47 protein-coding genes and 3 pseudogenes (1 of these 50 cut by a window edge) are annotated in these 57,098 nt (G+C 62.7%); 19 read left to right on the forward strand and 31 right to left on the reverse strand.

Going from position 1 to position 57,098, the window contains the following annotated elements:
• Positions 1-1,697: the 3' portion of an NADP-dependent malic enzyme gene (locus tag NKH41_RS14040; protein WP_352682916.1), read on the forward strand. The gene continues 628 nt to the left of window position 1, outside the view; 1,697 of the gene's 2,325 nt are visible here — the last part of the coding sequence; its start codon lies off the left edge, out of view; the stop codon is at positions 1,695-1,697.
• A 12-nt stretch (positions 1,698-1,709) separates the two neighbouring features.
• On the opposite strand, the gene NKH41_RS14045 is transcribed toward NKH41_RS14040, so the two are convergent.
• Positions 1,710-2,330: a DUF1287 domain-containing protein gene (locus NKH41_RS14045; RefSeq protein ID WP_352613795.1), complete on the reverse strand. Its 621-nt coding sequence runs from the start codon at positions 2,328-2,330 to the stop codon at positions 1,710-1,712.
• A 267-nt stretch (positions 2,331-2,597) separates the two neighbouring features.
• On the opposite strand from NKH41_RS14045, the gene NKH41_RS14050 reads away from it, so the two are divergent.
• Positions 2,598-3,782, forward strand: a complete 1,185-nt coding sequence (locus NKH41_RS14050) for a DUF2865 domain-containing protein (protein WP_352770328.1) — start codon at positions 2,598-2,600, stop codon at positions 3,780-3,782.
• Here the strand turns inward: NKH41_RS14050 and gltX are convergent.
• The 5 genes from gltX to NKH41_RS14075 form a co-directional block, all read right to left on the reverse strand.
• Positions 3,700-5,073, reverse strand: a complete 1,374-nt coding sequence (gene gltX, locus NKH41_RS14055) for a glutamate--tRNA ligase (RefSeq protein WP_352770326.1) — start codon at positions 5,071-5,073, stop codon at positions 3,700-3,702. The two genes, NKH41_RS14050 and gltX, sit on opposite strands and share 83 nt — an antisense overlap.
• 133 nt (positions 5,074-5,206) lie before the next feature.
• Positions 5,207-7,012, reverse strand: a complete 1,806-nt coding sequence (locus NKH41_RS14060; protein WP_352613797.1) for an ABC transporter ATP-binding protein — start codon at positions 7,010-7,012, stop codon at positions 5,207-5,209.
• A 382-nt stretch (positions 7,013-7,394) separates the two neighbouring features.
• Positions 7,395-7,808 carry a GNAT family N-acetyltransferase gene (locus NKH41_RS14065; RefSeq protein ID WP_352770323.1) on the reverse strand — a complete coding sequence of 138 codons (414 nt, stop codon included), beginning with the start codon at positions 7,806-7,808 and terminating at the stop codon, positions 7,395-7,397.
• 27 nt (positions 7,809-7,835) lie between these two features.
• Positions 7,836-9,518, reverse strand: a complete 1,683-nt coding sequence (locus tag NKH41_RS14070) for an NAD+ synthase (protein WP_352770321.1) — start codon at positions 9,516-9,518, stop codon at positions 7,836-7,838.
• 65 nt (positions 9,519-9,583) lie between these two features.
• On the reverse strand, positions 9,584-10,297 hold the full coding sequence (locus tag NKH41_RS14075) for a DNA-3-methyladenine glycosylase I (protein ID WP_352770319.1): 714 nt from the start codon (positions 10,295-10,297) through the stop codon (positions 9,584-9,586).
• Between the two features lie 83 nt (positions 10,298-10,380).
• Here NKH41_RS14075 and NKH41_RS14080 point away from each other — a divergent pair, with 83 nt between their 5' ends.
• Together NKH41_RS14080 and NKH41_RS14085 are read left to right on the forward strand one after the other, a co-directional pair.
• Positions 10,381-10,944, forward strand: coding sequence for a DUF1003 domain-containing protein (locus tag NKH41_RS14080; protein WP_023680015.1), 564 nt, complete (start codon positions 10,381-10,383; stop codon positions 10,942-10,944).
• Positions 10,941-11,528, forward strand: coding sequence for a DedA family protein (locus tag NKH41_RS14085; protein WP_352502473.1), 588 nt, complete (start codon positions 10,941-10,943; stop codon positions 11,526-11,528). The genes NKH41_RS14080 and NKH41_RS14085 overlap by 4 nt, the downstream gene beginning before the upstream one ends.
• 3 nt (positions 11,529-11,531) lie before the next feature.
• Here NKH41_RS14085 and NKH41_RS14090 read toward each other — a convergent pair whose 3' ends face one another.
• From NKH41_RS14090 to NKH41_RS14115, 6 genes are all read right to left on the reverse strand, one after another.
• Positions 11,532-12,119: a hemerythrin domain-containing protein gene (locus NKH41_RS14090; RefSeq protein ID WP_352770316.1), complete on the reverse strand. Its 588-nt coding sequence runs from the start codon at positions 12,117-12,119 to the stop codon at positions 11,532-11,534.
• A 40-nt stretch (positions 12,120-12,159) separates the two neighbouring features.
• On the reverse strand, positions 12,160-12,519 hold the full coding sequence (locus NKH41_RS14095; RefSeq protein ID WP_352471749.1) for a diacylglycerol kinase: 360 nt from the start codon (positions 12,517-12,519) through the stop codon (positions 12,160-12,162).
• Positions 12,520-12,596: 77 nt separating this feature from the next.
• Positions 12,597-13,016 (reverse strand): GFA family protein, encoded by a 420-nt coding sequence (locus NKH41_RS14100; protein WP_352770313.1) that lies wholly within the window; start codon positions 13,014-13,016, stop codon positions 12,597-12,599.
• A gap of 149 nt (positions 13,017-13,165) precedes the next feature.
• A complete protein-coding gene (locus NKH41_RS14105; RefSeq protein ID WP_254820158.1) occupies positions 13,166-14,539 on the reverse strand; it encodes a class II 3-deoxy-7-phosphoheptulonate synthase in 1,374 nt (457 codons plus the stop codon).
• 179 nt (positions 14,540-14,718) lie between these two features.
• The gene (gene mfd / locus NKH41_RS14110; RefSeq protein ID WP_352770309.1) at positions 14,719-18,216 is read right to left on the reverse strand and encodes a transcription-repair coupling factor; all 3,498 of its coding nucleotides are present in this window, start codon (positions 18,214-18,216) and stop codon (positions 14,719-14,721) included.
• 13 nt (positions 18,217-18,229) lie between these two features.
• Positions 18,230-18,517: an FAD assembly factor SdhE gene (locus NKH41_RS14115; RefSeq protein WP_352471754.1), complete on the reverse strand. Its 288-nt coding sequence runs from the start codon at positions 18,515-18,517 to the stop codon at positions 18,230-18,232.
• A gap of 92 nt (positions 18,518-18,609) precedes the next feature.
• Here NKH41_RS14115 and recG point away from each other — a divergent pair, with 92 nt between their 5' ends.
• Positions 18,610-20,718 carry an ATP-dependent DNA helicase RecG gene (gene recG, locus NKH41_RS14120; protein ID WP_352770306.1) on the forward strand — a complete coding sequence of 703 codons (2,109 nt, stop codon included), beginning with the start codon at positions 18,610-18,612 and terminating at the stop codon, positions 20,716-20,718.
• Here recG and NKH41_RS14125 read toward each other — a convergent pair.
• From NKH41_RS14125 to glmS, 4 genes and pseudogenes are all read right to left on the reverse strand, one after another.
• Positions 20,670-21,422, reverse strand: a complete 753-nt coding sequence (locus NKH41_RS14125) for a DUF502 domain-containing protein (protein WP_352770303.1) — start codon at positions 21,420-21,422, stop codon at positions 20,670-20,672. The genes recG and NKH41_RS14125 overlap by 49 nt on opposite strands.
• An 81-nt stretch (positions 21,423-21,503) precedes the next feature.
• Positions 21,504-21,803, reverse strand: coding sequence for a HigA family addiction module antitoxin (locus NKH41_RS14130; protein WP_352770300.1), 300 nt, complete (start codon positions 21,801-21,803; stop codon positions 21,504-21,506).
• 37 nt (positions 21,804-21,840) lie between these two features.
• Positions 21,841-22,109 (reverse strand): annotated as a pseudogene (locus tag NKH41_RS14135) (type II toxin-antitoxin system RelE/ParE family toxin).
• A gap of 32 nt (positions 22,110-22,141) precedes the next feature.
• On the reverse strand, positions 22,142-23,965 hold the full coding sequence (gene glmS, locus NKH41_RS14140) for a glutamine--fructose-6-phosphate transaminase (isomerizing) (protein ID WP_352770298.1): 1,824 nt from the start codon (positions 23,963-23,965) through the stop codon (positions 22,142-22,144).
• Between the two features lie 227 nt (positions 23,966-24,192).
• Between glmS and NKH41_RS14145 the strand changes: the two genes are divergently transcribed.
• The gene (locus tag NKH41_RS14145; RefSeq protein WP_352502466.1) at positions 24,193-24,546 is read left to right on the forward strand and encodes an ADP-ribosylation/crystallin J1; all 354 of its coding nucleotides are present in this window, start codon (positions 24,193-24,195) and stop codon (positions 24,544-24,546) included.
• Position 24,547: 1 nt separating this feature from the next.
• Here the strand turns inward: NKH41_RS14145 and glmU are convergent, their stop codons facing one another.
• Both glmU and NKH41_RS14155 read right to left on the reverse strand, forming a co-directional pair.
• Entirely contained in the window at positions 24,548-25,909 is a 1,362-nt protein-coding gene (gene glmU, locus NKH41_RS14150; RefSeq protein WP_352770295.1) for a bifunctional UDP-N-acetylglucosamine diphosphorylase/glucosamine-1-phosphate N-acetyltransferase GlmU, read from the reverse strand.
• A gap of 130 nt (positions 25,910-26,039) precedes the next feature.
• Positions 26,040-26,982, reverse strand: a pseudogene (locus NKH41_RS14155) (AraC family transcriptional regulator).
• A gap of 129 nt (positions 26,983-27,111) precedes the next feature.
• Here NKH41_RS14155 and NKH41_RS14160 point away from each other — a divergent pair.
• Positions 27,112-28,005, forward strand: coding sequence for an SDR family oxidoreductase (locus NKH41_RS14160; protein WP_352766709.1), 894 nt, complete (start codon positions 27,112-27,114; stop codon positions 28,003-28,005).
• 24 nt (positions 28,006-28,029) lie between these two features.
• Here NKH41_RS14160 and NKH41_RS14165 read toward each other — a convergent pair whose 3' ends face one another.
• Entirely contained in the window at positions 28,030-28,776 is a 747-nt protein-coding gene (locus NKH41_RS14165; RefSeq protein ID WP_352471765.1) for a cytochrome c biogenesis CcdA family protein, read from the reverse strand.
• Positions 28,777-28,964: 188 nt separating this feature from the next.
• Here NKH41_RS14165 and NKH41_RS14170 point away from each other — a divergent pair, with 188 nt between their 5' ends.
• From NKH41_RS14170 to rpmG, 8 genes are all read left to right on the forward strand, one after another.
• The gene (locus NKH41_RS14170) at positions 28,965-29,342 is read left to right on the forward strand and encodes a COG4315 family predicted lipoprotein (protein WP_352770292.1); all 378 of its coding nucleotides are present in this window, start codon (positions 28,965-28,967) and stop codon (positions 29,340-29,342) included.
• 446 nt (positions 29,343-29,788) lie between these two features.
• On the forward strand, positions 29,789-32,404 hold the full coding sequence (gene topA / locus NKH41_RS14175) for a type I DNA topoisomerase (protein ID WP_352471768.1): 2,616 nt from the start codon (positions 29,789-29,791) through the stop codon (positions 32,402-32,404).
• A 6-nt stretch (positions 32,405-32,410) separates the two neighbouring features.
• The gene (gene rnr, locus NKH41_RS14180; RefSeq protein WP_502895688.1) at positions 32,411-34,717 is read left to right on the forward strand and encodes a ribonuclease R; all 2,307 of its coding nucleotides are present in this window, start codon (positions 32,411-32,413) and stop codon (positions 34,715-34,717) included.
• A complete protein-coding gene (locus tag NKH41_RS14185; RefSeq protein ID WP_023679976.1) occupies positions 34,717-35,169 on the forward strand; it encodes a DUF983 domain-containing protein in 453 nt (150 codons plus the stop codon). Before rnr ends, NKH41_RS14185 begins: the two co-directional genes overlap by 1 nt.
• Before the next feature lie 72 nt (positions 35,170-35,241).
• Positions 35,242-35,976, forward strand: a complete 735-nt coding sequence (locus NKH41_RS14190; protein ID WP_352770288.1) for an NUDIX hydrolase — start codon at positions 35,242-35,244, stop codon at positions 35,974-35,976.
• A 16-nt stretch (positions 35,977-35,992) separates the two neighbouring features.
• Complete coding sequence (locus NKH41_RS14195) at positions 35,993-37,168, forward strand: MFS transporter (RefSeq protein WP_352770286.1); 1,176 nt, start codon at positions 35,993-35,995, stop codon at positions 37,166-37,168.
• A gap of 110 nt (positions 37,169-37,278) precedes the next feature.
• A complete protein-coding gene (locus tag NKH41_RS14200; protein ID WP_352770284.1) occupies positions 37,279-37,734 on the forward strand; it encodes a YqfO family protein in 456 nt (151 codons plus the stop codon).
• A gap of 137 nt (positions 37,735-37,871) precedes the next feature.
• Positions 37,872-38,039: a 50S ribosomal protein L33 gene (rpmG, locus tag NKH41_RS14205; RefSeq protein ID WP_006201775.1), complete on the forward strand. Its 168-nt coding sequence runs from the start codon at positions 37,872-37,874 to the stop codon at positions 38,037-38,039.
• 68 nt (positions 38,040-38,107) lie between these two features.
• On the opposite strand, the gene NKH41_RS14210 is transcribed toward rpmG, so the two are convergent.
• The 8 genes and pseudogenes from NKH41_RS14210 to NKH41_RS14245 all read right to left on the reverse strand — a co-directional run bounded on the left by NKH41_RS14210 (position 38,108) and on the right by NKH41_RS14245 (position 46,631).
• Positions 38,108-39,175, reverse strand: a complete 1,068-nt coding sequence (locus tag NKH41_RS14210; RefSeq protein WP_352770283.1) for an ABC transporter ATP-binding protein — start codon at positions 39,173-39,175, stop codon at positions 38,108-38,110.
• Between the two features lie 4 nt (positions 39,176-39,179).
• Entirely contained in the window at positions 39,180-40,028 is an 849-nt protein-coding gene (locus tag NKH41_RS14215; RefSeq protein WP_352770280.1) for a carbohydrate ABC transporter permease, read from the reverse strand.
• A complete protein-coding gene (locus tag NKH41_RS14220; RefSeq protein WP_352471776.1) occupies positions 40,028-40,951 on the reverse strand; it encodes a carbohydrate ABC transporter permease in 924 nt (307 codons plus the stop codon). The genes NKH41_RS14215 and NKH41_RS14220 overlap by 1 nt, the downstream gene beginning before the upstream one ends.
• A gap of 213 nt (positions 40,952-41,164) precedes the next feature.
• Positions 41,165-42,442, reverse strand: a pseudogene (locus NKH41_RS14225) (ABC transporter substrate-binding protein).
• Between the two features lie 29 nt (positions 42,443-42,471).
• On the reverse strand, positions 42,472-43,659 hold the full coding sequence (locus NKH41_RS14230) for a PLP-dependent transferase (RefSeq protein ID WP_352770275.1): 1,188 nt from the start codon (positions 43,657-43,659) through the stop codon (positions 42,472-42,474).
• A complete protein-coding gene (locus NKH41_RS14235) occupies positions 43,656-44,390 on the reverse strand; it encodes a FadR/GntR family transcriptional regulator (RefSeq protein WP_023679986.1) in 735 nt (244 codons plus the stop codon). Before NKH41_RS14235 ends, NKH41_RS14230 begins: the two co-directional genes overlap by 4 nt.
• A gap of 462 nt (positions 44,391-44,852) precedes the next feature.
• On the reverse strand, positions 44,853-46,226 hold the full coding sequence (locus NKH41_RS14240; protein WP_352448689.1) for a PleD family two-component system response regulator: 1,374 nt from the start codon (positions 46,224-46,226) through the stop codon (positions 44,853-44,855).
• Positions 46,227-46,259: 33 nt separating this feature from the next.
• Entirely contained in the window at positions 46,260-46,631 is a 372-nt protein-coding gene (locus NKH41_RS14245) for a response regulator (RefSeq protein ID WP_006334976.1), read from the reverse strand.
• A gap of 216 nt (positions 46,632-46,847) precedes the next feature.
• On the opposite strand from NKH41_RS14245, the gene NKH41_RS14250 reads away from it, so the two are divergent.
• Together NKH41_RS14250 and NKH41_RS14255 are read left to right on the forward strand one after the other, a co-directional pair.
• Complete coding sequence (locus NKH41_RS14250) at positions 46,848-47,147, forward strand: DUF3572 domain-containing protein (protein ID WP_352502452.1); 300 nt, start codon at positions 46,848-46,850, stop codon at positions 47,145-47,147.
• A complete protein-coding gene (locus NKH41_RS14255; RefSeq protein WP_352770271.1) occupies positions 47,144-47,797 on the forward strand; it encodes a hypothetical protein in 654 nt (217 codons plus the stop codon). Before NKH41_RS14250 ends, NKH41_RS14255 begins: the two co-directional genes overlap by 4 nt.
• Before the next feature lie 9 nt (positions 47,798-47,806).
• Here NKH41_RS14255 and NKH41_RS14260 read toward each other — a convergent pair whose 3' ends face one another.
• Complete coding sequence (locus NKH41_RS14260; RefSeq protein ID WP_352777897.1) at positions 47,807-49,135, reverse strand: hypothetical protein; 1,329 nt, start codon at positions 49,133-49,135, stop codon at positions 47,807-47,809.
• A gap of 348 nt (positions 49,136-49,483) precedes the next feature.
• Positions 49,484-50,059: a GNAT family N-acetyltransferase gene (locus NKH41_RS14265; RefSeq protein ID WP_352742543.1), complete on the reverse strand. Its 576-nt coding sequence runs from the start codon at positions 50,057-50,059 to the stop codon at positions 49,484-49,486.
• A 68-nt stretch (positions 50,060-50,127) separates the two neighbouring features.
• On the opposite strand from NKH41_RS14265, the gene NKH41_RS14270 reads away from it, so the two are divergent.
• Positions 50,128-51,456: a DNA polymerase IV gene (locus tag NKH41_RS14270; RefSeq protein WP_352770266.1), complete on the forward strand. Its 1,329-nt coding sequence runs from the start codon at positions 50,128-50,130 to the stop codon at positions 51,454-51,456.
• Between the two features lie 150 nt (positions 51,457-51,606).
• Here the strand turns inward: NKH41_RS14270 and NKH41_RS14275 are convergent, their stop codons facing one another.
• Complete coding sequence (locus tag NKH41_RS14275) at positions 51,607-52,113, reverse strand: hypothetical protein (RefSeq protein ID WP_352471786.1); 507 nt, start codon at positions 52,111-52,113, stop codon at positions 51,607-51,609.
• A 173-nt stretch (positions 52,114-52,286) separates the two neighbouring features.
• Here NKH41_RS14275 and NKH41_RS14280 point away from each other — a divergent pair, with 173 nt between their 5' ends.
• Entirely contained in the window at positions 52,287-53,168 is an 882-nt protein-coding gene (locus NKH41_RS14280) for a DMT family transporter (protein WP_352471788.1), read from the forward strand.
• 14 nt (positions 53,169-53,182) lie between these two features.
• Here the strand turns inward: NKH41_RS14280 and dnaE are convergent, their stop codons facing one another.
• Positions 53,183-56,710, reverse strand: coding sequence for a DNA polymerase III subunit alpha (gene dnaE, locus NKH41_RS14285; RefSeq protein WP_352770264.1), 3,528 nt, complete (start codon positions 56,708-56,710; stop codon positions 53,183-53,185).
• Between the last annotated feature and the right edge of the window lie 388 nt (positions 56,711-57,098).

The following is a 57,098-nucleotide window of genomic DNA, read 5'->3' on the forward strand; positions in this document are numbered from 1 at the left end:
GCCTCAACCTTCTGGTCTCGCTCGGCGCGCGGGTCGAAAACATCTGGGTCACCGACCGGTTCGGCGTCGCCCATAAGGGCCGCGTCGAGGAGATGGACCGCTGGAAAGACCCTTATGTGAAGGACACCGAGGCGCGCGCGCTGGCCGACGTTCTGCCCGGCGCCGACGTGTTTCTCGGCCTGTCTGCCGCCGGCGTGCTGAAGACGGAATTGCTGCACCACATGGCGCCCAAGCCGTTGATCCTGGCGCTGGCCAACCCCAATCCCGAGATCATGCCGGAAGCGGCACGGGCGGCGCGACCCGATGCGATGATCTGCACCGGCCGCTCCGATTTCCCCAATCAAGTCAATAACGTACTCTGTTTTCCTTACATCTTCCGTGGCGCGCTGGATTGCGGCGCAAGTGCCATCAACGAAGAGATGAAAATGGCCGCCGTTCGGGCGATCGCAGCGCTTGCCCGCGAAGAGCCGTCCGACGTTGCCGCGCGCGCCTATTCCGGCGAGACGCCGATCTTCGGCCCGGAGTTCCTGATCCCCTCGCCTTTCGATCCGCGGCTGATCCTGCGCATTGCCCCCGCCGTTGCCAAGGCAGCCTGCGAGACCGGCGTCGCGACCCGGCCGATCACCGATTTCGCCGCCTATATCGACAAGCTGAACCGCTTCGTCTTCCGCTCCGGCCTGGTCATGAAGCCCGTGTTCTCGATGGCCAAGACGTCAAGCGCCAAGCGCGTCATCTATGCCGACGGCGAGGACGAGCGCGTGCTTCGCGCCGCGCAGGTCGTGCTCGAGGAAGGCATAGCCGAACCGATCCTGATCGGCCGCCCGCACGTCATCGAGGTGCGGTTGAAACGCTATGGGCTGCGCATCAAGCCGGGCGTCGATTTCGGCCTGATCAACCCGGAAGATGATCCGCGTTACCGCCACTATGTCGACCTTTTGATCGAGCTTGCCGGCCGCCGTGGGGTGACTACGGAAGCGGCACGCACCATGGTGCGCACCGACAATACGGTGATCGCCGCCCTTGCCCTGAAGCGCGGCGACGCCGACGCCATGGTCTGTGGCCTTGAGGGCCGTTTCGAGCGCCATTTGCGCAACGTCACGCTGATCATCGGGCCACGCGCCGGCATTAGGGATCGCGACCTGTCGACGCTTTCCATGCTGATTTCGCAGCGCGGCATTATTTTCCTCACCGATACCCATGTCTCCGTCGATCCGACCGCCGAGGAGATTGCGGAGATGACCGTTCTGGCGGCCGAGGAGATTCAGCGTTTTGGCATCGAGCCCAAGGCAGCCCTGCTTTCGCATTCGGATTTCGGCTCCCGCGATTCGCCAAGCGCCATGAAGATGCGGCAGGCGGCGGCGATCCTGGCGCGCATCGCGCCCGACCTGCAATGCGACGGCGAGATGCATGCCGACTCGGCACTGTCGGAGCAGCTGCGCCAGCGCGTCTATCCGCATTCGCGGCTGAAGGGCGAAGCCAATCTGCTGGTGTTCCCCAATCTCGATTCGGCGAACATCACGCTGACCGCGCTGCGCACGATGATGGACGCGCTGCATGTCGGCCCGATCCTGCTCGGCACCGACAGCCCGGCGCACATATTGACGCCGTCGGTGACGTCGCGCGGTGTCGTCAACATGACCGCACTGGCAGTGGTCGAAGCCGCGCATAAGGCGCAAGCCATCGTCGAGCTGGGCTAGCCATGGGCCTTCTCAGATTGGCTTGAACCGGAAATGCCCTGTCTGCCTGAAGGCAGACAAAGTGTCCTCTTCCCTGGCGCCGCCGCCGATATTGTGAATGACCAGTCTTCTTGTCGGTACCAATGTGGAGCGATTGGACGACACGATGGCAATATGCGGCAGATTGCCGGGCAGCATCTGGGCGACGAGATCCCCAGGCCGATAATCGGCGGGGTCTTGGCTGACGGGCAAGGCGGCACCGCGCCGCTCGAAATAGACCGCAAGATTGGGCACACGGCGGTGGTCGATGTTGCGGTCCGGCGCTTTCAAGCCCCAAGCCTTCGGATAGGCGGCAAAATTGGCCCGCATATCCTCATGCACCAATTTTTGCAGGTCGAGATCGAAGGCGCGGCGATAGGCACGGATCACGACATCCGTGCACACACCCCGCTCGGGCTCAACGTCCCCGCCCGGATAGGCCAGGCGTGTATAGGTCGGATCGTAGAGTGTGGTGACGCCGATCTGCTCACGGGCAGCTTCGACCAATTTGGTACCCCAATCCGGCGTGATGGGCTTTTCCTGCGCCAAGGCAACCGGCATCGCCAGGCACAAAAGACCAAATTGCAGTGCGGCTCGACGGGTAATCGCGGTCATGCCAAGCCTCCGGGCGTTACTGAATCCAGGCATTCTTCTAGGCGAATACGCCTTTTTTCGTGCAACGCCAGGATGTCGCGGTTCTGGTTCTGTCGGAATATGTCGTGTGGCGTGGTCGATATGACAGCACCGGTCGTGATCGAAGCCGCGCACTGGCGCAAGCCATCGCCGATTTGGGCTGAAGCTGGAATCGGCGGTATGCTAAACAAACGATTAACCGCAAGCGCGGTAGCTTTCTGAACGACAGGCAGGCGGAGTTTCGGAGGGATGACGGGCGCATGTTGGAAGCTGACGCGTGCCGCCGCGCTGCTCGGTGCCCTGCTAATGTGCGACATTGCCGTCACTCAGGCGCGGGCCGCTCCGCGCCTCTGCCGCCAGCTTGAAGCCGATCTTGCCGCCGCTTCTCGTGGTGGCGGCGGCAAACCGGCATTGCTCAGGAAATATGACGACGCAATCGTCCGGCAGCGCCAGCAGATTTCAAAGGCCGTCAGGCAGGCCAGCAGCGCCGGCTGCGGCTTTTCGCTGTCTCGCCGCAACGCCAACGCATGCGCAGCACTCGACGCCACCATCGATCGCATGGCAGCCAATCTCGACGCCCTGCAGGCCAAGCGCGGCGACCTTGCCGGCGGTGGTTCGCGACGTGATCGTGCGCGCATATTGACGTTGCTTGACGCCAATGGCTGCCGCGATGATGCGGCGGCCCGGACGCCCGCGCCGGTCCGCGAAGCCAGCCGTGAAAACGGCAAGCGAAACCTGCTCGACCAGCTTTTGGGCAGTCAGCCCGAAGAGGCCGACCAGGCTGAAGAACTGAGCCAGCCGGGCAACATCCGCACCGTGCTCAACAGCGCCGACATGGGCCAGCCCCAAGGCGAATTCCGCACCATGTGTGTGCGGACCTGCGACGGCTATTTCTTCCCGATGTCGAATGCTGCCTCGCTGGGCGATTTCGAGCGCGATCAGAAGAATTGCGAATCGAGCTGCCCCGGCACCGAGATGCAGGTTTTCTACACGCGCGGCATGAACAGCGATTCGGCGTCGATGACGTCTTCGGTGACGGGCAGGCCTTATATCGAACTGCCGACGGCCTACCTCTACAAGCAATCCGACATGCCGCGGCCGCCGACCTGCGGCTGCAATGCCGGGCAAAATTTCGAGATCATTGCCGGCAACCCGCCAACCCCGGGACAATCTGAGGCGAACGTGGCGACCACCCCGTTCGTTCCGCTGCTGGTTGCCAGGCCTGATCCGGCCGCCGACCCGGAGACCTTGGCCAATGCAGAAGGCGGCCTCGACCGTGAGGCGATCAAACGGCTTGCTGTCAAACCTGTGCCCTCGCCGACATCGCTGCCGCCGCCGGAGCAGCGCAAGGTCAGGGTCGTCGGGCCAACGTTCCTTCCCGACCCAGCAGCGGCAACAGATCTGCAAGCTCCGGACCCGAAGGCTGTCCCGTAAGCGCCAGCCTGAGCGGCATGAACAGCGCCTTGCCCTTACGGCCGCTCGCCGCTCGGATCTTGCCCGTCCAGTCCTTCCAGACGGTGCCGTTCCAAGGCTCTTCCGGCAGCAACTCGAATGCCTGGCGAAGAAAGTCGCGGTCCTCGTCGGAAAACTCCGCCGGCTCCTCTGGACCGTCTCGAAGCGTACGCCACCAGATCGCCGCATCGGCCAGCCTGTCGAGATTGCCGCGCACGGCCAGCCAGAAAGACTCGGCCTGTTCGCCGGAGATGCCGAGCACGATCAGCCGGTCGCGCGCCTCGGAAAACGGCATGTGATGCAGCAGCGTGCGGTTGAGCACGAAGAGCTCGTCCGGGTCGAATTTGGCGGCGGATTTCGATGTTGCAGCCGGATCGAAGCGCTCGACTAGCTCGGCCATCGTTGGCACCGCCACGACGTTTTCCGAGGTGCCGACGAGCACCGCCAGCGAAGCGATCGCCATCGGCTCGATGCCGCTCTCACGCAGGCTCTGGATGGACAGCGCGCCGGTGCGCTTCGAAAGTCCCTCGCCTGATGCCGTTATCAGGAGATTGTGGTGGCCCAACACCGGCGGCTCCGCGCCAAGTGCTCGGAACAGGGCTATCTGGACGCCGGTATTGGTGACGTGGTCGTCGCCGCGAATGACATGGCTGATGCCCATGTCGATGTCGTCGACAACCGAAGGCAATGTGTAGAGGTAGGTGCCGTCCTCACGCCGCAGAACCGGGTCTGAAAGCGAGGCGAGGTCGACGGTCTCTTCGCCGCGCACCAGGTCGTTCCAGTGGATTTCGGTGCGCTCCGGCTGTAGCGGATCGCTGCTGAAGTTGGGCAGCAGAAAGCGCCAGTGCGGCCGCCGGCCATCGGCCTCATATTCCGCCACCTGCTCGGGTGCCAGCGTCAGCGCCTCGCGGCCATAGACTGGCGGCAGGCCACGCGTGCGGCGCACCTTGCGCCTCAGGTCGAGCTCTTCAGGCGTCTCATAGCAAGCATAGACGAGGCGCGCCTCCTTCAGCCTCTCCAGTGCGGCATCGTAGATTTCGACCCGCCGCGACTGGTACTCCGTGGCATCGGGGAAGATGCCCAGCCAATGCAGGTCATATAGGATAGCGTCGGAAAACTCCTGCGTCGAACGGGCGACGTCGGTGTCGTCGAAGCGCTGGATGAAGCGGCCTTTGTTCTTGATGGCGAACAGCCAATTGAACAAAGCGGTGCGCGCATTGCCGATATGGATGCGGCCGGTCGGTGACGGGGCGAAACGGACGGTAACTGTCATGAGCAGGGCGTACCGGATGGTTTTGCTGTTGACAAGACGCGCCCCCGCGCTCGGCGGCAGACATAGAACATGACAAAGGCGAAGAAAAGACTGCAGCGCCGCACGTCTATCAAGACGCGCGGCACCGCAACCGTCAGATCACCAGGCCTTTGGTCAGTTCAAGCGCCTGGCGTTCGAACAGCCGGCGGTAGATGCCGCCTTGCAGCCGGATCAGTTGGTCATGCGAGCCCTCTTCGACGATGCGGCCGCGATCGAACACCAAAAGCCTGTCCAGCGCCCGCACCGTCGACAGCCGGTGGGCAATGACCAGCGTCGTGCGGCCGACCATCAACCGCTCCATCGCCTGCTGGATCAGCACCTCCGATTCCGAATCGAGGCTCGACGTTGCCTCATCCAGGATGAGAATGCGCGCATCGGCAAGAAAGGCGCGTGCGATTGCAACGCGCTGACGCTCACCACCCGATAGCTTTACGCCACGCTCGCCGACCAGCGTGCCATAGCCTTTCGGCAAATTGGCAATGAAGTCATGCGCGCTGGCCAATCGCGCCGCGTGCTCGATCTCGGCCTGCGTGGCGGCCGGCCGAGCATAGGCGATGTTTTCGGCCAGCGACCGGTGAAACAGGATCGGCTCCTGCTGGACGATTGCGATCTGTGCGCGCAGCGACGCCTGCGCCACATTCGCAATATCCTGGCCGTCGATCAGGATATTGCCCGCAGTCACGTCGTAGAGGCGCTGGATCAGCTTGACGAATGTCGTCTTGCCGGAGCCCGAATGGCCAACCAGCCCAACCCGTTCGCCCGGCGCGATGTCCACCGAAAAGTCGCGATAGAGCGGCAGGCGGTGGCTGCCATAGTGGAACGTGACATTGTCGAAGGTGATACGGCCATCGGTGATCCGGATCGGTTTGGCTCCGGGCCGATCCTCGATGCCGAGTGGTTCGGACTGGAAGTCGACCAGTTCCTCCATGTCGTTGATCGAGCGCTGCAGATTGCGGATATGTGTGCCGATGTCGCGCAGATAGCCTTGCAGCACGAAGAATGAGGTCAGCACGAAGGCGACATCGCCGGCGCTCGCCTGCCCCCACGACCACAACAGCAGGGAGAACCCGATGACCGCTGCCCTCAAAAGCAGCAGCATCGTCCCTTGCGTGGTGCCGTTGACGGTGCCGCGCATCCAGGTGCGGCGCGTGCGACCGCGCCATTTGGCGACGACCTCGGCGAGCCGCGTCTCCTCGCGTTCCTCGGCGCCAAAACCCTTGACCACGGCGTTGCAGCTTACCGCGTCGGCCAGCGAGCCGCCGAGCCGTGTATCCCACGCATTGGCAAGCCTTGCCGCGGGCGCGACATAGCCAAGCGACAGCATCGTCGTCACCGCGATGAACAGAACCGAACCGGTGGCGACGACAGCACCCATCAGCGGCCAGAACCAGCCAAGCAGCAGCGTCGAGCCGACGAGCATGACGACCGATGGCAGCAGCGCGATCAGGATCGTGTCGTTGAGCAGGTCGAGCGCCCACATGCCGCGCGTTATCTTGCGCACCGTCGATCCGGCGAAGCTGTTGGCGTGCCAGTCGGTGGAGAAGCGCTGGACGCGGTGGAAGGCGTCGGCGGCGATATCCGCCATCATCTTCAACGTCAGCTCGACAATGGCCATGAAGGCGAGATTGCGCAGCACGACACCGGTGAGCGCCAGGGCCACCAGCATCGAAAAGGCCGCTGTCGCCGCGTTCCACGCAACATCGTCGGCCGCAGCACTGCTGGCGACGGCATCCACCAGCCGGCCGGAATAGAGCGGCGTCAGCACGTCGGCCAAGGTCGACAGCAGGAATGTGCCCATAATGCCGGCAAGCCGCCACGGCTGACACCGCCAATGGCTGAGCGTGAAGCCAAGAACGCTGCGAAAGGCGCCCGCGCGCAAATCTATTCGAAAACGAGTCATGATGTCATTCGGGCGCAAACGAGCCCGATCCCACGAAAGTAGAAATTGAAAAACCGCGTCGGCGCCGTTTGGCGCCCGGAGATGCGGAGGTTTGGCGTATTTGGCGGCCCTGTAGAGGGGCGGCGACCGGCAGCGGCGAAATACCTGCCTCGGTTCAGCCTTGCCGCGAGGCTATCTCGCGGCGCACTGACCAAGACCTAGGCTTCGCAGCCTCGCATAACGATGTCAAATCCTGGCATTCGGTTCCTCCTGAAGGGGAATCGCGGAGAGGTGTTTATAGAGACGCCTCAACGCCGCGCCAAGTCAGTAGATAGCCAAAAGCGCATCTGGTCCAAGCAGTGAGACGATTTTGCAACAATCGCGGGTTGTGCGCTGCCTCTGTTCAGGTTGCCGGGATACGGTCGAGGCGCATATAGCGGCCATCGGTGGAAGGCCTGAAGCCGAGCTTCTCGTAAACCGCATGGGCGTCGTTGGTCGACAGGCTCCAACGCGTGACCGTCTTGACGTCCGAGTGGTCGATAAGCGCCTGGACAAGCCGGGTTCCGATGCCTTGTCCGCGATACCCGGGCCAGACAATTATGTCGGCGAGATAGGCAAATACCGTACGGTCGGTGATCGCCCGGCCGAAGCCGACCTGATTGCCGCCGACATAGGCGCCGACGCACAGTGAGTTGGCAAAAGCGCGGCGGTGCAGTTCATCGCTGCGGCCGCTGCCCCAATAGCTCGCCTTCAAAATGTCGGATGTCGCCCGGAAGTCGATCCGCGACAGGTCAAAGCTGATTTCAAGGTTGGCCATGGCTAAACCGTTACGCAGGCCAATGGCCTACCCGCGATCCCTGAACCGGTTGGTGATGGGATAACGGCGATCGCGGCCAAAGTTCTTCCTGGTGATCTTCACGCCGGGCGCCGCCTGCCGGCGCTTGTATTCTGCGACGTAAAGCAGGTGCTCGACACGCGCCACCGTCGCCCGGTCATGGCCGCGCGCAACGATCTCGTCGACGCCCATCTCGTTCTCGACCAGACACTCCAATATGTCATCGAGCACTGGATAGGGCGGCAGCGAATCCTGGTCGGTCTGGTTCTCTCGCAGTTCCGCCGAGGGCGCCTTGTCGATGATGTTGGTCGGGATCACCTCGCCGGACGGACCGAGCGCACCCGGCGGCACGTGCGCGTTGCGCCAACTCGACAACGCATAGACCTGCATCTTGTAAAGATCCTTGATCGGATTGAAGCCGCCGTTCATGTCGCCATAAAGCGTGGCATAGCCTACCGACATCTCGCTCTTGTTGCCGGTAGTGACCACCATCGAGCCGAACTTGTTGGAAATCGCCATCAGGATAGTGCCGCGTGCACGGCTCTGCAGGTTCTCCTCGGTAATACCTTCCTTGGTACCCTCGAAAAGCTGCGTCAGCGCGTGCAGGAAACCTTCGACCGGCTCGAAGATCGGCACGATATCGTAGCGGCAGCCGAGTGCGCGGGCGCAGTCCTCGGCATCCTTCAGCGAGTCCTTCGAAGTGTAGCGGTAAGGCATCATCACGGCGCGCAGCCGTTCCTCGCCGAGCGCATCAACGGCAAGTGCCGCGCAGATCGCCGAATCGATGCCGCCGGAGAGGCCGAGCACGACATTCTTGAAGCCGTTCTTGTTGACGTAATCGCGCAGGCCCAACATGCAGGCGCGGTAGTCGGCCTCCTCCTTCTCCGGGATTTTCGACATCGGTCCGTCAGAGCAGACCCAGATGTCATTCTTTCGCTTCCAGGTGGTGACGTTGACCGTCTCCTCGAACTGGCTCATCTGGAAGGCCAGCGTCTTGTCAGAACCTATGGCAAACGATGCGCCATCGAAAACCAGCTCGTCCTGGCCGCCAAGCTGGTTGGCATAGATAATCGGCAGTCCGCATTCGATGACCTGGCGGATAACGATCTGGTGGCGGACGTCGACCTTGCCGCGGTAATAAGGCGAGCCGTTCGGGACCAGCAGGATTTCCGCGCCGCTTTCGGCCAGCGTCTCGCAGACGGCAACCTCGCCCCAGATATCTTCGCAGATCGGCACTCCCACGCGCACGCCGCGGAAATTGACCGGCCCCTGGATCTCGGGGCCGGCCTGGAAGACGCGCTTCTCGTCGAACTCACCGTAATTCGGCAGATCGAGCTTGTAGCGTTCGGCAAGGATCTTGCCGCCATCGGCAAAGATGATCGAATTGTGCGTGCCGGTCTTGCGCTTCAACGGCGTGCCGATGACGAAACCCGGGCCGCCGTCGGCGGTATCGCCGGCGAAATCCTCCGCCGCCCGCTCGCAGGCCTTCAGGAAGGCGGGCTTCAGCACCAGATCCTCAGGCGGATAGCCGGCAAGGAAAAGCTCGGTAAACAGCACGAGGTCGGCGCCTTGGCGGGCGGCATCCGCCCTCGCCTCGCGTGCCTTGGCAAGATTGCCGGCGACGTCGCCGACCGTCGGATTGAGCTGGGCGACGGCGATGCGCAATATGTCTGGAGCGGTCTTGTCTGTCATGCCCGTGGGTTTAGCGCGGCAAAATTCGTCGAGCAATGGCGTTCGTTTGGACCAAACAGTCGATCCTATTCGCCCATATATTCGCGCAAGGCTTCCGGCGGATGGTTCTCGCCGATCGACATTGCCAGAATGCGCGAAATGTGCCGGCGCGGCAGCCCGGTTTCCGCCGCCCAGGCGTTTATCTGTACTTGGATCTTGTCCAGGTCCTTCTTCGATGTCGGGCTCTGCGCGATGTCGAGCCCGGCGTCGCGCAGCGCTGCCGCCATGTCGGCCGAGACGATGAAGGCGTCCCACTCCAGCCAGCGCAGAAAATACTGGCCGGTATTGCCGCCGAGCCGGCTGCCATGCTTGCCGAGATAGGCCATCAATCCGACCTGGTCATCCGCCGGCCAATTGGCCAGGAACTTGCCGAAGCTGCCATGCTCCTTCGACACGCGCTCGACGAAGGCTGCGTTGTCGCGTACGGATTTGATCTTCTGCGGATTGCGGACGATGCGCTTGTCGAATGTGAGATCGTGCCAGAAATCGTCAGGCTGGAACAGCAGCCGCTTCGGCTCGAAGCCAAGAAATGCTTCCTCGAAACCCGGCCATTTCTGCTCGATGACGCGCCAGACAAAGCCGGCGGCAAAAACCCGCTCGGCCATGGTCGACAGGATCCGGTCGTCCGTAATCTTTGCCACCTCGGCATTGTCGGGCATAGGACCCAGCAGCGACGTCAGCGCTGCCTCACCGCCTTTGCGCTTCGCTGCACGGGCGCGAATTTTCTGAAAATCCACCATTGTTTCCTGACCCCATCGCGTCAATCTACCACTTCCCGTAGGAACCGGCAGCGTCTACCTCATCGCGGACGACGGAGGCGACGATGAACAAAACGATCGAGGACCTGGCAAGCCGCTGGCTGAAGCGAAAGCCGGACGGCCTCAGCGCGCTCGAAAGCCGGGTACTGCAATCTACGCTCGAGCGCACCACGATCTCCAAGGACACCAACAAGGCCGTCGCCTTTCACCAGACGTTTGGAGATCGCCTGGCCGACACCATCGCCCGGATCGGCGGCTCTTGGTCCTTCATCCTGGCATTCATTGGCTTCCTGATCCTGTGGACGGCAGGCAATGTCTGGCTCTTGTCGCGCGCCGCCTTCGATCCCTATCCCTTCATCTTCCTCAATCTCGTGCTTTCCATGGTTGCCGCCCTGCAGGCGCCAGTGATCATGATGGCGCAAAACCGCCAGACGGAGCGCGATCGAATCGACGCCGCCCACGACTATGAGGTTAATCTCAAGGCCGAGATCGAGATCATGGCGTTACACGAAAAGCTCGACGAACTGCGCCACAGCCAGATCATCGGCATGCGAGACGAGATCGCCCGGCTGGCCGAGCAGGTGAAGCGCATCGACGACATTCTGTCGAAGCAGCGAACGTCTTCATGACGGAAGTCATCCATCGTCTCATTGAGCAATATGGATTGGTCGCGGTTTTTCTGGGCTGCGTCGCAGAGGGCGAAAGCGCCGCAATTCTTGGCGGTTTTTTTGCGCATCAGCATGTCTTCATCCCGTGGCAGGCGTTTCTCGCAGCCGCGCTCGGCGCCTTCGGTGGCGACACGTTCTTCTTCATCTTGGGACGGAGCTTCGCCGACCATAAATTCGTGATCAGGCTCCGAGCCCGGCCGGGCTTCAGCCACGCCTACCGCCTTGTCACCTCTCATCCCAACATTTTCGTGCTGTCGAACCGCTACATCTATGGCCTCCGCCTGGTCGGCGGCATCGCCGCCGGGCTGTCGGGCATTGCGGCGGCGCGCTTCGTCATCCTCAACGCCATCTCATCGGTGGTCTGGGCGGCACTGTTCTGCACTGTCGGTTATGTCTTCGGGCTGGGCGCGGAGCACATCGTCGGCCAAGCGCTGGCTCGTCACGAGCGATTACTGATCGCTCTGGCAATCGGCCTCGTTGTGGCCATCCTCGGCTGGCTCGCGGCCCATATCGTCGCCAAGAAGGAACTCCACAAGGGAAGCTGATCGTCAATCAATGCCGAGCGCACGATCACCCTTCTCGAGGATCAGCGGAATGATCAGGTCTTCCTCGTCGGCAAGATGCCGGGTCAACATGGCGATCAACCGGCCGTTCTCGTCGGCATAGGCATCGGCGGCGAAACGCTGTTTGTCTTCGCTCTCCTGAAGCGTGCGGATGAAGGCATTTGCCGCCTCGGCATTGCGCTCCAGTCCCTCATGGATTGTGTGGTGATCGGCATCGAGAATCTCGAAGCCGCGCTTCAGACGGGTCTCGGCCCTGGCGAAGACCGGGAAATAATGATGGTCCTCGACATTGTGATGGCCGTCGAGATTGCCGAGGAAATGGTTGAGGCGCGGCGCGAACCAGCGCGCGAATTCCGGCGCGTTCAGCCTACTTTCTCGATAATCGCCGATACCATTGGTGAGCATGCCGCCAAGCTCGCGGAACATGTCGTGCCGCTGCAGCCACATATTGGCTATGCCGTGGATATTGGCATGCGCCTGCCAGTCCTCGCGCGGATATTTTTCGACCAGCCAGTGCAGATCGTCCGGCAGGCCGTCACGTTCAAGCAACAGAAATCCGGTGGTATCGGCCATGTCGGGCCCCTCAGTTGACCGGCATGTAGTGTCTGAAACGTCAGATCGGTACCCCGAGGATCCGCTCGATGACGGCGACGCCCCATACCCCGGCAGCGATCACCACCGAAATCAGCACCGCCAGCGAACCGCAATCCTTGGCCAGTTGGATATCGACGTTGAATTCGCGGCTGAACGCGTCGCATGCCGCCTCGATGCCGGTGTTCAGCACCTCGATCATGATCATGAGCAGCACCGCGCCGATCAGCAACGCATAGCCGCGCCACGATTCCGAAAGGAACCAGCCGAGCGGCAAGGCAAGCACGAGCAGCGTCAGCTCCAGCTGGAAGGCCTCCTCGCCGGCGGCCAGTTTGCGAAACGCCCGCACCGAATTGTAAAAAGCGTCGATCAGTCGCTGCATGCCAAAACCCTTCGGAATCACCGGCAGGGGATAGCGCAATGGCTGGACCAAGGGAATAAGGCGGCCTCTGCAAAGAATCAGCCGTCTGCCACCTTGATCGACGGCGTCGACTTCTCGAACTGCGGCAGCCCGTCATCGATGGCGTAATAATCGCCCTTGTCGCCGACGAAGATATGACATTCGCCTTGGAGCCTGGTTGGCGCGTCGAACAGCCCTGCCATCACCGAAACATAGCCGTCATCGCTCGGCTTCCAGAACAATAGAGAGCCGCATGTCTTGCAGAAGCCGCGCCTGGCGAACGAAGAGGCCTCGTACCAGGTGATGCTCTCCGCGCCGGCGATTGTAATGTCGCGGTCGGCAACGTTGGTCGCCGCATAAAAATGCCCGCTCTGCTTCCGGCACTGCGAGCAATGGCAGTAGATGACACCGCGTAGCGGTCCTCGTGTCTTGAACCGCACTGCCCCGCACAAGCATGATCCGGTGTGACTGTCAGCCATGTCGGCCTCCCGATGCAATTGCCATCGCCTGGCAGGATTCCAGTTTTGCGCGCGTTAGGCACGAGCAAATGCGACACCGGCGGGATTGAATACAAAAAGCGCCGGTTTTCGCCCGGCGCTTCTTCAACGACATCAAAGTTCAGATCATATCAGCCGTTAACGGCCTGCTTGTGCTGGACCGGATGGCTCTTCTTGAGCAGATCGGACACCAGGAACGCCAGCTCGATCGCCTGATCGGCATTGAGGCGCGGATCGCAATGGGTGTGGTAGCGGTCCTGCAGTTCTTCGGCGGTGATGGCGCGGGCACCACCGGTGCACTCGGTGACGTTTTTGCCGGTCATCTCGATGTGGATGCCGCCCGGATGCGTGCCTTCGGCGCGGTGCACCTCGAAGAAGGTCTGCACTTCCTTCAGGATGCGGTCGAACGGCCGTGTCTTGTAGCCGGCGGCCTCGATCGTATTGCCGTGCATTGGGTCGGACGACCACACCACGCTGCGGCCTTCCTTCTGCACCGCGCGCACCAGTTTGGGCAGATGGTCGGCAACCTTGTCGGAGCCGAAGCGGGCGATCAGCGTCAGCCGGCCGGGCTCGTTCTCCGGATTGAGCAGGTCGATGAGCTGCAACAGGCCATCCGGCGTCAGCGACGGACCGCATTTCAGCCCGAGCGGGTTCTTGATGCCGCGGCAATATTCGACATGCGCATGGTCGGGTTGGCGCGTGCGATCACCGATCCAGATCATGTGGCCAGAGGTGGCGTACCAGTCGCCGGAGGTCGAATCGACGCGGGTCAGCGCCTCCTCGTAGCCGAGCAGCAACGCTTCGTGGCTGGTGTAGAAATCCGTCTCGCGCAGCGCGTAATTGGTCTCCGAGGTGATGCCGACGGCCTTCATGAAGTCCATCGTCTCGGTGATGCGGTTGGCGAGCGACTCGTATTTCTCGCCCTGCGGGCTGTCGGACACGAAGCCGAGCATCCATTGATGCACGTTCTCCAGGCTGGCGTAGCCGCCCTGGGCGAAGGCACGCAACAGGTTGAGCGTCGCCGCCGACTGGCGGTACGCCATCTCCTGTCTTGCCGGATCTGGAATGCGCGACTTGGCGTCGAACTCGATGCCATTGATGATGTCGCCGCGATAGCTCGGCAGCGTCACACCGCCCTTGGTCTCATTGTCGGACGAGCGCGGCTTGGCGAACTGGCCGGCGACACGGCCGACCTTCACCACCGGCTGGGCGCCGGCGAAGGTCAGCACCACCGACATCTGCAGGAAGACCCGGAAGAAGTCGCGGATATTGTCGGCGCCATGCTCGGCGAAGCTCTCGGCGCAATCGCCGCCCTGCAGAAGGAATGCGTCACCGGCAGCGACGGCTGCAAGCTGCTTCTTCAGCTTGCGTGCCTCACCTGCAAAAACCAACGGCGGAAACGTGGCAAGCTGGGCTTCCGTGTTCCTCAGCGCGGCAAGATCCGGATAGGCAGGAACCTGCTGGATCGGCTTGGCTCTCCACGAATTCGGCGACCATTTCGTCATCGAAGCACCTAACGCTCTTTCACACGGACGCCATCGCCCGCCAATCCGCCCCATATGGGGTCGCGGCTCCATACACGAAGCCGATTTCCTATTCTAGACCGGAAGTGGTCGCGTGGCGAATGAGCACGGCACTGCGAAAGTGCCGATGCGGCTGTGCCCAGAGCACCAGCCACGCGCTGCTACGCCGCCTTCTCCACCAGCCGCGCCAGCTGCGTCATGACAACCGCTGAGCCAGCCAGCCGCTTCTCGGGCGTCGCCCAGTCACGGCTGAAGACGACGCTCTGGTCGGGTCGGATCTTGGCCAGCGAGCCCTGTTCGCCGATGAGCTTGACCAGCCCGACCGGATTGGGGAATTCCCGCTTGCGGAAATGGACGACGACACCTTTCGGCCCGGCGTCGAGCTTCTCCACGTTGGCCTTGCGGCAAAGCGCCTTGATGAAGACGATCTTCAACAGATGCTTTACCTCTTCCGGCAACGGTCCGAACCGGTCGATCAGCTCGGCGCCGAAAGCATCGATCTCTTCCGTATTTTCGAGATCGCCAAGACGGCGATAGAGCGCCAGCCTGAGCTGCAGATCCGGGACGTAGCTTTCCGGGATCATCACCGCCGTGCCGACGGCGATCTGCGGCGACCAGCCGCCGTCCTGCACCTCGCCGGAATCCTTCACTTCGGCCACCGCCTCCTCCAGCATCTGCTGGTAGAGCTCGAAGCCGACCTCCTTGATGTGGCCCGACTGCTCTTCGCCAAGCAGATTGCCGGCGCCGCGGATGTCGAGGTCGTGGCTGGCCAGCTGGAAACCGGCGCCTAGCGTATCGAGCGATTGCAGCACTTTCAGCCGACGCTCGGCTGTATCGGTTAGCTTGCGGTTGGCGGGCAGAGTGAACAGCGCATAGGCGCGCACCTTCGAACGGCCGACGCGGCCACGCAACTGATAGAGCTGAGACAGGCCGAACATGTCGGCGCGGTGTACGATCAGCGTATTGGCGGTCGGTATATCGAGGCCGGATTCGACGATGGTGGTCGACAAAAGCACATCGTACTGGCCGTCATAAAAGGCATTCATGATATCGTCGAGCTCGCCGGGCGGCATCTGGCCGTGGGCCACCGCCACTTTCAGCTCAGGCACGGATTCGCGCAGGAAATCATGGATTTCCGTGAGATCGCTGATACGCGGTACGACGTAGAAGGAATGGCCGCCACGGTAGCGCTCGCGCAGCAGCGTCTCGCGGATGACCAGCGGATCGAAAGGGGAGATGAAGGTACGCACGGCCATGCGATCGACCGGCGGCGTGGCGATCAGCGACAGCTCACGCACCCCGGTCAAGGCAAGCTGAAGCGTTCGCGGGATCGGCGTCGCCGACAGCGTCAGAACGTGGACGTCGGTCTTGAGATCCTTCAGCCGCTCCTTGTGCTTGACGCCGAAATGCTGCTCCTCGTCGATGATCAGCAGGCCGAGATTCTTGAACGAGATCGAGGAGCCGAGCAGTGCGTGCGTGCCGATGACAATGTCGACTTGGCCTTCGGCGACGCCCTTCTTGGTCTCGGCCAGTTCCTTGGCGCCGACCAGCCGCGAGGCCTGGGCGACGCGGATCGGCAGGCCGGAGAAGCGCTGCGAGAAGGTCTTGAAATGCTGGCGCGACAACAATGTCGTCGGCACCACCACCGCGACCTGAAAGCCTTCCATCGCCGCGATGAAGGCGGCACGAAGCGCGACTTCGGTCTTGCCGAAGCCGACATCGCCGCAGATCAGCCGATCCATCGGCTTTCCAGCGCCCAGATCACCCATGACCGAATCGATTGCCGTTTGCTGGTCGTCGGTTTCTTCATAGGGGAAACGCGCCGCAAACTCGCCATAGAGGCCTTCCGCCGGCACCAGCGCCGGTGCGGCCCGCATTTGTCGCTCGGCGGCGATGCGGATCAGCTCCCCGGCCATGTCGAGCAGACGTTTCTTCAGCCGTGCCTTGCGCGATTGCCAGGCGCCGCCGCCAAGCTTGTCGAGCGTCGCCTCGGCCGAATCCGAGCCATAGCGCGACAGCAGCTCGATGTTTTCCACCGGCAAGAACAGCCGATCGTCGCCGGCATAGTGGATTTCAAGGCAATCGTGCGGCGCACCGACCGCCTCGATGGTGCGCAGCCCGATGAAGCGGCCAATGCCATGGTCGGCATGCACGACGATATCGCCTGAAGACAATGCCGAAGCCTCGGCGATGACGTCGGACGCGCGCTTCTTGCGCTTCGAGCGCCGGATCAGCCGGTCGCCGAGAATGTCCTGCTCTGCGACGACGACCAGTTTCTCGGTCTCGAAGCCGGATTCGAGCGGCAGCACGGCCAGGGCCGCCTGCCCTGGCTCAAGCCTTTCGGCTTCGGCAAGCGTCGCCACCGGCTCCAGATTGCCAAGGTGATGCTCGACCAGGATCTGGCCGAGCCGGTCGAGCGAACCTTCAGTCCAGCCGGCGACGACGACACGGCGGCGTGTAGCGCGCTCGTCGGAAATGTGTTTGACGACGACGTCGAAGACGTTGGCGTTAGGGTCGGCGCGTTCCTCGACGAAGCTGCGGCCATGGCGCGAGCCGGCATGGAACACCTTTTTCGCACCGGCATCGGGCGCGTCGAAGGAGGTGAAGTCGATCGCTTCGCGCGGACCAAGCGAGGCAATCAGGTTCTCGGGCGACAGATAAAGCTGATCCGGCGACACCGGCTTGTAGGGCACGGCATCCTTCAAGGCGCCGTCGGCCTGTTTTTTTCGCGCCTCGTAATGATCGAGGATCAGAGTGTGGCGCTCGGCCAGTGCCTCATGCGCCAGATGATCAAACACCACGGGCGCATCCGGCAGGTAATCGAACACGGTTTCCAGCCGCTCATAGAAGAACGGCAGCCAGTGCTCCATGCCGGCAAACCGCCTGCCCTCGCTGACCGCCGCATAGAGCCCATCGTCGCGGGAGGGCGCGCCAAAGGCTTCGATGTAGGCGCGGCGGAAGCGGCTGATGGTTTCCGGCGTCAGCGCCACCTCGCTCATCGCCTGCAGCGCCATCGATTTGCGTTGGCCGATGGTGCGCTGGGTTGCGGTGTCGAAGACGCGGATCGATTCCAGCGTATCGCCGAAGAAATCGAGGCGCAGTGCCTCCGTCCAGCCGGGCGCGAAGAGATCGAGAATGCCGCCGCGCACCGCAAATTCGCCGATGCCGCGCACCGTCGGCACCCGCTCGAAGCCGGAAGTCTCCAGCCGTGACACCAGCGCGTTCATGTCGATCTGGTTGCCGGGCTTGGCGTGAAAGGTCTGCGCCTCGACGAGTTCCGCCGGCGGAATGCGTTGAAGCAAGGCATTCGCGGTGGTGAGAATGACGGCGCGGTGCGGCTTCTTCGCCAGCGCGATCATCGCTGCCAGCGCATCGAGCCGCCTTGCGGCGGCGTCGGCGCCGGGCGAGACGCGGTCGTAAGGCAGGCAGTCCCAGGCCGGCAGTTCCAGCACCGGCAGGCCCGGCGCGGCAAAGGCAAGCGCCTCGACGATCGCCGGCAGGCGCTGGCCGTCGCGCGCCACGAACAGCACCGGCTTGTCAGGGGCGATCTCGTGCGCAGCCTGCACCAGCGCAAAGGCTTCGTAGCCGTCGGCGACGCCATCGACGATGAACTGGCCGGCGCGGCCTTTCGGCAGACCGATCGTAGGGATAAGGCTCATGGCTACACGTTGTTCAGAAGGTCATCTCCCGGCGCGAAGCCAGGATTTTTTGCAGGACGGTACAGTCGATATCCGCCGGAACCGGGCGTTCGCCAGTGACGAGAGGCAGGAATTCGGTGTCGGGAATGTCGAGGAGCCTCTCATATTGGTCGATTTCGTCGCCGGTCAAGGCGCCGATCTCGGCATCGGCGAAGCTGCCGAGTATAAGGTCCATCTCGCGCATGCCGCGGTGCCACGAACGAAACAGAAGCTTGCGGCGGCGGGCATCGAGGCCCTCGCTTGATCGTTTCGTTCCGGTCATCTTGCAATATCCTTGCCCAGGCGGCGCATATAGCGTGGATAGAAGGCGGTGTCAGCCTTGCGCGACAGTCGCCGCAACATAAGCATGACATCATGCGTCCCTCCCTCCTCGATCCGCTGTTTGTCCCGATCACCTCGCTTGCCGGGGTCGGGCCAAAAGTTGGCGCCCTGATCGAAAAAGTCGTAGCAGCCGACCTCGGCGACCGGGCCGCGCGCGCCGGGGATCTCTTGTTCGTGCTGCCGCATACTGTCATCGACCGCCGCAACCGGCCTGGCATCGCCGGCTCGGCGGAAGGCGCCATCGTTACGCTCGACGTCCGCATCGACCGCCACCAGCCGCCGCCACGCGGCAACAGGTCGGTCCCGTACCGGGTCTACGCCCATGACGACACCGGCGAGATCGCGCTGACCTTCTTCCATGCCCATGCCGCCTATCTCGAAAAAGCAATGCCCGTAGGCGAGCATGTCGTCGTCTCCGGCCGCATGGAATGGTTCAACGGCCGCCCGACCATGGTTCACCCCGACCATATCGCACTTGCCGGTGACGCGGAAAACCTGCCGCTGGTCGAGCCGGTCTATCCGCTGACCGCCGGGCTCTCGGGCAAGGTGCTGCGCCGGGCCATCGGCCAGGCGCTGGCCCGCCTGCCGGTGCTACCCGAATGGCAGGACGGTGAGTTCCGGCGCCGCCATGCCTTTCCTGCTTTCAGCGATGCGCTCAACCGCATCCACAATCCTGCCGACCCGATCGACGTCTCCGTCGACGGCGCAGCGTGGCGGCGCCTTGCCTATGACGAGTTCTTGGCCGGCCAGGTATCGCTGGCGCTGGTGCGGGCCAAGGTCCGCCGATTATCTGGCCGGCCATTGGTCGGCGACGGCCGCATAGTCGAACAACTGCGCGTGGCACTCCCCTATTCGCTGACCATGTCGCAGGAAATGGCGCTTGCCGAAATCAACGCCGATCTCGGTGACCCCGAACGCATGCTGCGCCTTTTGCAGGGCGATGTCGGCTCCGGCAAGACGGTGGTCGCGCTGCTTGCCATGGCGCGTGCCGTCGAGGCCGGCGGCCAGGCGGCATTGATGGCGCCGACCGAAATCCTGGCGCGCCAGCATCTGGCAACAATTGCGCCGTTGGCGGAACGGGCCGGCCTGCGTGTCGCCGTCCTCACAGGTCGCGAAAAGGGCCGCGAGCGTGCCGACACGCTGACCGGGCTGGCCAATGGTGACATCGACATCGTCGTCGGCACCCATGCGCTGTTCCAGGAAACGGTGACGTTCAGTGACCTCGTGTTCGCCGTCGTCGACGAGCAGCACCGTTTCGGCGTCCATCAGCGCCTTGCCATTACCGCCAAGGGCGATGCGCCCGACATGCTGGTGATGACAGCAACGCCGATACCGCGGACGCTGGTGCTGACTGCATTCGGCGACATGGATGTGTCGAAGCTGACGGAAAAGCCGGCCGGCCGCCAGCCGATCCGCACCGTCACCTTGCCGCTTGAACGGCTCGACGAACTGATCGGACGCATGCTCGACGCCGTCGCCGATGGCCAGAAAATCTACTGGATCTGTCCGCTGGTCGAGGAATCCGAGGAGATCAAGCTGATGTCGGCCGAGGACCGTTTTGCCTCGCTGAAGCCGCTGTTCGGCGACCGCGTCGGCCTGGTGCATGGTCGCATGAAAGGCGCCGACAAGGACGAGGCGATGCGCGCCTTCAAGCAGGGCGACACCCGTATCCTGATCGCCACCACCGTCATCGAGGTCGGCGTCGATGTGCCGGACGCGACGATCATGGTCATCGAGCATGCCGAGCGTTTTGGCCTCGCCCAACTGCACCAATTGCGCGGCCGGGTCGGGCGTGGCGACAAGCCTTCATCGTGCGTGCTGCTCTACAAGGATCCGCTCGGCGAGACGGCAAAACGCCGTTTGTCGGTAATGCGCGAGACCGAGGACGGCTTCCGTATCGCCGAAGAGGATCTGAAGCTGCGCGGCGAAGGCGAGTTGCTCGGCACCCGCCAGTCCGGCACGCCGGGCTTCCAGGTGGCGCGCATCGAGGCGCATGCCGACCTGCTCGAGGCCGCTCGCGACGATGCGCGGCTGATCCTGTCGCGCGATCCGGAATTGCAGTCCGAACGCGGCACGGCGCTGCGCCTGTTGCTCTATCTGTTCGGCCGCGACGAGGCCGTGCGGCTCCTGCGTGCCGGCTGAGGCATCGTGTCGAGCGGCGGATTGGCAAGCGCGCCGTGGATCTGCTCGCCATTCACCGTCACCATTTTGACCGCCGGCGCCACCAGGCCGGCCGACACGATCAGCTTGGCTCCGTCCTCGATTGTCATGTCGAGCAGCACAATGTCGGATTTCGGCACATACATCAGAAAGCCCGTCGTCGGGTTGGGCGTACATGGCATGAATACGGCAATCAGCGGATCGCCTTCCCGGTCGAGCTTCTGGTTGATCTCGGTTTCCTTCCCGCTGGCGACGAAGACCAGCGACCAGACCCCTTTGCGCGGATATTCGACCAACCCGACCTGGCGGAACATGTCGCCCTTGTTCGACAGCACGGTCTCGAAAATCTGCTTCAGCGAACGGTAGATGCCGCGCACCAGCGGCATGCGGCCAAGCAGGCGCTCGCCGAAATTGACGATGGCGCGGCCAACGATATTGGCGGTCATAAAGCCGATGAAGGTGATGAGGATCAAGGCAACGATCAGCCCAAAACCCGGCACTGGAAACGGCAGGTAGGTGTCCGGATTGTAGCGTACCGGAATGTAGGGTTTCACCCAGGAATCGACCCAACCGATCAGCGACCAGGCAATGTAGGCGGTAATCGCCAGCGGCGCGCAAACGACGAAGCCGGTCAGGAAATAGTTTCTCAGCCGGGTCATGCCTGAGGTCTTGAGAGCATCCGACATGGTTCACCGCAGCGTGTGTTTGCAGCGCGACACTACTGAACCCCAAGGCGCTTTGGAATGGCGAAGTTTTTAAAAGATCAACTATGCCGCGGCTTCCAGCGGTTCGATCTTCTCGAGCTCCGGTGCGAGTTTCTTCGCCTCGGTTTCAAGTTCATAAGCCTGCTGAAAATTCATCCAGAATTCCGGCGTGGTGTTGAAGAGCCTGGCGAAGCGACGCGCGGTATCAGGAGTCAGGCCGATCTCTTCCTTGGCAATGCGTTCGATACGGGTACGAGGAAGATTGAGCTTCTTCGCCAGCGCACCGGCACTCATACCGAGCGGGACGAGATATTCCTCGCGCAGGAACTCTCCGGGGTGAATTGGACGTACGAACTTGAGCATGGTTCAGAGACCTCAAGGGTTTAGGGCAAGTGCCCGCTCAATGGTAGTCGACGATCTCCACCTCTTCGGCGCCAGCGTTGGTCCATTTGAAGCAGGCATTGGTCGTTGATACGAATTGAATGCTGCCCAGCTCTGCTCCCTTCAGGGCTTCAAGGCGATTTCCGGGTGGCGATCGTTCAATTGTCCGGCGTTTTCGATCGCTCGAAGACGACGTTCGCCACGGGCAACCAGATCCGGTGGAAAACCTTTCGGTGCCTTCCCCTCGGCAACCGCTTCCACCGCTTTGCCTTTGAACGAAACGATCAACTTGGACCCTATCGGTAGCCGTTTGGAACCGATCATTCCACCGTTACCGATTTCGCCAGATTGCGCGGCTGGTCGACATCCGTGCCCATGAACACGGCGGTGAAATAGGCGAGCATCTGGATCGGCAGTGCGTAGATGATCGGCGAGATGATTTCCGGCACGTCCGGCAAAACGATCGTCTCCATCGTCTTCACCGTGGCGTGCGCGGCGCCCTTGCTGTCGGTGATCAGGATGATCTTGCCGCCGCGCGCCGCCACCTCCTGCATGTTCGAGACGGTCTTTTCGAAGATACGGTCATGCGGGGCGATGACGATGACGGGCATGTTCTCGTCGATCAGCGCGATCGGGCCGTGTTTCAACTCGCCGGCGGCATAGCCTTCGGCGTGGATATAGGAAATTTCCTTGAGCTTCAGCGCGCCTTCCAGGGCCAGCGGAAAATTGGTGTCGCGGCCGAGATAAAGCACATTCTTGTAGTGCGAGAGGTCGCGCGCGACCTTTTCGATCTGCCCGTCGAGCTTTAGCACCTGGTTCGCATAACGCGGCGCTTCCGACAGCTCGCGTATCAGCGTTTTCTCCTGCTCCTGCGAAATCGTTCCGCGCGCCACGCCCGCCCGCACCGCCAGCGAGGCCAGCACGGAAAGCTGGCAGGTGAACGCCTTGGTCGAAGCGACGCCGATCTCCGGGCCGGCCAACGTCGGCAGGATGACGTCGGATTCGCGCGCCATGGTCGATTCGCGCACATTGACGACCGCGCCGATCTTCATGCCGGCCTTGCGGCAGTAGCGCAGCGACGCCAGCGTGTCGGCGGTCTCACCCGATTGCGAGATGAAGAAAGCGGCATCGTTCTTCGACAGCGGCATCTCGCGATAGCGGAACTCCGAAGCGACATCGATGTCGACCGGCAGCCGCGCATAGCGCTCGAACCAGTATTTGCTGATCAGCCCGGCGAGATAGGCGGTGCCGCAGGCCGAGATCGCCAGCCGGTCGATCTTGGCGAAATCGAACGGCAGGTCGAGCGGCTTCGAGACGCCGCTGATGAAATCAACATAATGCGCCAGCGTGTGCGAGATCACTTCCGGCTGCTCATGGATTTCCTTTTCCATGAAATGGCGGCGGTTGCCTTTGTCGACCATGAAGCTCGTGCTGAGCGACTGTTGGCGTTTGCGGTCGACCTTGTTGCCGCCCATGTCGAAGATATCGACCTCGTTGCGGCGCACCACCGCCCAGTCGCCGTCTTCCAGATAGGTGATCGAATTGGTGAAAGGGGCAAGCGCAATGGCGTCGGAGCCAAGGAACATCTGGCCGTCGCCATGACCGACCGCGAGCGGCGGGCCATTGCGCGCGCCGACGATCAGATCCTCGTCGCCCTTGAACATGATGGCGAGCGCAAAGGCGCCTTCCAGCCGCTTCAGCGCCTTGTGCGCCGCCTCAACCGGCTTCAGCCCCCTGGCCAGTTCGCGCGCCACCAGATGCGCGACGACTTCGGTATCGGTCTGCGAGGTGAAGCTGTAGCCGTCGCGCATCAGCTCGTCGCGCAATTCGGCGAAATTCTCGATGATGCCGTTATGGACGATGGCGACGCCGTCGGAAAAATGCGGATGCGCATTACTCTCGTTCGGAACGCCATGCGTGGCCCAGCGCGTGTGGCCGATGCCGATCATGCCGTCGAGCGGTTCGTCCTTCAGCAGGCGCTCGAGATTGACCAGCTTGCCCTCGGCGCGGCGGCGGTCAAGCCTGCCGTGCTCGATCGTGGCGACGCCGGCCGAGTCATAGCCGCGATATTCGAGCCTTTTCAGCGCATCGACGATAAGCGGCGCGACCGGCGAGTCACCGACAATTCCAACGATACCGCACATGGCGCTTGCCCCCGATTCCGACCTCAAACCCGGCGCTATTTAGAGACTGCCGGGCTGTCGCGAAAAATCACATTCCATTTCGTCCGGTATCAGCCGGACTATCCTGCACAGATGCACCATGACAGGGCGCACTTGCAATCCGGTTACTGCAATTGCTCAGTTTCTCCGCTTATGTATCCTATCTCGGCTCAACGGCTCCAGAAATCAGTCAAAGACATGATGCGGCTATGAACGAACGAATTGACACGGTGACGCTTTGGCGTCCGGTTGGTCCCCGCGAACTGGAGTTGATCCAGAGGGCAGGGATGCGCGCCTTTCCTCCTCGACTTGCCGATCAGCCGATCTTCTATCCGGTTACCAGCGAGGCCTATGCCACCCAGATCGCCCGAGACTGGAACGTGCCCGCGAGCGGATCAGGTTTCGTGACGCGTTTCGAGGTGAGTCGCAGCTTTCTGGACCGTTACAGCGTCCAGCATGCCGGCAGCCGGGCGCATCTGGAATACTGGATTCCGGCCGAAGACCTGTCGGCCTTCAACGATGCAATCGTTGGCGAAATCCAGCTTGTCGCCGAGTTCCGCTAGTCTACCCTTTTTTGCGGGCCGCCGCGGCCTGAGAAAAACGCTCTCGCAACTCCTTGCCCTTGCCGGGTAGAGTCCGCTGGCGGGCGCGGCCGAAAGCCAGCGCATCGTCGGGTACGCTTTCGGTAATGACGCTGCCCGAGGCGATGTAGCCGCCCTTGCCGATGGACACCGGCGCCACCAGCGAGGAGTTCGAGCCTATGAAGGCGCCCTCGCCGATATCGGTGAAGAATTTCGAATAGCCGTCATAATTGCAGGTGATGGTGCCGGCGCCGATATTGGCGCCGGCACCGATGCGGGCATCGCCGATATAGGTCAGATGGTTGACCTTCGCGCCCTCCTCGACGATCGCCTGCTTGACCTCGCAGAAATTGCCGACCTTGGCCTTGGTTCTCAGATCGGCCCCGGGCCGCAGCCGCGCGAACGGCCCGACATCGCAATTCGACGCGATGGTGGCGCCTTCGATATGGCTGAAGGCATGGATCTTGGCCCCCGTCGCGATTTTCACGCCCGGCCCGAACCAGACATTGGGTTCGACGACCGTATCGGCGCCGATCTCGGTGTCGTGCGAGAAGAACACAGTTTCGGGCGCGATCAGCGTAACGCCAGAAAGCATCGCCTCGCGCCGCCGGCGCTGCTGCCAGATACCTTCCGCCTGGGCAAGCTCGGCACGGTTGTTGATGCCGAGCGCGTTCTCGAAACTGGCTTCGGTGGCGACGACATCAAGTCCCTGCGCAGCGGCGATCTCGACGATGTCGGTGAGATAATACTCGCCCTTGGCGTTCTTGCTGCCGACTTGATCGAGCAGCTTCAGCGCGTGCCTACCGGCGACCGCCATCAGCCCGCCATTGCAGAAGGTGATCTTTTTCTCCTCGTCCGAGCAGTCCTTCTCCTCGCGGATGGCCACGAGCTTGCCGGCCTTTTCGATAAGCCGGCCGTAGCCCGAAGGATTTTCCGTACGGAAGCCGACCACGACGACGGCCGCACCTTCCGCCAGCTTCAGCCTCGCCGCCGCGAGCGCTTCCGGATCGATCAACGGCGTGTCGCCAAACATCACCAAGATATCGTCATAACCTTTTGATATTGCTGCACGCGCGGCAAGCACGGCGTGCGCGGTGCCGAGACGTTTTTCCTGAACGAAAGCCTCGGCCTTCGGCGCAAACTTGAGTGCAGCCTTGCGCATCTCATCGGCGCCATGGCCGATCACCAGCGCCAATTCGCCGCTGCCGGCGGCTTCGGCAGCCTTGACGACATGGGCAACCATCGGCAGGCCCGCGATTGTGTGCAGCACTTTCGGCACTGCACTCTTCATGCGCGTGCCTTCACCGGCGGCGAGGATGACGGACAGGCAGGATCTCTGGCTCATGGGGACAGCAACCGTTGAAAGGGGTCTGGAATCGAAGCGTTAGTAGCACCGGCGCCATGCTGCACCAATGCGGTTAAATTCCGGTGAGACGGTGGAACCTCCAACCCGCGACACGCTCAAGCCGATCGGCTCAGGCGGCTTCCGCCTCGTTGCGTGATGCGAAGCTGGGGGCTCGGCCACGGCCGTATTGCCGTGGCGAACAGTTCATGACCCGCTTGAAGGCTGTGCTGAAGGCGCTTTCGGATTCGTAGCCGAGCGAAAGCGCTATGACGGCGACGGGATCGCTGGAATTCGTCAGCCGGTCGCCAGCCAGCAGCATTCGCCAGCGCGTCAAATAGTCCATCGGCGACGCGCCAACCGTCTCCTTGAATCTGAGCGCAAAGGTCGATCGCGACATGCCGGCCCGTTCCGCCAGTTCCTGTAGCGTCCAGCCATGCGCCGGATCGTCATGCATGGCGCTGATCGCCGCGCCGATCTGTTTGTCCGCGAGGGCAAAGAGCCAGCCGATGCCACCTTTCAATCCTTCCGAAAGATGCAGCCGCAGCGCCTGAACCAGCATCATGTGGGCGAGGTGCTGGATCATCAGAAAGCCGCCCGGCTGCGGCTCGCGCAGCTCCTGCATCATCCGCTCCACAGACCAGCGCAGCGCCGACTGGTCCGACTCTTTGCGGATATGCACAATGGCTGGCAGCATCCGCAACAGCATGCCGGCATGATTGCCGCCAAGCGCGAAGCGGCTGCTGACCAGAAAGAAATCACCACCGCCATTGTGGGTCACGACACCGCCGGCTCGCGCAGGCGGAAAAATCTTGACGGCTTCAACAGGCGTCAAGCTCATGTCGCTTGCAAGGCGGAAAGGCCGTCCACTCGGCAGCAGGAAGCAGTCTCCCGTCTCAAGGCGCACTGCGTCAGCAACGCCCTCCACAGACAGCCAGCACCGGCCGGAGACCACCGCTCCGGTCTTGATGCTTTGCTGCTGGTCGGGGAATCGACCATTCACCACCAGCATCGAAACCGGCCGACATATAGTTTCGCGGCTTCAGCAGCGAGAGCACATCTGAAAGGGGATCCACAGGTCATTCCGGACGATTGCGAAGATAATACGGACTTTACCGCATAGATCGTATTTTCTCAAGCGCCTATCACGACACAACTGAGCCGCGAAAATGGTCGTGGCCAGAAACGAACAAGGAGAAGTCGTGATGCGTGTTTTCGTTACCGGAGCGACCGGATTCGTCGGTTCTGCCGTCGTTCAAGAACTCATCGGCGCCGGCCATCAGGTGCTCGGCCTCGCCCGCTCGGCGGCGTCGGCCAAGTCGCTTGCAGCCACCGGAGCCGAGGTGCATCGAGGTGACCTCGAAGCCCTCGAAAGCCTCAGCAGGGGCGCAGCGGCAGCTGATGGAGTGATCCATACCGGCTTCAACCACGACTTCTCGAAATTCGCGCAAAATTGCGAGATGGACCGGCGCGCCATCGAGGCCTTGGGCGGTGCACTCGAAGGCTCCGAGCGGCCCCTGCTCGTCACCTCCGGGACCGCGCTCCAGGCGCGGGGCCGTATCGCGACCGAGGAAGATGCGCCTGTCCCATCTTCCGCTTCGTATCCCCGCGCCTCCGAAGCGACAGCCGCCGCGCTGGCGGCACGCGGCGTGCGCGCGTCGGTTGTGCGCCTTCCTCCGTCGGTCCATGGCCAAGGCGACCACGCTTTTGTTCCTATTCTCATCGACCTCGCTCGCAAGAAGGGCGTGTCGGCCTATATCGGCGAAGGGCTCAATCGCTGGCCTGCCGTGCATCGGTTCGATGCCGCCCGCGTTTACCGGCTTGCGCTCGAGCATGGAGCCGATGGCGGGCGATATCACGCGATCGCCGAAGAAGGCGTGCCGTTCAAGGACATCGCCGGCGTGATCGGCCGGCGCCTGAACGTGCCGGTCGTCGCCAAGTCCGCGGAAGAAGCCGCCGATCATTTTGGCTGGTTCGCTATGTTCGCGGCGATGGATGTCCCGACCTCGAGCGAACGGACCCAGGCGCTGCTGGGGTGGCAGCCGAGCGGACCCGGGCTGATCGCTGATATCGACCAGCCGGGCTATTTCGAAGGCTGAACAGACCCATGTCGGGCGGCAAACCTATCCCAATTGCCCCAGCACCGGAAAATTCTCGAGCAACCAATAGGACACCGCCTGCACGCCGCCGGTCAGGAAAAACACGCCGGCGACCACCAGCAACGCGCCGATGGCCTTTTCGACGCGGCCGAGATGGACGCGGAATTTCCCGAGAAAGCGCATGAAGGCGCCTGAAAACAGCGCCGCAACGAGGAAGGGAATACCGAGGCCGAGCGAATAGGCGGCGAGCAGCAGCGCGCCCTCGCCCACCGTCTCGCGGCCGCCGGCAAGCGTCAGGATCGGCCCCAGCACCGGGCCGATACAGGGCGTCCAGCCAAAGGCGAAGGCCAGGCCCATGACGTAAGCGGCGATCAGGCTGGCCGGCTTGCCTTGTGACTGGAAGCGCGCCTCGCGTGAAAGCAAAGGGATGCGCAGTACGCCGAGGAAATTCAGCCCCATCAGGATGATCAGCACGCCTGCCGCCATTGCCAGCGGCTCCTGCCAGACTCGCAGCAAATGGCCGATGGTCGAGGCGCCGGCGCCGAGCGCGACGAAGACGGTCGAGAAGCCGAGCACGAAGGCGATTGAGGAATTAATCAGCGCGCCTCGCGCGCCGGCCTTTGCCGTAATGCCGGCCTCGCCGCGGAAATCGTCGACCGACACGCCGGCCATATAGCACAGGTAAGGCGGCACCAGCGGCAGCACGCAGGGGGACAGGAAGGAAATTGCTCCCGCCCCGATCGCACTGACATAGCCGACGTCCAATGCCATTTCCGTCTCCCGATGACTGCGCAGCCATATAGCCGCGACAACAGCCGTCCGCCAATCACCATCGCGTGGCCCCATCACATTGGGTAGCAAGTCGGCGCCCGCCCGGGAAGAAAGGGCAGCCAGGCAGCGTTGATCAAACGAAACTGCGTTGTTCCGCACGCTTTTCGAAATGACCCAGGGAGAAGTCCATGAAAACGATCGCAATTGGCATGGCCGCGCTTTTGCTCGGCACTGCCGCATCCTTCGCTGCCGAGGCGTGGAAGGAAGCGGAGGTCGGCGGCACCAAGATCTACACCGACGCCAGCGGCATGACGCTCTACACCTACGACAAGGACGAGGCAGGCAAGTCGACCTGCTACGACAAATGCGCCGCCAATTGGCCGCCGCTGAAGGCTGACGCCAACGCCAAGGCCGAAGGCGAGTGGACGATCGTCGACCGCACCGACGGCACCAGGATGTGGGCCTACGAAGGTAAGCCGCTCTACACGTTCATCAAGGACAAGAAGGCCGGCGACGTGACCGGCGAGGGTCTCGGCGGCGTCTGGCATATCGCCAAGGCCGACTAGGCCTTGAGCTTCTAATCGGCTGTAACAGGCGGTAACACGGCTGGTCGCTGGGAACTCGACCCAACCGCCCCGGCGGCCAGCTTTTCAGCACGGTACTTCCTTGCGACTGTCCGAGCAAAATGCCGGGCTACCGATTGCGCGCTTCACAGCATCTGTTCAAGCAGGGCTGGCGCGTGCTCGATGTTTCTCTTATATCCGCGGAGAGTTTGTCCCGTTCTCCAGGATCAATTGCCGGGTTTGTCCAGCGATAGGCTGCTCATTTCCCTTGTCCAGGATTGCGGAAATCGCATGGCGCGCCGTTGGGTTGCGCATTCGGTACAGGGCCGCATTTTGACTGCTTGGCCTTGACCGGATGCAAAAGCGCGGCCATGTGAGCGACACATTGAACGAGATTTCGTCGCGCGCAGCGGAATTCTTCTGCCGCATCACAACTGATATGAGACCGTATGGACGTCGTCGTCGTCGAATCGCCGGCCAAGGCGAAGACAATCAACAAGTACCTCGGCAAGAACTACAAGGTTCTGGCCTCGTTCGGCCATGTCCGCGATCTGCCGGCCAAGGATGGCTCGGTGCGTCCGGATGAGGACTTTGCCATGTCCTGGGCCGTCGACACCGCGTCTGGAAAGCGTCTCGCCGATATCGCCAAGGCGGTCAAGGACGCCGACGGGCTGATCCTCGCCACCGATCCGGACCGCGAGGGCGAAGCGATCTCCTGGCATGTCCTGGAAGTGCTGAAGCAAAAGCGCGCGTTGAAGGACAAGCCGGTCAGCCGCGTCGTCTTCAACGCCATCACCAAGGCGTCCGTGCTGGAGGCGATGGCCAATCCGCGCCAGATCGACGCGCCGCTGGTCGATGCCTATCTCGCTCGCCGTGCGCTCGACTATCTGGTCGGCTTCACGCTGTCGCCCGTGCTGTGGCGCAAGCTGCCCGGCGCCCGCTCCGCCGGCCGCGTCCAGTCGGTGGCGCTGCGTCTGGTCTGCGACCGCGAATCCGAGATCGAGCGCTTCATCCGCGAGGAATACTGGCAGGTCGCCGCCATTCTCGGTACGCCGCGCAAGGATAATTTCGAGGCGCGGCTGACCGCCTTCGAGCGCAAGAAGCTGCAAAAGCTCGACATTTCCAACAAGGCGCAGGCCGACGACATCAAAGCGATGCTCGAAGGCGCCAGCTTCAAGGCGGCGTCGGTCGAAGCCAAGCCGACCAAGCGCAATCCCGGGCCGCCCTTCACCACCTCGACGCTGCAGCAGGCAGCCTCATCGGGCCTCGGCTTTTCGGCCAACCGCACCATGCAGGTGGCTCAGCGGCTCTATGAGGGCATGGAGATCGGCGGTGAGACCACCGGCCTGATCACCTACATGCGAACCGACGGCGTGCAGATGGCGCCGGAGGCGATCTCTGCCGCGCGCGATGCGATTGCCAAGGAATTCGGCCCTAAATACCTGCCTGAAAAGCCGCGCTACTATTCCGCCAAGGCCAAGAATGCCCAGGAGGCGCACGAAGCGATCCGTCCGACCGATTTCATGCGCACGCCGGCTTCCGTCAGGCAGTATCTCGACGCTGACCAGGCGCGGCTTTACGAGATGATCTGGAAACGCGCCATCGCCAGCCAGATGCAGCCGGCCGAGATAGAGCGCACCACGGTCGAGGTCGAGGCCATCAACGGCCCGCGCACCGCCGAGCTTCGTGCTGTAGGCTCGGTTGTTCGCTTCGACGGCTTCCTTGCCGCTTACATCGAGCAGAAGGAAGAAGATTCGGAAGACGAGGAAAGCCGCCGCCTGCCCGAGATCCGTGCCGGCGAGCAGCTCACACGCGAGGCGATCAACGCCACCCAGCACACCACCGAGCCGCCGCCGCGTTATTCGGAAGCTTCGCTGATCAAGAAGCTGGAAGAGTTGGGCATCGGCCGGCCGTCGACTTATACGGCGATCCTGAAGACGCTCGAGGATCGTGACTATGTCACCATCGACAAGCGCAAGCTGGTGCCGCAGGCCAAGGGCCGGCTATTGTCGGCCTTCCTCGAAAGCTTCTTCGAGCGTTATGTCGAGTACGACTTCACCGCTTCGCTGGAGGAAAAGCTCGATGAGATTTCCGACGGCAAGCTCGCATGGAAGGACGTGCTGCGCGATTTCTGGAAGGATTTTTCCGGCGCTGTCGCCGACATCAAGGAGTTGCGCGTCACCGACGTCCTCGATGCATTGAACGAGGAACTGGCGCCGCTGGTCTTTCCCGCGCGGGAAGACGGTTCGAACCCGCGCATCTGTCCGAAATGCGGTACCGGCAACCTGTCGCTGAAGCTCGGCAAGTTCGGCGCCTTCGTCGGCTGTTCGAACTATCCCGAATGCTCCTTCACCCGCCAGCTCGGCGACGCCGCCAATCCCAATGGCGAGAACGGCGGTGGTGAAGACGGCACCAAAGTGCTCGGCAAGGACCCCTATACCGCCGAGGAGATCACGCTGCGCAATGGCCGGTTCGGCCCCTATATCCAGCGCGGCGACGGCAAGGATGCCAAGCGCTCCAGCCTGCCCAAGGGCTGGACGGTCGATTCGATCGATCACGAAAAGGCGCTCGCCTTGTTGTCGCTGCCGCGCGACGTCGGCAAGCACCCGGAATCCGGCAAGATGATTTCGGCCGGGCTGGGGCGCTACGGGCCGTTCGTGCTGCATGACGGCACCTACGCCAATCTCGACAGCATCGAGGACGTGTTCTCGATCGGCCTCAATCGCGCCGTCTCGGTGATCGCCGAGAAGCAATTGAAGGGCAAAGGCGGCCGCAATGGCGGCACAGCCGCTGCGCTCAAGGAACTAGGCGAGCATCCTGCCGGCGGCGGCAAAATAGTCGTGCGCGACGGCAAATACGGGCCTTATGTGAATTTCGGCAAGGTCAATGCGACGCTGCCGAAGGGCAAGGATCCGCAATCGGTGACGATCGAGGATGCGGTGGCGCTCATTGCGGAAAAGGAAGCCAAGGGCGGCAACGGTGCCAGGAAGCCCTTCCGCAAAGCGGCCGCGCCTGCGAAGAAACCGGCTGCGGCCAAAAAACCGGCGGCCAGGAAAAAGGGATAGGACGGGTTGGCGCGCAAAGTCTCCGGAAGAAGCCACGGCGATCTGCGCACCGCCGATACCCGTGCCAAGGTCAGGGACAATTACCGGCCTTCACGCGACGAGATACTGCGTTACATCGCCGAAAATCCGGACCGAGCCGGAAAACGCGACATCGCCAGGGCGTTTGCGCTGCGCGGCGAAGACCGTATCTGGCTGAAGGACGTCTTGCGCGACCTGCAGGATGAAGGCCTGCTGACCAAGGAGCGCAAGCGGCTTGCCCGTGTCGGCGCCCTGCCCCACGTCGCGGTGCTCGACATCTTCGGCCGTGACGCCGACGGTGTGCTGCTGGCGCACCCGACCGAAGCGATTGGCAATGGCGAACCTCCGGTCATAGCGATCCGCGTGTCGCGCGGCGGCAATGGCCCGACGCCGGGCATCGGCGACCGCGTGCTGGCCAAGACCTTTCCGACCGACGATCCGGCGGGTCCGGCCTATACGGGCCGGGTGATGAAGATATTCGAGAAGCGCACCGATGCGGTTCTCGGCGTTTTCCGTGTGCTGAAGGACGGCACGTTCCGCATCGAACCGGTGGAAAGGCGTCAGCCGGAGCTGGTCGTCGACAAGGAATTCCAGAACGGCGCCAAGAACGGCGACCTGGTCGAGGTCGAGCCGGCACGGGCCTCGCGCTACGGGCTGCCGCGAGCCAAGGTTCTGGCGGTGTTGGGGTCGCTGACCAGCGAAAAGGCGGTCTCGATGATCGCCATCCACGCACACGACATTCCGCATATTTTCCCCGCCGACGTCATCGCCCAGGCGGAGGCGGTCAAGCCGGCGACGCTTGCCGGCCGCGAGGATTGGCGCGAGCTGCCGCTGCTCACCATCGATCCGGCCGATGCCAAGGATCATGACGACGCGGTGTTCGCCATGCCCGACACCGACGAGAAGAACGCCGGCGGCGTGATTGTCACCGTCGCCATTGCCGATGTCGCTGCATACGTGCGCTATGGCACGGCGCTCGATCGCGAAGCGCTGAAGCGCGGCAATTCGGTCTATTTTCCCGACCGAGTCGTACCGATGCTGCCGGAGCGCATCTCGAACGACCTCTGTTCACTGCGCGAGGGCCAGGATCGTCCGGCGATAGCGGTGCGTATGACTTTCTCGGCCGATGGCCACAAACTCAGACATTCCTTCCATCGCGTCATGATGAAGTCGGCGGCGAAACTCGCCTATCAGCAGGCGCAAGCGGCGATCGACGGCGCACCGGACGACACGACTGGCCCGATCCTCGATACGGTGCTGAAGCCGCTATGGGACGCCTACGCGATCCTGAAGCGCGGCCGCGACACCCGCCAGCCGCTCGAACTCGATCTGCCCGAGCGCAAGATCCTGCTCAAGCAGGACGGCACCGTCGACAAGGTCGTCGTGCCGGAGCGGCTCGACGCGCACAAACTGATCGAAGAGTTCATGATCCAGGCCAATGTCGCCGCCGCCGAGACACTCGAGGCGAAGCGCCAGGCGCTGGTCTACCGCATCCACGATGCGCCCTCGCTCGCCAAGCAGGAATCGCTGCGTGAATTCCTGCAGACGCTCGGCCTGTCGCTGGCGCGCGGCGCGCAAATGCTGCCGAACCAGTTCAACGGCATCCTCGCTCGCGTGCGCGGCGCCGATAATGAGGGGCTGGTCAACGAAGTGGTGCTGCGCTCGCAGAGCCAGGCCGAATATTCGCCCGCCAATATCGGCCATTTCGGCCTCAACCTGAAGCGCTACGCGCATTTCACCTCGCCGATCCGTCGCTATGCCGACCTGATCGTGCATCGTGGGCTGATTGCCGCACTCGGCCTTGGTCCGGGGGGCCTGACGCAGGACGAGGCGGAGCGGCTGGAAGAGGTCTCGGCGCTGATTTCGGCGACCGAGCGGCGCGCGATGGCCGCCGAGCGCGACACGGTCGACCGGCTGATCGCCGCCTATCTCGCCGAGCGCATCGACGACCGTTTCGACGCCCGCATCTCGGGCGTCACCAAATCGGGCCTGTTTGTCCAATTGCCGCAGTACGGCGCGGATGGCTTCATTCCGGTTTCAACCCTGGGCGGCGACTACTATATATACGACGAAACTGCTCGATCGCTTTTCGGAGAACGCACCGGCAAGGGCTATCAGCTTGCTGATCGCGTCGAGGTTCGCCTGATCGAGGTGGCGCCGATGGCCGGCGCGATGCGTTTCGAGATGCTGACCGAGCCCAAGCCGCTGCCCGGCTCCAAACGGTCGTTCCACAAGGCCAAAGGCCGCGCCCGGGCGTCGCAATCGCGTCCAGGCTCGCGCGGCAGGAGACGGTAATGCCAACAGAACTGCAGGTGGAAGAACGGATTTTCGGTGGCGAACATCACTCGGGCCGGACCGCCCGGCCGCTATGGACGGCAATGAAGCGCGGCATGCTCGGCCGCTGCCCGCATTGCGGCGAGGGCAAGCTGTTTCGCGCCTTCGTCAAGACCGTCGACAAATGCGATCATTGCGGCGAGGAGCTCCACCACCATCGCGCCGACGACCTGCCGGCCTATCTCGTGGTCGTCATTGTCGGCCACATCGTGCTCGGGGCCTTCATGGGTGTCGAGGCGACCTCGACGCTGTCTACCTGGCAGCACATCGCCATCTGGGTGCCATTGACCATCATTCTGGCCGTCGTCCTGCTGCAGCCGGTCAAGGGCGCTGTCATCGGCCTGCAATGGGCGTTTTATATGCACGGCTTTGGCGGTGAAGAAGATCTGATCGAGTCGCATCCCGAGGCTTGAAACCGAGGCTGGCGCAATCGGCATGGCTGGACGCCACTTTCGCATCGGAGAAGATTCCGCTAGGTCGACCGCATGGACGTTATGACCAAGGCGGAAGTCGACAAGGTTGAGCGGATCGCGCTCGAGGCCAAGCCTATACGCCCGCGCGACGCCGCGACGCTGATCCTGCTTGACCGCAAAGGCGACGAATTCCTGGTGCTGATGGGCCGCCGCCACGCCGGTCATGCCTTCATGCCGGGAAAATTCGTGTTTCCCGGCGGCCGCACCGATCCGGCCGACAGCCGCATCTCGACAGCCACCGCACTTCATCCCGAGGAAGAAGCGAGATTGACCGCTGGCATCGGTCGCACCAGCCCGGCTCGCGCCCGCGCCATTGCCTTGTCGGCAATCCGCGAAACCTATGAGGAGGCCAGCCTGCTGATCGGTCAAAAAGGCGTGTTCGCAACCGCCAGGCGCGACTGGCAGGGCTTTGTCGAACACGGCGTCATCCCATCACTGCAAGCGCTGCGCTTCGTCGCACGCGCCATCACCCCGCCCAACCGGGTGCGCCGCTTCGATACGCGCTTTCTCGCCGCATGGCGCGACGATGTCGCCGTTGAACGGCCGGGTGGCGGTCCGACCAACGAGTTGGAGGACGTCGTTTGGCTGCCGCTGGCCAAGGCCAGGCAAGCCGATATTCCAGACATCACGCGCACCGTCCTGGAGGAACTGGAAACGCGGCTCGCCTGGGATCCGCTGCTGAGCCCCGGCAGTCCCGTGCCGTTCTACCGGCTTGTCCGCAATCGCTTCGTCCGCGAAATTCTCTAGAGCAGCCAGGCATTCCATGACAGTCGATACCCAGCCGCAGGGCAAGGAACGCGTACACTGGCTGCCGATGGTCGCGGCGATCTCGTCGATCAGCGTCGTCGGCATTGCCATCGGCCTTGGCATGCCGCTGCTCAGCGTGATCCTGGAAACGCGTGGCCATTCCGCGTCGATGATCGGTCTCAACACCGCGGTCGCCGGCCTCGCCTCTATCGCCGGCGCGCCGCTCGCCACCCCGCTTGCCATGCGGTTCGGGGTCGCCTGGACGATGCTTGCCATGATCGCCGCCGGGGCGCTGGCCTTTGTCGGTTTCCATTTCGCGCCAGCTTTCTGGATGTGGTTTCCGCTGCGCGTGCTGCTGCATATCGCGCTGACGGTGCTGTTCATCCTGTCGGAATTCTGGATCAGCACCTCGGCGCCGCCACACCGGCGCGGACTGGTCCTCGGCATCTATGCCACCGTGCTGTCTCTCGGCTTTGCCGCCGGGCCTTGGCTGTTCGCCCATCTCGGCAGCAGTGGCTTCCTGCCCTTCGGCGTTACCATCGCCTTGGTTACGCTCGCTGCCATACCGGTCCTGGCGGCACGCAACGAGAGCCCGACGATCGTCTCGGACGGCGAAACCAGCAATTTCCTGCGTTACATCTGGCTGGTGCCGACGGCGACCGCGGCCGTGCTGGTGTTCGGCGCGGTCGAGACCGGCGGCTTTGCACTGTTCCCGGTCTACGGTAGCCGCATAGGCTACTCAGAGGCGGACGCCGCCCTTTTGCTCACCATGATCGGGCTTGGCAACGTGCTGTTGCAGATCCCGATCGGCATGATCAGCGACCGCGTAAGCGACCGTCGCTATCTGCTGATGGCCTGTGCCACCGTCGGGCTTGCCGGCACGGTCTTCATGCCGTACTTCGCGCAGAACTGGCATTTGATGGCAGCGCTTCTGTTCGTCTGGGGCGGTGTGGTCGCTGCCATGTACACAATCGGCCTGGCGCATCTCGGCTCGCAGCTTTCCGGCCACGAATTGGCCTCCGCCAACGCCGCCTTCGTGCTCTGCTACGGCGTCGGCATGGTGCTTGGCCCGCAGGCGATCGGCATCGGCATGGACGCTTTCGGGCCGTCGGGCTTCGGTTGGGCGCTCGGCCTGTTCTTCGCCTGCTATATCGTGCTGGTCGGCACCAGGCTGCTCCACAAAATCCTCTGAGTCGGCCCAGCTGCCGACATCGCTCCCACTGCTGACCAACTCCTGACACAACCATGTCAGGAGGGCTCGAGTATATGCTCCCCCAAAGTGCATAAGCAGGGAGACCTCGGATGATCGATAGTGGCTTTGAAACGAAATCGCTGCGGATGGAATTGCTGCTGCTGGTGACCTTTCAGGCACCGGCAGCCGATGTCGACCGCATCATGGAGGCGGTGGTCGCGATCGCGCCGCTCGAAATGGGCAAATATGACAGCAATGCCTTTCAGTCGGCGGACGGCATCGAACGTTACCGGCCGCTTGAAGGTGCCGCCGCCGGCGCCGAGACGGAATTGCGCAGGCGGTCGGGGACTGTCGAGGTGTCGTTCGAACTGCCTGATGACCAGAAGCTCGCCGCACGCGTCGTCGAGGCGATTTATCAGGTTCACAGCTATCAGGAACCGGTGATCCGCATTCAGCCACTGCTTGCCAGCCGCTCCAAGGGTCTCGACGACCGCACCAACCCGAACCGCTGGTGGAACACGACGGGAGACTGGAAGAAGGCGATGCCAGTCAGGGAAGACGCATAAATCTGGACAAGGGTGAATGTGGACAAGGGTTGACTTTCCGGGCGCGTTCTTTATGTGTCGCGGCAAGTTTCCCGCGTCCGGGTGTTTCCCCGTGCTCCAGCGGCCAAAACTCCACGAACATTCAACGGACGGACATCATGGCCAAAGCCGCAAACATCAAGATCAAGCTTCTGTCGACCGCCGACACCGGTTTCTTCTACGTGACCAGCAAAAACAGCCGCACCAAGACGGACAAGCTGTCGTTCCGCAAATACGACCCGGTCGCCAAGAAGCACGTCGAATTCAAGGAAACCAAGATCAAGTAATCGGGTTTTTTCTCGCAGTACCGAAACGCCGCCTTCCGGGCGGCGTTTTTCATTTCGGGGATACAGGGCTAGCCGATGCGATCGCCGCTTGCCGGATCGAACAGATGGAGCGATGCCGGATCAGCCGACAGGCGCACGGCCTCACCCGGCTTCACGCTGGCCCGGCCCATGGCAAACACGCAGACCTGCTGGCCGGCAAGCCTGGCATAGAACTGGGTGGACAGGCCGAGCGGCTCCACGACACCCACCTCGCCCTTCAGCGCGCCATTGTCGGCGAGCCGGATATGCTCGGGCCGCAAGCCGACGGTGATCGCATCGCCATCCCTGAGCGGCAGGCCGTCCGGCAGCCTCAGCTTCTGGCCGTCGGCCAGGATGGCATCCGGCTTGGCGCCCTTTTCAACCACGGCAGACAGAAAATTCATGCCGGGCGAGCCGATGAACCCGGCGACGAACATGTTGACCGGCCGGTCGTACAGATCGAGCGGCACACCGACCTGCTGGACGAGGCCGTCATGCATGACGACGATGCGGTCGGCCATTGTCATCGCTTCGGTCTGGTCGTGGGTGACATAGACCGAAGTGGTCTTCAATTGCTGGTGCAGCGCCTTGATCTCGGCACGCATGTGAACGCGCAGCTTGGCATCGAGGTTCGAAAGCGGCTCGTCGAAGAGAAAGACCTTCGGGTCGCGTACGATGGCACGGCCCATGGCGACGCGCTGACGCTGGCCGCCGGATAATTGCCGAGGCAGGCGCTGCAGAAGCGCATCGAGCCCGAGCCGCTTGGCGGCCCCGTCCACCCTTGCATCGATCACCGGCTTCCCGGCCTTCCTCAGCATCAGGCTGAAGCCCATGTTCTTCGACACGTCCATGTGCGGATAGAGCGCGTAGGACTGGAATACCATGGCAATGTCGCGGTCCTTTGGCGCAATGTCGTTGACCAGGCGCTCACCAATATGGATTTCGCCGTCGGAGACCTCCTCCAGCCCGGCGATCATACGCAGCAGTGTCGACTTCCCGCAGCCGGACGGGCCGACCAGAACGACGAACTCGCCGTCGGCGATTTCGAGATCGACCGCGTGCAGAACGCGCACGGCTCCATAGTCTTTGCGGACTTTGTCGAGTGTAACGGAGGCCATCGATCTATCCCTTGACGGCGCCGGCGGTAAGGCCGGTGACGAGGTAGCGTTGCAGGAAGGCAAAGAAGACGCAGACCGGGATCAGCGCCAGGATGGAAGCCGCCATCATCTGTCCCCAGTCGACCGCGAATTTGCCGATATAGGTGAGCAGGCCGACCGCGAAAGTCTTCTGGTCGTCGCTGGAAATCAGCATCAGCGCAAACAGCAACTCGCTCCACGCGGCGGTAAAGACGAAGCCGAGCGTCGCGCCCATGCCGGGCAGCGTCAGCGGCACGATCACCTTGCGCATCGCCTGCAAGCGCGTGCAGCCGTCGATCATGGCTGCCTCTTCCAGGTCTCGCGGGATGCCGTCGAAGAAAGATTGCATCAGGAAGGTCGCAAAGGCCGTATTGAATGCGGTGTAGATGATGACGAGGCCGATCAGGCTGTTGATGAGGCCGATCTGCCCCATGATGCGGTAGATCGGCGGAATGACCATCACCAGCGGGAACGTCTGGGTGAGCAAAAGCAGGATGGCCAGGGTCGCCTTGCCGCGGAAGGAAAATCGCGACATGGCGTAGCCGGCCAGCGTGGCAATGACCGTTACGAAGGCTGCCGTCGACACCGAAACGATAACGCTGTTCAGGAAGTAGCGCGGGAAATCGGTGGCTTCGAGCACGGTGACAAAGTTCTGCAGCGTCGCTTGCGACGGCCAGAAAGTGATGCCTTCGGAATAGAGCAGCCGCTCCGGCGTAACCGAGATCTTCAACGTCCAGAAGATCGGGAACAACGCGAAGGCCATATAGGCGGCGATGGCGCCGTAAAGGCCGATACCGCCGAGGACGCGCGAGGAAGCGGAGCGTCCGGCAATCATCAGACGTGCCTCACCAGCGAACGGCGGATGCCGATAAGCGCAACCGCGTAGACGATGAGCAGCACAAGCAGCAGGACCGCCACTGCGGAGGCATAGCCTTTGTCCAGCGACTTGAACGCGCTGACATAGATATAGACCGGCACTGTGGCGGTCGAACCGGCAGGCCCGCCTTCGGTCATGACGAAGATCAGGTCGGCGAATGTGGCGATCCATATCGTGCGCAGCATGACGGTAATGACGATGGTCGGCGCCAGGAACGGCAGCGTCACCTTGGTGAAGCGCTGCCACGGCGAGGCGCCGTCGATCGCCGCCGCCTCATGCAGTTCTGACGGGATCGACTTCAACGCCGCCAAAAGGGTGATGGCAAAAAAGGGAATGCCGAACCAGACATTGGCGACGATCGGCCCCCACATGGCTGTCGAGGGATCGGAGAGCACGTTGGTTGGCTCGGCTTTCAGCCCCAAGGCGTAGAGCCAATGCGGCAGCGGCCCGATGATCGGGTTGAACAGCCAGGCCCAGGTCAGGCCCGAGAGGAAGGACGGTACCGCCCAAGGCAGGAACACCACGGCCTGCACGATCTTTCTGCCCCGGAACGGGGTGTCGAGCAGCAGCGCCAGGCCAAGTCCAAGGAAAAATTGGAAGAACAGGCTGGCTGCCGTCCACCATAGCGTGTTGACGAGCGCCTGCCCGAGCACAGGATCCGACAGCATCGCCTGATACTGCCCAAGCCCGACATATTCGGATTTGAAAGCGGAGAATTTGCGGAACGAGTAGCCGACACCGATAACCAGCGGCACCAGCAGCACGACGACCAGCAGCGCGATCGCCGGGCTGAGATAGAGCCAAGGCTCGATCGCGGCATGGGATAGCCGCCTCTTTCGCGGCCTCCCGGCGGATCGGATTTCGGACACGGCATAGGTCATTGGTACTGGATCGTCTCCTGGGTAAGCACGGGCTGGCGACAGCGCCTTCCCCGTTTACGGGGAGATGCCGGTCCACCCTCCGCAGCTGCAGCGCAGCTGCTGCGGAGGACGGGCAGGCAGATGAGAAGCAGCGCGAGCCAAGTCGGGTTGGCGCCGCCCCTCATCCGTCACGTCGTGACACCTTCTCCCCGTGAACGGGAGAAGGAAGAAAAGCTATTTCTTGTTCTTGGCCAGCCAGTCCTGCTGTTCCTTGGTCAGGAACTTGGCCCATTCGTCGGCCACGTCCTTGGCCGCCTTCTGACCAAGTAGCACTTCCTGAAAATTCTTGATCGCCACCTGGTCTACGAAATTGCCAAGGTTTTCCAGGTGAGTCGGCGGCGTCACCATCTCGTATTTGTCGCCGTTGTTCAGTTCCTCGAACCAGCCCTTGAACTGCTCGGTCCTGAAGTGAGCGTCCTGGTCGGCGCCGTTGTGGATTGGAATGACGCCGACTTCCTTTGCCCATTCCAGATTGTCCTTGGGCGACAACAGCGTCGCCATCAGCTTTCAGGCATCGTCCTTGTGCTGGGAATTGGCGAACATCGCCCAGCCGGCATAACCGAGCGTCGGATAGGATTTGCCGCTCGGCCCGACCGGCATCGGCGCCACGGCGAAATCGTCGGCGCTCATCTTGTCGGCGATGCCGAGCAGCGCGTCGGGATCCTGGTTCAGCATGGCGCAGGTGCCGCTGTAGAACCCGGTGACGGTCTCGTTGAAACCCCAGCTCACCGCATCTTTCGGCGCCAGGCCGTTCTTGTACATGTCGGCGAGCATCTGCAGGCCCTTGACCGAGCCTTCCTCATTGATGGTCGAGGTGCCGTCCTCGTTGAAATAGCCGCCCTTGCCGGCTGCGATGTTCATGAACATATGCATGCCGTTGAAGGCGCCCGGGCCGCCGCGCAGGCAGTAGCCATATTTGCCCGGTATCGCCGAGATTTTTTTGGAGTCCTCGACGAATTCATCGAGCGTCGCCGGCGGACCGTCCAGACCGGCCTCCTTGAACAGCTTCTTGTTCCAGAACAGCGCGTTCAGGTAATAGCCGTAAGGGATCATGTACTGCTTGTTATCGACCGTCGAGCCGAACTGCTTGGCACGCTCGCCAAGCGTTTTGGCATCGTCCCATTTGGCCATGTATGGCCCGAGATCCTCGAGCTGGCCGTTGGTCGCATAGAGGCCCATCCAGCGCTCCGGCATCTCGACGATGTCGGGCGTGTCGCCGGCCTGCACCATGGTGAGGAACTTCTCGAACGCCTGTCCCCAGGGCAGTGATACCAGCTCGACCTTGACACCCGGATTGGCCGCCTCGAATTCGGCGATCTGCTTCTTGAGGAATTCGGTACGCGGCGGGCTGGTGATGACCTCGACCATCTTGACCGTGGAATCGGCCAGCACGCTGCCGGCGGAAATCGCCAGACCCAAGACGGCACCAAGAAGGATGCTCAGTTTTTTCATGTTCAGCACTCCCATTTTGAACGGCTCCTTTATCTTTTTGCTCTGTCGAAGGCCCGGGCAACATCCGCCCACAGGTCTTCGACACTTTCCAATCCGACACTGAAGCGGATGGTTCGTGGGCTGACGCCGAAGCGCGCCATCGAATTCAGGCCCGGCGTCTGCTCGAGCGAGGCCTTTGCCGGAACGACCAGGCTCTCATGGCCGCCCCAGCTGACGCCGATGCGAAAGAGTTTCAGCGCATCGACGAAAGCCGGGATGTCGACGTCTTCCGTCACTTCGAACGAGAACAGCCCGGCATAGCCGGCAAGCGTCGCCTTGCCTGGATGGTTGGAATAGGCCGGGTGGTTGACCCGCTCGACATGGTCATGCGCTTTCAGCCGTTCGGCGATGGTCAGCCCGCTCTTCATGTGGTGCGGCAACCGCAGCGGCAATGTGCGCAGGCCACGCAGCAACAGCCAGGCCTCGAAAGGCGAAAGTTTGCCGCCGAGATAGGAATAGGTCTGCTCGTTGATATGTCGGATATGGGCGGCCGAACCGGCCACCACACCGGCGACGGTGTCGCTGTGGCCGCCGAGATATTTCGAGGCCGAATGCAGCACCAGGTCGACACCGTGCGAAATCGGCTTCTGGAACACCGGCGTCGCCCAGGAATTGTCGATCGAGGTGATGATGCCCTGCTCTTTGGCCAGCCGCGCCAGCTGGGTTATGTCCTGGAGCTCGAACATCATCGACGTCGGGCTTTCCAGGTAGAGCAGCTTGGCGCCGGGAAGTGCTGCCGCGACCGCGTCCGGATCGGAACCGTCGACATAGTCGACCTTGATGTTGAGCCGTGGCAAAAGCCGTTCGAACAGCCGGTAGGCATCGCCGTAGCAATTGCGCACGACAACCATGCGCTCACCGGCACCGACGAAAGCAAGCACCGTGGCGCTGATCGCCGCCATGCCGCTGGAAAAGCCGCGCGCGGCCTCCGCGCCTTCGAGAGCGGCGACACGCGCCTCGAACTCCATGACCGTCGGGTTGTCGCCGCGCGAATAGATCGGCTGACGTCGCCTGCCGGCGAATGTGTCGGCCATCTCGGAATAGTTGGCGAAGGTGAAGAGCGAAGTCTGGTAGATCGGCGGGACCACCGCGCCGCCGGGGAAAGGCTCGTCATGGGCGAGAAGCGTCGCTGCCTCGGCGAGATAGTCGTTTTCGAAACCGGCGGGATGATCGTTCATTTCTGGCCTGAAAGTTCGAGTTTGGCCGCGCCGCGCTTCAGATCGTCCTCGACGGTGGCGATCAGCTTGAGCGCCTCGGCCCGAGCCCCCTCCGGATCGTGCGCGGCAATGCGTTCGTAGATGGTGCGGTGGTAAGGAAAGCTGGCGTGGCCGAAATCACGAACGCCGAGCGGATGCTCCCAGAAACGATGGAACAGTTCGTGCATGGCGGCGATGATCTGCTCGAACAGCGGATTGCCGGAACTGCGGTAGATCGACTGGTGGAATTCCCAGTCCTCCTCCGCCGACATCCCGGCGCGGGTGTGGAAGGCCTGCTCCATAATGTCGAGCTTGCGCCCGATCTCGACGAGATCTGCCTGGCCCGCGCGGACGGCGCACAGGGCGGCGGCTTCCGCTTCCAGTGCCCGGCGGATTTCCAGCGTCTGCATCAGGCTGGTGAAATCATTGCCGCCGGCCAGCGTCAGCGGCATGTGCAGCATGTCCAGCGAGACCACTCCCTTGAGATAGGTGCCGCTGCCTTGGCGCCGTTCGACCAGGCCGAGCCCTTCCCACCGCGTCAACGCCTCGCGCACGGTGTTGCGGCTCACCTTGAGGCGCTCGGCAAGGATTCGTTCGGTCGGCAGTCTCTGGCCGGGCCCGAGAGCTTCCCGCATCACAAAGCCGGCCAGCGCCTTGAGCACCGCGTCGTCACGAGCAGTTGCCTGTATGGGGGAAAGGCCGAATTCGGTCATGCCACGGGTCACCAAATGGCTCAATGGTCCAACCAATTTCTGCATAGAAGACAGGGCCTGTCAATCGACTGCGGGCGCATACGCCCTGCCCAAGCCGGCTATTTCAAAGGGCGCTGTCGCTGCCGCAACAAAAATCAAACATTTTCCGGGTCTTGGCGTAGAATCCTGATGTGTTTTGAAAATTGGGGGCCGGCCGGCGTTTGGCAGCGGTACGAGGAGGCCACTATGTGCCAGCGCCGGCCGGCCGACCCCACGGACCCAGGAGATGCGGCGGACCTGAGCATCATGGGGTATTCTTCGGGTCGAACCGGCGATCTAGCCTCGTGCCGGTTACGTCTAAGGGCTGCACATTTGCGCAACAACTTATGGAAATCAACCGTTTCTTAACCAAGCCTCGCAAATCGCTTGGATTAAGGTAAATTCGTAACCTTGTCGCGTTGACCCGGCAATTGGTGTTCGGTGCTAAGCCGCCTTGGCGACGACGCGATTGCGGCCGCCGCTCTTGGCTTCGTAGAGCGCAAGGTCGGCGCGTTTCATTAGCGCGGAGACCGTGTCCACCCCTTTCAGCACCGACGAAACGCCGACGCTGACGGTGACTTCGACGGCTTTGCCTTCGGCGCCGACGGGAAACGGCAGTTGGGCGATTTCGGCGCGAATGCGCTCGGCGACCTTTTCGGCCACCGCGCCGTCGGTGTCCGGCATCACCACGACGAACTCCTCGCCGCCGAAGCGGCAGGCCAGGTCGATGCCGCGCACATTCTTGCGCAGCCGCCGCGCGAATTCGCGCAGCACGTCGTCGCCGCCGTCATGGCCATGCGCGTCGTTGATGCTCTTGAAGCGGTCCAGATCGGTGATCATCACCGACAGCGGCCGGCGCCGTGCCACGGCGCGGTCGAACAGCGTCTGCAGATGGCTGTCGAGATAGCGCCGGTTGTGCAGGCCGGTCAGGGCATCGGTCACCGCCATCTCGATGGTCTGGGTGACGCTGGCGCGAAGCTGGTCGTTGTAGCGCTTGCGGCGCACCTGCGTACGCAGCCGCGCGGTCAGCTCCTGCTGGTCGATCGGCCGCATCAGATAATCATTGATGCCGAGTTCGAGGCCGCGGATGATACGTCCCTCCTCGCCCTCGTCCGCCAGAAGGATGATCGGCAGGAAACGGGTGCGATCGAGCGAGCGCAATTGCGAGCAGAGCCTCAGCGGGTCGAAATCGGCGAAGGCCGTCGAGATCATCACGCATTCATACGGCTGCTCGGCGGCCTGGAAGAAGCCTGCATGCGGATCGTTGGCGACGTCGAGATCGGCACTGCCGCGCAGCATCTTCTGGATGCGCTCGAACGAGGATTTGCGCTCGTCGACCAGCAGCACCTTCGGCACCGCGTCGTCGGCAGCGAAGTTGCGGCTCAAAAGCTCCTCGATGCCGATATTGCGTGTCGTCGAGGCGCGCAGCCGCAGCTCGTCGGTCAGCGATTTCAGCCTGACCAGGCTCTTGACGCGCGTCATCAACTGCAGATCGTTGACCGGCTTGGTCAAAAAATCGTCGGCGCCGGCCTCGAGGCCGCGCACCCGGTCCGAAACCTGGTCGAGCGCGGTGATCATCACGACAGGGATGTGCGATGTCGCCGGGTCGCCCTTCAGCCGCCGGCAGACCTCGAACCCGTCCATGTCGGGCATCATCACGTCGAGCAGCACGACGTCGACCTTGCCGTTCTCGCAGATCTCGATCGCGTCCGGCCCGTTGGTGGCGGTCAGGACCTCGAAATATTCGGCGAGCAGCCGAACCTCCAGCAGCCTGACATTGGCTGGGATGTCATCGACGACGAGGATCCGCGCGGTCATTTCACAAAGCTCCGGCTCGGCTGGAAAGATACATCAGGCATCGCCCAGGTAGGATTTGATGGTTTCGATGAAACGCGGCACCGAGATCGGCTTGGAGATATATGCCTCGCAGCCGCCCTGGCGAATGCGCTCCTCGTCCCCCTTCATCGCGAAGGCGGTGACGGCGATGACCGGGATGACGTGGAGATCATCGTCCTCCTTCAGCCATTTGGTGACCTCGAGGCCCGACACTTCCGGCAGCTGGATGTCCATCAGGATGAGGTCCGGCCTGTGCTGCCGCGCCAGATCCAGCGCTTCCAGGCCGTTGCGTGTGCGCACCGTCTCGTAGCCGCTCGCTTCGATGAGGTCGCGAAAGAGCTTCATGTTGAGCTCGTTGTCTTCGACGATCATAACCTTCTTTGGCATCGATTTCCCGTCCCGGCTGACCTTCCACTCGAAGGGTGCCGTCATGCGCCCCTTGTCGGCACGCACCAAACCTGTTCCCACTATACGGCAATATGATTGACGAAACGCAAACCGGCCGCCCTAAAAGCGTTCGGATTCCAGATCGGCGGCTTGCTGCCGGCGACACTTGCCACTACTGCGAAAACAGAACGATTCCGCCCATGAAGGAAGGTAGCGATGGCAAACGCAGCGTCAATGCGCGAGGAAGCGGAAACCATTGCCGTAAAGGCGTTGGGCTTCGTCGCCGCCGATCCGGAACTTCTGCCCCGCTTCCTGGCGATCACCGGCATCGAAGCCCATTCCATCCGCCGGGCGGCGGGCGAGCCGGGATTCCTGGCCGGCGTGCTGCAGTTCATCCTTGCCCATGAGCCGACGCTGATGCGTTTTTCCGAGGAGACCGGAACGCCGCCCGCCGCAGTCGGCAAGGCATTGCGGGCGCTGCCGCTCGGCGACGACAATCATGAGCATTCGGTATGAGCGACGATCCCGAGACGGCGCGGCAGATCGAGGAGCTGGCCGCCGACGACCGGCCGCTGCTGGTGCTCGACGTCGACGACGTCGTGCTCGAATTCATCCGGCCGTTTCCGCATTTCCTCAAATCGCGCGGCTTCGGCCTGACGCTGGCTTCCTTCCGCCTCACCGGCAACATCACCGAAACGGCGAGCGGCCGTTTGATCGAACAGCCCGAGGTTACGGCACTTCTGGGGGAATTCTTTGACGCCCAGGCCGATTGGCAAAGCATCACCGACGGTGCCGAGGATGCTCTTGCAGCGCTTAGCGACAGCGCCGAGATCGTTCTGCTAACCGCCATGCCGCACAAGCACCGCGTGGTGCGCCGTGCGCATCTCGACGCGCTCGGATTGCCCTACCCGCTTTTGACCACCGAAATGGCCAAGGGACCGGCGGTGGCCAAATTGCGCGGCAACAAGGGCCGCCCGGTCGCTTTCGTCGACGATCAGCCGTCCAATCTTGTGTCGGTGCAGAACTCGGTCGCCGATGCGTATCTCTTCCATCTGATGGCCGACAATTCGCTGCGCGCTTTCCTGCCGCCGCCGCCGGACGGCGTCATCGTCGTCGAAGACTGGCGCGACGGCGCGCCGAAGATCGCGAGCGCTCTGGGGCTTTAATGCGAGCGCTCAGGGCTGCAGCTTCGGTCCTGCCCCGCCATTGTCGCCGCCGTCCGAATCCTCGCCCCCGGTCGAATTGTCCGTTCCATTCGCGCCATCATCGCCCGAGTTGTCATCCTGGCCGGCGCTGTCGTCCTGGACTTCATCCGGCCCCTTCAGCATGGCGCCGTTGACCGCAACGGACCCATCGGCCTTGGTGTTGATCACCCATTCCAGCCGGCCATCCGGCAGCGTCTTGCCAAAACCTTTGACGGCCAGCGCAAAGGGGAAGGCCTGCGCCATCTGCTCATCGCTCTTGGCGCCTTCCTTCAAGGCATCGACGATCCTGTCGTAGCCGGCCACAGCGACGGTCACGGTCGCATCAGGCTTTTCGCCGCCCGGGAAAGTCATCTCGCCTTCCATGGCGACTTCGACGTCGCCATTCTTCACGGTCGAGTGGCCGAGGATTACTTTGGGTTTCTTGGCCTTGAAATCGGCGACCAAAGCCTTGCCGAATTCCCCCGGCAACGGCGGATTCTTATTGAGATCAAAGGCTTCGATCGCCTTCTTCGCCATCGTGTCGAGATCGATATTGGCACCGCCGAAGTTGAGGTCGATATCCGTCGGCACCAGTGGACCAGTCCAGGCGGGCAGCAATTGCCGGGGGATCGTCAGACCGGAGGCCTTGATCCCATAGTTGATTTTGCCGTTCTGGGAGACGCCATCCATGCCACTAGCCAAATCCAACTGCTTCGCACCCCACTTGCCGACTGGGCTCTCAATTGCGAAATCCTTGAAGGCGTACGTTCCGTCGATTCTTTCCCAGACAGGCAACGCCGCAAGAAGACGTGACTTAAGTTCCGCCTGATTTACTTTCAGTTTCGCCTCGTCTTCATTAGCGACGGCAAAAGCAAGCAGATCCATCAACGGCTTTGTCCGAACACCCTTGCCGTTTGCATGCACCGAAAGTTCCGGCGCATTGAGGGTGACCGGGAAATTCAACCCTCGCTCGGGATCGTTGATTTTGAGGACTTCAGCAAAATTCAAGATCTTTTCCGCGACAGTGAAATCGATGCCGCCGTTCGCCGATTTCGTCGAATTTAGCGTGGCGGTGCCGGCACCGGCAGAGACATCGGCCTCTTGCTTCGGCTCCCGGGTTTTCATCGTCATAGCGTCCATTGACCCCGTGGCGCTGACGAAGGCCACCAGGGCCGGATCATATACACCGGTGAACTTGTTGTTCGACACCGAAAAGTCGATGTGCTGCGGCCCTTGAGGCCCCTTGAAATCGAACGATCCGGTCAGCGACGTATCCGCCGACACGTCCCACTGCCCGTCCTGGCGCGGCTTGACCCGCATGTCGTAAGGCGTGACGTCGAACTTGAAGGAATCCTGTTTCGACAGCAAAGCGACGAGCGGCTTGAAATCGACGGCGAGTTTGTACGCATCGCCGTCGGCAGTGATTTTCACCAGCCCGATATCGAAACCCTGCCTGCCGAAATAATGTGCCAGATCATCGGTAAGCTTCTTCGCGCCTTGGCTGTCGACGGTCTGGGCGAAAGCGGGCGCGCTAAACGCGACGGCGAGAACAAGTGGCAATACACGCTTCACGTCGATTCTCCGTTGTCTCGGGCCAAATCATTGCTTGTGTTAGTGAAACAGCGTTACAGCGGCAAGACGCCGACTGTAGGCCAAAAGCGCATCCGGCTAAAGCACCAGCCGCACCAGCGGTCGGCCTGGCTTACGTTCGACCAATCGCTGGAACCCGGCCTTTTCGAAGACCCGCGACGAGCCGACGAACAGCCCGATCGAGCGCGAATCCTTCGACAGGTCGATCGGGCAGGCCTCGATCAGCCGCGCGCCGTTCTCGCGGGCGAACTCGATGCCGCCTTGGACCAGGCGGTGCGACAGGCCCTTGCCCCGTGCTTTGGTGCGGATGAAGAAGCAGGAGATCGCCCAGACGCCCAGATCGCTGGCGTCGGCGGGGTCGATCGGCGCCGACCCCCTGCCCTGGTTGTTCCATTCGGGCACGTCGGCACGCGGGCCGATCTGCATCCAGCCGACCGCCTGGCCACCCTCGAAAGCCAGCAGGCCGGGCGGCGGCCCGGCCTCGATCCGCGCCTTGATGTGGTCCTTGTTGCGCTCCCGGTTGCTCGCGCGGCGTGCTGCGGGCGACAGCCGGAAATGTGTGCACCAGCAGCCGTAGCAGGCGCCTTGCCTACCGAAAAGATCTTCGAAATCCGCCCAAAGCTCGGGCACTAGCGGCGCTATGGTCGTATTCATGAGCTCTCTCCCGGCCCACCGCCTTGTCGTGGCATCCGTCCTGACGTACCATTGCATTTGTTCTCTTTATGTTCGCAGCGATGGCGGCCCCTGTCAACAATTCCGAACACGGTTTTTGCCGCGACTGCCTGAGTTTTCAGTGCAGCGAGGCACGCCGTTGCGAGCGCTGCGGCAGTCCACGGCTCGCCCGCCATCCGGAGCTCTACCGGCTGCGCCTTGCGCATATCGATTGCGACGCGTTCTACGCGGCGGTCGAAAAGCGCGACAACCCGGCGTTGAAGGACCGGCCATTGATCATCGGCGGCGGCAAGCGCGGCGTCGTCTCCACCGCATGCTACATTGCCCGCATCCACGGCGTGCGCTCGGCAATGCCGATGTTCAAGGCGCTCGAAGCCTGTCCGGAAGCGGTGGTCCTGCCGCCGGACATGGAAAAATACGTCCGCGTCGGCCGTGAGGTGCGCGCCATGATGCAGGCGCTGACGCCGCTGGTCGAGCCGCTCTCGATCGACGAGGCCTTTCTCGACCTCGCCGGCACCGAGCGCCTGCATGGCCTGCCGCCTGCGGTGGTGCTGGCGCGCTTCGCACTCGGCGTGGAAAAGGAGATCGGCATCACCGTTTCGGCCGGTCTTTCCTACTGCAAGTTCCTGGCCAAGGTGGCATCGGACTTCCGCAAGCCGCGCGGCTTTTCGGTGATCGGCGAGGCCGAGGCTATCGGCTTCCTGGCCGAGCAGCCGGTGACGCTGATCTGGGGGGTCGGCAAGGCCTTTGCCGCCACCCTCGAGCGCGACGGCATCCACACCATCGGCCAGTTGCAGCGCATGGAACGTGGCGATCTGATGCGCCGCTACGGCGTCATGGGCGACCGGCTCTACCGGCTTTCGCGCGGCGAGGACGACCGTCGCGTCGTTCCCGACCAGGACACGAAAAGCGTCTCGGCGGAAACCACTTTCGATACCGACATCGCCTCCGTCGACGAACTGGTTTCGGTGCTGAGGGCGCTGTCGGAAAAAGTCTCGGCCCGGCTGAAGAAATCCGGCATTGCCGGACGCACCGTCGTCCTCAAGCTGAAGACCCAGGATTTCAAGATCCGCACGCGCAATCGCCAGCTCGGCGATCCGACCCGGCTGGCCGACCGCATCTTTCAGACCGGGCTCGAGCTGCTGCGCAAGGAAGCGGATGGCACGAAATACCGGCTGCTCGGCATTGGCGTCAGCGATCTCTCCGACGATGACCGGGCGGACCCGCCCGACCTGGTCGACGTCCAGTCACGCAAGCGCGCCATGGCCGAAGGCGCCATCGACACGCTGCGCGGCAAGTTCGGCCGCAGGGCGGTGGAAACCGGCTATACCTTCGGCAAGGGCCGCGATGCCCATCCGCCCGAACCGGTCGAGGAATGATACCGGCATGTTTGAGATTCAGGTCAGGCCGAGTCGAGAAGGGTGGTTTCCGAGAACCGGAGCGGAGCGCACTTGTGAATACGTGAGCACTGGATGCGCAGGAAACCGCCTTTCGCAGGCCGGCCTCACCTGAATATCAACTTGCCCCAGTCACGTGCGCTGCAGATCGATCCGGGTGGTCACCACACTCTTCCCGGTTTTCGGATCGGTATCGACGACGATCAGCCGCATGCCATTCTCGCCGTTCTTCTCGACCGTCATTTGCGCCTTGCGATCGCCATTGACCTCCTTGGCCCAACGGATGCCGAGATTGATTGCGTTGCCGGAGCGGCTGCCGCTCAATTGCGCCGGCCCGGTGCGCGATCCGACATAGGTGCCGGTGTATTTCGTCCCGCTCGATTTGAGATCGGCGCTGATGGCGCGCGTTACCACGATAAGACCGCGGCAGCTGCCGTCGAGCGACAGCGAGCTCGACGTTGCGTCGGAATTGAAATGACAGGAGACATTCACCGTCGGCGCATCGGTGGTCACCTTGACGATGCCTTTGCCGGCGAAATTCCCCTGGAATGAGCGAAGAAAATCCGGATCGTCGGCATGCGCTGCCCCGGCCCCGGCCGTCAGGCAGCCGGCAAGTACAAATCGTGCAAGTGATTTCATCGGACCGCTCCTCGTTGGTATCCAAAACACAGCACGCAAACACTGAGGGACCAACGCTCCCCTCAGCGGCGGGTTCCGGCTTCAACATCACTGTTTGCAACGCTGCGCGGCTGGCCCAGTCGAATGCGTCGGCTAGCGGTTGCGATGAGCGCTCCGGCTTGCGACATAGCCGCATGGCACCCGCACCCTCGATCCCCAAGGCCGCGTTCTGGATGGCGCTGTCGATCGCCTCGTTCCTGGCGATGTCGGTGGCCGGCCGTGCCACGACGGCCGAACTAAACGTCTTCCAGGTGCTCGAGCTGCGCTCGGTGATCGGCTTTTTCATCCTGTTGCCGCTGGTCATGATGTCAGGCGGTTTTGCGGCGATGCGCACCGGACGCCCGCTGGCTCATATCGCCCGCAACGTCGTCCACTATACCGGCCAGGCTGCCTGGCTCTACGCCCTGACGCTGATCCCGCTTGCGGTACTGATCTCGATCGAATTCACGACGCCGATCTGGACCGCTTTGCTGGCCGTCGCTTTCCTCGGCGAAAGGCTCTCCCGGCCACGGCTGGCGGCAATCGTGCTCGGGCTGATCGGCGTTGTGATCATCGTGCGTCCGGGCGTCGGCGCGGTCAATCCGGGGCATGTTATCGTGCTGGGAGCCGCGGTCTGCTTCGGCGTCTCGGTGGTTCTCGTCAAGTCGCTGACGCGGACGGACAGCGTCGTGCGCATCATCTTCTGGATGTTGATCATCCAGTCGCTGCTTGGCCTCGTCCCGGCGCTTTACGAATGGCGCAACCCGCCGCTTGAGCTCTGGCCGTGGATCCTGCTCATCGCCTTCACCGGCATGTCGTCGCATTTCTGCATGGCCCGCGCACTTGTCTATGCCGATGCGACGGTCATCTCGCCAATGGACTTTTTGCGCGTGCCGCTGTCGGCGGTGATCGGATGGCTGCTCTATCACGAGCAGATCGACGCCTTCACCGCCGGTGGCGCCCTGCTGATCCTCATGGGAAATCTGCTCAACCTGCAGCGGAGAGCACCGCAACCGGCGGAGATCGCCGCTTCATAAGCGTGCGCTAACTCTTAGACCAGTTCCACCTCGACCACGCCCGGCACCGCCCGCATCGCCGACGCGATCTGCGGCGATACGCGGTAGCGGTTGGGCAACTCGATCTCGACCTCGCCCTCGCCGCCTTCCTTGATGACGATGATGCTCACCTGACTGTCGCCACGCTGGCCAAGCTGCGATTGGATTGTCGATGCCGGTGCGTCATTTCTGACGAAGATGCGCAACGCTTTCTGGATACGGCTTGCCTCTTCCTCCAACGACTGCACGGTCTGGATGCGCAGATTGACGCCTTCAGGCCTGTCCTCGGCCGAAACGGTGATCACCACCGAGCGGCCGGGTTCGAGCAGGTCGCGGTATTGCGCCAGCCCCTCGGAAAACAGCACCGCTTCATACTGGCCGGAGGTGTCGGAGAACTGCACGACGCCCATCTTGTTGCCGGTGCGCGTCTTGCGCTCCTGCTTGGTGGTCACCGTGCCGGCGAGCCGGCCGGCGGCAGCACCGCGTTTGACGGCGGCCGAAAACTCGCCCCAGGTCTGCACCCGCATTTTCTGCAGCGCCGCCTTGTATTCGTCGAGCGGATGCGCCGAGAGATAGAACCCGACCACCTGGAATTCACGGTGCAGGCGGTCGGCGGCGAGCCAGGGATCGGTCGCCGGCAAGTTGAGCGCCTGCGACTGTGCGCCGAGCGAGGCGCCAAAGATGTCATGCTGGCCGGTGACGGCATTCTGCTGCGCCAGCGACGCCAGCCCCATCATCCGCTCGACGCCGGCCATCATCGCCGCGCGGTCATGACCGAAGCAGTCGAGCGCGCCGGCCATGATCAGGCTTTCGAAGACGCGCTTGCCGACGATCTTCGGATCGACCCTTTCACAGAAATCGGCAAGGCTCTTGAAGGGTTTTTCGCCGCGCGTGGCGACGATGTGCTCGACCGCCGCGTCGCCGACGCCCTTGAGCGCGGCCAGCGAATAGAAGATGCGGTTCTCGCCGACCTCGAAATCCCGGAACGACGTCATGACCGACGGCGCCACCACCTCGATGCCGAGGCGCAGCGCATCCTGGCGGAAATCGGCGAGCTTGTCCGTATTGCCCATGTCGAGCGTCATCGACGCCGCCAGGAATTCGACAGGGTAATGCGCCTTCAGATAGGCGGTCTGGTAGGAGACGACGGCATAGGCGGCGGCATGCGATTTGTTGAAACCGTAGTCGGCAAACTTTGCCAGCAGGTCGAAGATGAAGTCGGCTTGCGGCTTGCCGACGCCGCGCTCGACCGCGCCCGAAACAAAGCGCTCGCGCTGCTTGTCCATCTCGGCGCGGATCTTCTTGCCCATGGCGCGGCGCAGCAGATCGGCTTCGCCCAGCGAATAGCCGGAGAGCTCCTGCGCGATCTGCATCACCTGTTCCTGGTAGACGATGACGCCTTGCGTCTCCTTGACGAGATGGTCGATCTTCGGGTGGATCGACGCCATCTCCTCCTCGCCGTGCTTTCTGGCGTTGTAGGTCGGTATGTTCTCCATCGGCCCCGGCCGGTAGAGCGCGACCAGCGCGATAATGTCCTCGATACAGTCGGGCCGCATGCCGATCAGCGCCTTGCGCATGCCGGCACTTTCCACCTGGAACACGCCGACCACCTCGCCGCGCGACAGCATGGCGTAGGTTTCGGGGTCGTCGAGCGGAATGTGGGCAAGATCGATCTCGATGCCGCGGCGGCGGATCAGCTTGACGGCCCTGTCCAGCACCGTCAGCGTCTTCAGGCCAAGGAAGTCGAATTTCACCAGCCCCGCCTGCTCGACATATTTCATGTTGAACTGCGTGACCGGCATGTCCGAGCGCGGATCGCGGTACATCGGCACCAGCTCCGACAGCGGCCGGTCGCCGATGACGATGCCGGCGGCGTGCGTCGAGGCGTGCCGATAAAGACCTTCCAGCTTCTGCGCCGTATCGAGCAGCGTCTGCACGATCGGCTCACGCTCCGCCTCTTCGGCAAAGCGCGGCTCGTTGGCGATGGCGTCGGCGAGCTTGACCGGATTGGCCGGGTTCGACGGCACCATCTTGCTCAGCTTGTCGACCTGCCCGTAAGGCATCTGCAGCACGCGGCCGACGTCGCGCAGCACCGCGCGCGCCTGCAACGTGCCGAAGGTGATGATCTGGCCAACCTGGTCGCGGCCGTATTTCTGCTGGACGTAGCGGATGACTTCCTCGCGCCGGTCCTGGCAGAAGTCGATGTCGAAGTCGGGCATAGACACGCGGTCGGGATTGAGGAAGCGCTCGAACAGCAGCGAAAAACGCAGTGGATCGATGTCGGTGATGGTCGTGGCATAGGCGACCAGCGAGCCGGCGCCCGAACCGCGGCCCGGGCCGACCGGAATGCCTTGTGCCTTGGCCCATTTGATGAAGTCGGCAACGATCAGGAAATAGCCCGGATATTTCATCTTCTCGATGACGCCGAGCTCGAAATCCAGCCTTTCGCGATATTGCTCGACGGTATAGCCGGGCGTCGGGCCGTGCGCCGCCAGCCGCGCCTCCAGCCCTTCATGCGCCTGCCTGGCAAGCTCCTGCGCCTCCGCCTTGACCGCAGCATCGGCGTCGGCGACATCGCGGCCGGCAAAGCGCGGCAGAATCGGATTGCGGGTCTTCGGGTAATACGAGCAGCGCAGCGCGATCTCGACGGTGTTGTCGATTGCTTCCGGCAGGTCGGCGAACAGCCTCGCCATATCGGCCTGGCTTCTCAGGAAGTGGTCGGGCGAAAGGCGGCGGCGATTGTCGGCCGCAACCACGGAACCTTCGGCGATGGCGATCAGGGCGTCATGCGCCTCATAGTCTTCACGAGAGAAGAAAAACGCCTCGTTGGTGGCAACCAGCGGCAGATCGTGGCGGTAGGCGAGGTCGACCGACGACTGCTCGATGGCGCGGTCGTAGCCGGAGACCCGCTCAAGCTCGACATAGAGCCGGTCGCCGAACAGGCTCTTGAGCGCCGAGAGCCGGGTCTCGGCGAGTTCGCGGCGATCCTGTTTCAAGGCACTGCCGATCGGACCGCGCGGTCCGCCCGTAAGGCAGATCAATCCGTCGGTGTGGCCCTGCAGCATCTCGCTCGTCAGATGCACCGCTTCGCCGGGCGGTGTCTCGAGGTAGACGCGGCTGACCAGCCTGACCAGATTGCCGTAGCCGGCCTCGGTTGCGGCGATCAGGACGACCGGCCGCATCTCCGGTCCTTGCCGCCTGCGGTCGCGCTGGCTGTCGCTCGCCTCGCCGGAAAAGGCGAGGTCGATCTGGCAGCCGATGATCGGCTGGATGCCGTCCTTTACCGCCTTCTGGGCGAATTCCAGCGCGCCGAACAGATTGTTGGTGTCGGTGACGGCGATTGCCGGGCATTCGTCCTGCACCGCATGGCCGACGATCTTGCCGAGCTGCAAGGCACCTTCGAGCAGCGAATAGGCCGAATGCACACGCAGATGAATGAATCGACGCGCCGCCGCCTCCGCCCGCGACGCCTTTGCATAGGCCTCGCGCAGCAAGGGATCGCGTGGAAGTCTTTCATCCGCCATGGTTTTTTCGCGCCGCCTCACAAGGACTCAGTCGATGAAGATGTATTGTATTGTCCGGCACCGGGTAACACGAGTCCAGCGGTAGTGATTGGAGCTTTGTGAACTTAGCAATCGCTTCCGCCGGCAGAAAGGCGCTGCCACCGAAGCTGCCAATCTCCCCCCTCGTGGGGGAGATGTCCGGCAGGACAGAGAGGGGCGCTGTCCCGCCGACGTCAGGCTGCAAATAAAAACCCGCCACTGCGGGCGGGTCGCTGGAGCCAATTAGCACCATACCCAAATTAGTAGCATAGCTGCCGGCACAAAGCAAGAACAAAATACGGCGCGACGGGGAAAAATGCGAATTCCTCGCGGCCTCGCCTTGTCCCTCCTCCACTGAGCGTGCCCAACC

The sequence above is a fragment of the Mesorhizobium sp. M1169 genome, assembly GCF_040318345.1.
Taxonomy (GTDB): Bacteria; Pseudomonadota; Alphaproteobacteria; order Rhizobiales; family Rhizobiaceae; genus Mesorhizobium.

What these genes read in the sequence shown, in the direction of transcription:
- NKH41_RS14085 (WP_352502473.1), top strand. Translation starts at nt 10,941, where the DNA reads ATGACGGAAGTCATCCATCGTCTCATTGAGCAATATGGATTGGTCGCG.
- glmS (WP_352770298.1), bottom strand. Translation starts at nt 23,965, where the DNA reads ATGTGCGGTATCGTTGGAATTGTCGGTGACTCGCCGGTCGCGCCGCTT.
- NKH41_RS14070 (WP_352770321.1), bottom strand. Translation starts at nt 9,518, where the DNA reads ATGACAGACAAGACCGCTCCAGACATATTGCGCATCGCCGTCGCCCAG.
- NKH41_RS14235 (WP_023679986.1), bottom strand. Translation starts at nt 44,390, where the DNA reads ATGACCGAATTCGGCCTTTCCCCCATACAGGCAACTGCTCGTGACGAC.
- NKH41_RS14080 (WP_023680015.1), top strand. Translation starts at nt 10,381, where the DNA reads ATGAACAAAACGATCGAGGACCTGGCAAGCCGCTGGCTGAAGCGAAAG.
- NKH41_RS14130 (WP_352770300.1), bottom strand. Translation starts at nt 21,803, where the DNA reads ATGCTCAAGTTCGTACGTCCAATTCACCCCGGAGAGTTCCTGCGCGAG.
- NKH41_RS14245 (WP_006334976.1), bottom strand. Translation starts at nt 46,631, where the DNA reads ATGCCAAAGAAGGTTATGATCGTCGAAGACAACGAGCTCAACATGAAG.
- NKH41_RS14240 (WP_352448689.1), bottom strand. Translation starts at nt 46,226, where the DNA reads ATGACCGCGCGGATCCTCGTCGTCGATGACATCCCAGCCAATGTCAGG.
- NKH41_RS14050 (WP_352770328.1), top strand. Translation starts at nt 2,598, where the DNA reads ATGACGGGCGCATGTTGGAAGCTGACGCGTGCCGCCGCGCTGCTCGGT.
- NKH41_RS14230 (WP_352770275.1), bottom strand. Translation starts at nt 43,659, where the DNA reads ATGAACGATCATCCCGCCGGTTTCGAAAACGACTATCTCGCCGAGGCA.
- NKH41_RS14260 (WP_352777897.1), bottom strand. Translation starts at nt 49,135, where the DNA reads ATGCGGGTCAAGCCGCGCCAGGACGGGCAGTGGGACGTGTCGGCGGAT.
- rpmG (WP_006201775.1), top strand. Translation starts at nt 37,872, where the DNA reads ATGGCCAAAGCCGCAAACATCAAGATCAAGCTTCTGTCGACCGCCGAC.
- NKH41_RS14195 (WP_352770286.1), top strand. Translation starts at nt 35,993, where the DNA reads ATGACAGTCGATACCCAGCCGCAGGGCAAGGAACGCGTACACTGGCTG.
- NKH41_RS14065 (WP_352770323.1), bottom strand. Translation starts at nt 7,808, where the DNA reads ATGGCCAACCTTGAAATCAGCTTTGACCTGTCGCGGATCGACTTCCGG.
- NKH41_RS14165 (WP_352471765.1), bottom strand. Translation starts at nt 28,776, where the DNA reads ATGGCATTGGACGTCGGCTATGTCAGTGCGATCGGGGCGGGAGCAATT.
- NKH41_RS14275 (WP_352471786.1), bottom strand. Translation starts at nt 52,113, where the DNA reads ATGAAATCACTTGCACGATTTGTACTTGCCGGCTGCCTGACGGCCGGG.
- NKH41_RS14090 (WP_352770316.1), bottom strand. Translation starts at nt 12,119, where the DNA reads ATGGCCGATACCACCGGATTTCTGTTGCTTGAACGTGACGGCCTGCCG.
- NKH41_RS14100 (WP_352770313.1), bottom strand. Translation starts at nt 13,016, where the DNA reads ATGGCTGACAGTCACACCGGATCATGCTTGTGCGGGGCAGTGCGGTTC.
- NKH41_RS14265 (WP_352742543.1), bottom strand. Translation starts at nt 50,059, where the DNA reads ATGAATACGACCATAGCGCCGCTAGTGCCCGAGCTTTGGGCGGATTTC.
- dnaE (WP_352770264.1), bottom strand. Translation starts at nt 56,710, where the DNA reads ATGGCGGATGAAAGACTTCCACGCGATCCCTTGCTGCGCGAGGCCTAT.
- NKH41_RS14200 (WP_352770284.1), top strand. Translation starts at nt 37,279, where the DNA reads ATGATCGATAGTGGCTTTGAAACGAAATCGCTGCGGATGGAATTGCTG.
- NKH41_RS14255 (WP_352770271.1), top strand. Translation starts at nt 47,144, where the DNA reads ATGAGCGACGATCCCGAGACGGCGCGGCAGATCGAGGAGCTGGCCGCC.
- NKH41_RS14215 (WP_352770280.1), bottom strand. Translation starts at nt 40,028, where the DNA reads ATGATTGCCGGACGCTCCGCTTCCTCGCGCGTCCTCGGCGGTATCGGC.
- NKH41_RS14250 (WP_352502452.1), top strand. Translation starts at nt 46,848, where the DNA reads ATGGCAAACGCAGCGTCAATGCGCGAGGAAGCGGAAACCATTGCCGTA.
- recG (WP_352770306.1), top strand. Translation starts at nt 18,610, where the DNA reads ATGCGTCCCTCCCTCCTCGATCCGCTGTTTGTCCCGATCACCTCGCTT.
- NKH41_RS14060 (WP_352613797.1), bottom strand. Translation starts at nt 7,012, where the DNA reads ATGACTCGTTTTCGAATAGATTTGCGCGCGGGCGCCTTTCGCAGCGTT.
- NKH41_RS14075 (WP_352770319.1), bottom strand. Translation starts at nt 10,297, where the DNA reads ATGGTGGATTTTCAGAAAATTCGCGCCCGTGCAGCGAAGCGCAAAGGC.
- mfd (WP_352770309.1), bottom strand. Translation starts at nt 18,216, where the DNA reads ATGAGCCTTATCCCTACGATCGGTCTGCCGAAAGGCCGCGCCGGCCAG.
- glmU (WP_352770295.1), bottom strand. Translation starts at nt 25,909, where the DNA reads ATGAGCCAGAGATCCTGCCTGTCCGTCATCCTCGCCGCCGGTGAAGGC.
- NKH41_RS14045 (WP_352613795.1), bottom strand. Translation starts at nt 2,330, where the DNA reads ATGACCGCGATTACCCGTCGAGCCGCACTGCAATTTGGTCTTTTGTGC.
- NKH41_RS14280 (WP_352471788.1), top strand. Translation starts at nt 52,287, where the DNA reads ATGGCACCCGCACCCTCGATCCCCAAGGCCGCGTTCTGGATGGCGCTG.
- topA (WP_352471768.1), top strand. Translation starts at nt 29,789, where the DNA reads ATGGACGTCGTCGTCGTCGAATCGCCGGCCAAGGCGAAGACAATCAAC.
- NKH41_RS14125 (WP_352770303.1), bottom strand. Translation starts at nt 21,422, where the DNA reads ATGTCGGATGCTCTCAAGACCTCAGGCATGACCCGGCTGAGAAACTAT.
- NKH41_RS14270 (WP_352770266.1), top strand. Translation starts at nt 50,128, where the DNA reads ATGTTCGCAGCGATGGCGGCCCCTGTCAACAATTCCGAACACGGTTTT.
- NKH41_RS14170 (WP_352770292.1), top strand. Translation starts at nt 28,965, where the DNA reads ATGAAAACGATCGCAATTGGCATGGCCGCGCTTTTGCTCGGCACTGCC.
- NKH41_RS14220 (WP_352471776.1), bottom strand. Translation starts at nt 40,951, where the DNA reads ATGACCTATGCCGTGTCCGAAATCCGATCCGCCGGGAGGCCGCGAAAG.
- NKH41_RS14115 (WP_352471754.1), bottom strand. Translation starts at nt 18,517, where the DNA reads ATGACCGGAACGAAACGATCAAGCGAGGGCCTCGATGCCCGCCGCCGC.
- NKH41_RS14095 (WP_352471749.1), bottom strand. Translation starts at nt 12,519, where the DNA reads ATGCAGCGACTGATCGACGCTTTTTACAATTCGGTGCGGGCGTTTCGC.
- NKH41_RS14210 (WP_352770283.1), bottom strand. Translation starts at nt 39,175, where the DNA reads ATGGCCTCCGTTACACTCGACAAAGTCCGCAAAGACTATGGAGCCGTG.
- NKH41_RS14190 (WP_352770288.1), top strand. Translation starts at nt 35,242, where the DNA reads ATGGACGTTATGACCAAGGCGGAAGTCGACAAGGTTGAGCGGATCGCG.
- NKH41_RS14145 (WP_352502466.1), top strand. Translation starts at nt 24,193, where the DNA reads ATGAACGAACGAATTGACACGGTGACGCTTTGGCGTCCGGTTGGTCCC.
- NKH41_RS14185 (WP_023679976.1), top strand. Translation starts at nt 34,717, where the DNA reads ATGCCAACAGAACTGCAGGTGGAAGAACGGATTTTCGGTGGCGAACAT.
- gltX (WP_352770326.1), bottom strand. Translation starts at nt 5,073, where the DNA reads ATGACAGTTACCGTCCGTTTCGCCCCGTCACCGACCGGCCGCATCCAT.
- NKH41_RS14160 (WP_352766709.1), top strand. Translation starts at nt 27,112, where the DNA reads ATGCGTGTTTTCGTTACCGGAGCGACCGGATTCGTCGGTTCTGCCGTC.
- NKH41_RS14105 (WP_254820158.1), bottom strand. Translation starts at nt 14,539, where the DNA reads ATGACGAAATGGTCGCCGAATTCGTGGAGAGCCAAGCCGATCCAGCAG.